This window comes from Streptomyces novaecaesareae (genome assembly GCF_000716875.1).
Taxonomy (GTDB): Bacteria; Actinomycetota; Actinomycetes; order Streptomycetales; family Streptomycetaceae; genus Kitasatospora; species Kitasatospora novaecaesareae.
In genome coordinates this window covers 1-57,671 of record NZ_JNWQ01000005.1, presented here as the reverse complement: position 1 = coordinate 57,671, position 57,671 = coordinate 1, and the positions used below count along the sequence as shown (strand labels likewise).

Annotated in this window: 48 protein-coding genes and 1 pseudogene (1 of these 49 running past the window's edge); 23 read left to right on the top strand and 26 right to left on the bottom strand. The window is 72.3% G+C overall.

Annotated features, from left to right (window positions below; genetic code table 11):
* From OP86_RS03190 to aspA, 3 genes are all read left to right on the top strand, one after another.
* Positions 1–1,160, top strand: the 3' portion of a protein-coding gene (locus tag OP86_RS03190; RefSeq protein ID WP_030062526.1) for an amino acid permease. It extends 286 nt beyond the left edge of the window; 1,160 of the gene's 1,446 nt are visible here — the last part of the coding sequence; the start codon falls outside the window, past its left edge; it ends in the stop codon at positions 1,158–1,160.
* A gap of 96 nt (positions 1,161–1,256) precedes the next feature.
* A complete protein-coding gene (locus OP86_RS03185) occupies positions 1,257–2,279 on the top strand; it encodes an asparaginase (protein ID WP_033330798.1) in 1,023 nt (340 codons plus the stop codon).
* Between the two features lie 53 nt (positions 2,280–2,332).
* Positions 2,333–3,742, top strand: coding sequence for an aspartate ammonia-lyase (gene aspA / locus OP86_RS03180; RefSeq protein WP_030058520.1), 1,410 nt, complete (start codon positions 2,333–2,335; stop codon positions 3,740–3,742).
* Between the two features lie 48 nt (positions 3,743–3,790).
* Here the strand turns inward: aspA and OP86_RS03175 are convergent, their stop codons facing one another.
* Complete coding sequence (locus tag OP86_RS03175; protein ID WP_030058521.1) at positions 3,791–4,252, bottom strand: MarR family winged helix-turn-helix transcriptional regulator; 462 nt, start codon at positions 4,250–4,252, stop codon at positions 3,791–3,793.
* 83 nt (positions 4,253–4,335) lie between these two features.
* Between OP86_RS03175 and OP86_RS03170 the strand changes: the two genes are divergently transcribed.
* Positions 4,336–4,707 (top strand): VOC family protein, encoded by a 372-nt coding sequence (locus OP86_RS03170; RefSeq protein WP_030058522.1) that lies wholly within the window; start codon positions 4,336–4,338, stop codon positions 4,705–4,707.
* Between the two features lie 3 nt (positions 4,708–4,710).
* Positions 4,711–5,676, top strand: a complete 966-nt coding sequence (locus OP86_RS03165) for a DNA-3-methyladenine glycosylase family protein (RefSeq protein WP_030058523.1) — start codon at positions 4,711–4,713, stop codon at positions 5,674–5,676.
* Positions 5,677–5,746: 70 nt separating this feature from the next.
* On the opposite strand, the gene ptsP is transcribed toward OP86_RS03165, so the two are convergent.
* Together ptsP and OP86_RS03155 are read right to left on the bottom strand one after the other, a co-directional pair.
* On the bottom strand, positions 5,747–7,405 hold the full coding sequence (ptsP, locus tag OP86_RS03160) for a phosphoenolpyruvate--protein phosphotransferase (RefSeq protein ID WP_030058524.1): 1,659 nt from the start codon (positions 7,403–7,405) through the stop codon (positions 5,747–5,749).
* Positions 7,402–7,674 carry an HPr family phosphocarrier protein gene (locus OP86_RS03155; RefSeq protein ID WP_030058525.1) on the bottom strand — a complete coding sequence of 91 codons (273 nt, stop codon included), beginning with the start codon at positions 7,672–7,674 and terminating at the stop codon, positions 7,402–7,404. The genes ptsP and OP86_RS03155 overlap by 4 nt, the downstream gene beginning before the upstream one ends.
* A 345-nt stretch (positions 7,675–8,019) precedes the next feature.
* Between OP86_RS03155 and OP86_RS03150 the strand changes: the two genes are divergently transcribed.
* The 3 genes from OP86_RS03150 to OP86_RS03140 all read left to right on the top strand — a co-directional run bounded on the left by OP86_RS03150 (position 8,020) and on the right by OP86_RS03140 (position 11,850).
* Entirely contained in the window at positions 8,020–8,781 is a 762-nt protein-coding gene (locus OP86_RS03150; RefSeq protein ID WP_030058526.1) for a DeoR/GlpR family DNA-binding transcription regulator, read from the top strand.
* On the top strand, positions 8,778–9,737 hold the full coding sequence (gene pfkB / locus OP86_RS03145; protein ID WP_033330797.1) for a 1-phosphofructokinase: 960 nt from the start codon (positions 8,778–8,780) through the stop codon (positions 9,735–9,737). The genes OP86_RS03150 and pfkB overlap by 4 nt, the downstream gene beginning before the upstream one ends.
* Before the next feature lie 115 nt (positions 9,738–9,852).
* Positions 9,853–11,850: a PTS fructose transporter subunit IIABC gene (locus tag OP86_RS03140; RefSeq protein ID WP_033330796.1), complete on the top strand. Its 1,998-nt coding sequence runs from the start codon at positions 9,853–9,855 to the stop codon at positions 11,848–11,850.
* 151 nt (positions 11,851–12,001) lie between these two features.
* On the opposite strand, the gene OP86_RS03135 is transcribed toward OP86_RS03140, so the two are convergent.
* From OP86_RS03135 to OP86_RS03110, 6 genes are all read right to left on the bottom strand, one after another.
* Positions 12,002–13,465: a SulP family inorganic anion transporter gene (locus OP86_RS03135; RefSeq protein WP_245231767.1), complete on the bottom strand. Its 1,464-nt coding sequence runs from the start codon at positions 13,463–13,465 to the stop codon at positions 12,002–12,004.
* Between the two features lie 98 nt (positions 13,466–13,563).
* Positions 13,564–14,154 (bottom strand): carbonic anhydrase, encoded by a 591-nt coding sequence (locus tag OP86_RS03130; protein ID WP_033330794.1) that lies wholly within the window; start codon positions 14,152–14,154, stop codon positions 13,564–13,566.
* Between the two features lie 243 nt (positions 14,155–14,397).
* Positions 14,398–14,748: a hypothetical protein gene (locus OP86_RS03125; RefSeq protein ID WP_030058533.1), complete on the bottom strand. Its 351-nt coding sequence runs from the start codon at positions 14,746–14,748 to the stop codon at positions 14,398–14,400.
* 309 nt (positions 14,749–15,057) lie between these two features.
* On the bottom strand, positions 15,058–15,849 hold the full coding sequence (locus tag OP86_RS03120; protein ID WP_030058534.1) for a hypothetical protein: 792 nt from the start codon (positions 15,847–15,849) through the stop codon (positions 15,058–15,060).
* Positions 15,846–16,376, bottom strand: a complete 531-nt coding sequence (locus OP86_RS03115; protein WP_030058535.1) for a SigE family RNA polymerase sigma factor — start codon at positions 16,374–16,376, stop codon at positions 15,846–15,848. Before OP86_RS03115 ends, OP86_RS03120 begins: the two co-directional genes overlap by 4 nt.
* 128 nt (positions 16,377–16,504) lie before the next feature.
* Positions 16,505–17,521, bottom strand: a complete 1,017-nt coding sequence (locus tag OP86_RS03110) for an expansin EXLX1 family cellulose-binding protein (protein WP_030058536.1) — start codon at positions 17,519–17,521, stop codon at positions 16,505–16,507.
* Positions 17,522–17,802: 281 nt separating this feature from the next.
* Here OP86_RS03110 and OP86_RS03105 point away from each other — a divergent pair, with 281 nt between their 5' ends.
* The 4 genes from OP86_RS03105 (at position 17,803) to OP86_RS35520 (ending at position 20,774) form a co-directional block, all read left to right on the top strand.
* A complete protein-coding gene (locus tag OP86_RS03105) occupies positions 17,803–18,843 on the top strand; it encodes a LacI family DNA-binding transcriptional regulator (RefSeq protein ID WP_030058537.1) in 1,041 nt (346 codons plus the stop codon).
* Between the two features lie 109 nt (positions 18,844–18,952).
* Complete coding sequence (locus tag OP86_RS03100; protein WP_157849652.1) at positions 18,953–19,414, top strand: hypothetical protein; 462 nt, start codon at positions 18,953–18,955, stop codon at positions 19,412–19,414.
* Between the two features lie 97 nt (positions 19,415–19,511).
* Entirely contained in the window at positions 19,512–19,874 is a 363-nt protein-coding gene (locus OP86_RS03095) for a DUF1304 domain-containing protein (protein WP_030058539.1), read from the top strand.
* A 216-nt stretch (positions 19,875–20,090) separates the two neighbouring features.
* Positions 20,091–20,774, top strand: coding sequence for a hypothetical protein (locus OP86_RS35520; RefSeq protein WP_157849651.1), 684 nt, complete (start codon positions 20,091–20,093; stop codon positions 20,772–20,774).
* Here the strand turns inward: OP86_RS35520 and mmsB are convergent.
* The 4 genes from mmsB to OP86_RS37345 form a co-directional block, all read right to left on the bottom strand.
* Entirely contained in the window at positions 20,747–21,982 is a 1,236-nt protein-coding gene (mmsB, locus tag OP86_RS03085) for a multiple monosaccharide ABC transporter permease (protein ID WP_030058541.1), read from the bottom strand. The two genes, OP86_RS35520 and mmsB, sit on opposite strands and share 28 nt — an antisense overlap.
* 3 nt (positions 21,983–21,985) lie before the next feature.
* Positions 21,986–23,533, bottom strand: coding sequence for a multiple monosaccharide ABC transporter ATP-binding protein (mmsA, locus tag OP86_RS03080; RefSeq protein WP_030058542.1), 1,548 nt, complete (start codon positions 23,531–23,533; stop codon positions 21,986–21,988).
* Positions 23,534–23,647: 114 nt separating this feature from the next.
* Positions 23,648–24,742, bottom strand: a complete 1,095-nt coding sequence (chvE, locus tag OP86_RS03075) for a multiple monosaccharide ABC transporter substrate-binding protein (protein ID WP_030058543.1) — start codon at positions 24,740–24,742, stop codon at positions 23,648–23,650.
* A gap of 279 nt (positions 24,743–25,021) precedes the next feature.
* Positions 25,022–25,246: a hypothetical protein gene (locus tag OP86_RS37345; RefSeq protein WP_209440332.1), complete on the bottom strand. Its 225-nt coding sequence runs from the start codon at positions 25,244–25,246 to the stop codon at positions 25,022–25,024.
* A gap of 558 nt (positions 25,247–25,804) precedes the next feature.
* On the opposite strand from OP86_RS37345, the gene OP86_RS03070 reads away from it, so the two are divergent.
* The 6 genes and pseudogenes from OP86_RS03070 to OP86_RS03040 all read left to right on the top strand — a co-directional run bounded on the left by OP86_RS03070 (position 25,805) and on the right by OP86_RS03040 (position 32,356).
* Positions 25,805–27,289 carry an arabinofuranosidase catalytic domain-containing protein gene (locus OP86_RS03070; protein ID WP_078653550.1) on the top strand — a complete coding sequence of 495 codons (1,485 nt, stop codon included), beginning with the start codon at positions 25,805–25,807 and terminating at the stop codon, positions 27,287–27,289.
* Positions 27,290–27,705: 416 nt separating this feature from the next.
* Positions 27,706–28,737, top strand: coding sequence for a LacI family DNA-binding transcriptional regulator (locus tag OP86_RS03065; RefSeq protein ID WP_030058546.1), 1,032 nt, complete (start codon positions 27,706–27,708; stop codon positions 28,735–28,737).
* A gap of 333 nt (positions 28,738–29,070) precedes the next feature.
* A complete protein-coding gene (locus OP86_RS03060; RefSeq protein ID WP_051829612.1) occupies positions 29,071–30,768 on the top strand; it encodes a ribulokinase in 1,698 nt (565 codons plus the stop codon).
* On the top strand, positions 30,765–31,433 hold the full coding sequence (locus OP86_RS03055) for an L-ribulose-5-phosphate 4-epimerase (protein WP_030058548.1): 669 nt from the start codon (positions 30,765–30,767) through the stop codon (positions 31,431–31,433). The genes OP86_RS03060 and OP86_RS03055 overlap by 4 nt, the downstream gene beginning before the upstream one ends.
* Positions 31,434–31,446: 13 nt before the next feature.
* Positions 31,447–32,118, top strand: a pseudogene (locus OP86_RS34505) (L-arabinose isomerase family protein); the annotation flags it as partial.
* 37 nt (positions 32,119–32,155) lie between these two features.
* Positions 32,156–32,356, top strand: a complete 201-nt coding sequence (locus OP86_RS03040) for a hypothetical protein (RefSeq protein ID WP_030058551.1) — start codon at positions 32,156–32,158, stop codon at positions 32,354–32,356.
* On the opposite strand, the gene OP86_RS03035 is transcribed toward OP86_RS03040, so the two are convergent.
* From OP86_RS03035 to OP86_RS03020, 4 genes are all read right to left on the bottom strand, one after another.
* Complete coding sequence (locus OP86_RS03035; RefSeq protein WP_051829611.1) at positions 32,350–33,645, bottom strand: FAD-dependent monooxygenase; 1,296 nt, start codon at positions 33,643–33,645, stop codon at positions 32,350–32,352. The two genes, OP86_RS03040 and OP86_RS03035, sit on opposite strands and share 7 nt — an antisense overlap.
* 235 nt (positions 33,646–33,880) lie before the next feature.
* Positions 33,881–35,008: a glycosyltransferase gene (locus OP86_RS03030; RefSeq protein WP_030058553.1), complete on the bottom strand. Its 1,128-nt coding sequence runs from the start codon at positions 35,006–35,008 to the stop codon at positions 33,881–33,883.
* Between the two features lie 36 nt (positions 35,009–35,044).
* Entirely contained in the window at positions 35,045–36,400 is a 1,356-nt protein-coding gene (locus OP86_RS03025; RefSeq protein WP_030058554.1) for an ATP-grasp domain-containing protein, read from the bottom strand.
* A 95-nt stretch (positions 36,401–36,495) separates the two neighbouring features.
* Positions 36,496–38,580, bottom strand: coding sequence for a PEP/pyruvate-binding domain-containing protein (locus tag OP86_RS03020; protein WP_030058555.1), 2,085 nt, complete (start codon positions 38,578–38,580; stop codon positions 36,496–36,498).
* Between the two features lie 483 nt (positions 38,581–39,063).
* On the opposite strand from OP86_RS03020, the gene OP86_RS03015 reads away from it, so the two are divergent.
* Both OP86_RS03015 and OP86_RS03010 read left to right on the top strand, forming a co-directional pair.
* Positions 39,064–39,867 carry a glycerophosphodiester phosphodiesterase family protein gene (locus OP86_RS03015; RefSeq protein WP_051829610.1) on the top strand — a complete coding sequence of 268 codons (804 nt, stop codon included), beginning with the start codon at positions 39,064–39,066 and terminating at the stop codon, positions 39,865–39,867.
* Positions 39,864–41,282 (top strand): MFS transporter, encoded by a 1,419-nt coding sequence (locus tag OP86_RS03010; protein ID WP_051829609.1) that lies wholly within the window; start codon positions 39,864–39,866, stop codon positions 41,280–41,282. Before OP86_RS03015 ends, OP86_RS03010 begins: the two co-directional genes overlap by 4 nt.
* Before the next feature lie 85 nt (positions 41,283–41,367).
* On the opposite strand, the gene OP86_RS33290 is transcribed toward OP86_RS03010, so the two are convergent.
* The 6 genes from OP86_RS33290 to OP86_RS02980 form a co-directional block, all read right to left on the bottom strand.
* Complete coding sequence (locus OP86_RS33290; protein WP_051829608.1) at positions 41,368–43,194, bottom strand: DUF8189 domain-containing protein; 1,827 nt, start codon at positions 43,192–43,194, stop codon at positions 41,368–41,370.
* A 75-nt stretch (positions 43,195–43,269) separates the two neighbouring features.
* On the bottom strand, positions 43,270–44,847 hold the full coding sequence (locus OP86_RS37340; RefSeq protein WP_051829607.1) for a trypsin-like serine protease: 1,578 nt from the start codon (positions 44,845–44,847) through the stop codon (positions 43,270–43,272).
* Positions 44,848–44,923: 76 nt separating this feature from the next.
* Positions 44,924–46,669, bottom strand: coding sequence for a DUF8189 domain-containing protein (locus OP86_RS33280; protein ID WP_051829606.1), 1,746 nt, complete (start codon positions 46,667–46,669; stop codon positions 44,924–44,926).
* Positions 46,670–46,757: 88 nt separating this feature from the next.
* A complete protein-coding gene (locus tag OP86_RS33275; protein ID WP_078653549.1) occupies positions 46,758–48,380 on the bottom strand; it encodes a trypsin-like serine protease in 1,623 nt (540 codons plus the stop codon).
* Between the two features lie 42 nt (positions 48,381–48,422).
* Positions 48,423–48,911, bottom strand: coding sequence for a hypothetical protein (locus tag OP86_RS02985; RefSeq protein ID WP_030062599.1), 489 nt, complete (start codon positions 48,909–48,911; stop codon positions 48,423–48,425).
* Between the two features lie 49 nt (positions 48,912–48,960).
* Positions 48,961–49,449 (bottom strand): hypothetical protein, encoded by a 489-nt coding sequence (locus OP86_RS02980; protein ID WP_030062600.1) that lies wholly within the window; start codon positions 49,447–49,449, stop codon positions 48,961–48,963.
* Between the two features lie 438 nt (positions 49,450–49,887).
* Here OP86_RS02980 and OP86_RS02975 point away from each other — a divergent pair, with 438 nt between their 5' ends.
* Together OP86_RS02975 and OP86_RS02970 are read left to right on the top strand one after the other, a co-directional pair.
* Positions 49,888–53,850, top strand: a complete 3,963-nt coding sequence (locus OP86_RS02975; RefSeq protein ID WP_051829604.1) for a polymorphic toxin-type HINT domain-containing protein — start codon at positions 49,888–49,890, stop codon at positions 53,848–53,850.
* Between the two features lie 138 nt (positions 53,851–53,988).
* Entirely contained in the window at positions 53,989–54,318 is a 330-nt protein-coding gene (locus tag OP86_RS02970) for a hypothetical protein (protein WP_157849650.1), read from the top strand.
* 233 nt (positions 54,319–54,551) lie between these two features.
* On the opposite strand, the gene OP86_RS02965 is transcribed toward OP86_RS02970, so the two are convergent.
* Both OP86_RS02965 and OP86_RS02960 read right to left on the bottom strand, forming a co-directional pair.
* Entirely contained in the window at positions 54,552–55,160 is a 609-nt protein-coding gene (locus OP86_RS02965) for a maleylpyruvate isomerase N-terminal domain-containing protein (RefSeq protein ID WP_033330790.1), read from the bottom strand.
* Between the two features lie 62 nt (positions 55,161–55,222).
* On the bottom strand, positions 55,223–56,122 hold the full coding sequence (locus OP86_RS02960; protein WP_280921417.1) for an NAD(P)-dependent oxidoreductase: 900 nt from the start codon (positions 56,120–56,122) through the stop codon (positions 55,223–55,225).
* Positions 56,123–56,288: 166 nt separating this feature from the next.
* On the opposite strand from OP86_RS02960, the gene OP86_RS02955 reads away from it, so the two are divergent.
* Positions 56,289–57,281: a GlxA family transcriptional regulator gene (locus tag OP86_RS02955; protein ID WP_030058457.1), complete on the top strand. Its 993-nt coding sequence runs from the start codon at positions 56,289–56,291 to the stop codon at positions 57,279–57,281.
* 56 nt (positions 57,282–57,337) lie between these two features.
* Here OP86_RS02955 and OP86_RS02950 read toward each other — a convergent pair whose 3' ends face one another.
* Positions 57,338–57,634, bottom strand: coding sequence for a CGNR zinc finger domain-containing protein (locus OP86_RS02950; protein WP_051829602.1), 297 nt, complete (start codon positions 57,632–57,634; stop codon positions 57,338–57,340).
* Positions 57,635–57,671 lie beyond the last annotated feature (37 nt).

Genomic DNA, 57,671 nt, shown 5'->3' with positions numbered 1-57,671 from the left:
CCAGAGAATTCCTGGGGGAGAAGGGCGCGTACACCGCGGGCTGGATGTACTTCCTCAACTGGGCGACCACCGGCATCGCCGACATCACCGCCGTCGCCACGTACACCCACTACTGGCACCTGTTCTCCCGCGTCCCGCAGTGGGTGATCGCGCTCATAGCCCTGGCCGTGGTCCTCACCGTGAACCTGATCTCGGTGCGGATCTTCGGCGAACTGGAGTTCTGGTTCGCGATCGTGAAGGTCAGCGCCCTGGTGGTCTTCATGGGCATCGGGATCTTCCTGCTCGTCACCCGGCACCCGGTGGACGGCGCGGTACCCGGCCCCTCGCTGATCACCGACAACGGCGGGATCTTCCCCAACGGCCTGCTGCCGATGTTGTTGATCATCCAGGGCGTGGTGTTCGCCTACGCCTCCGTCGAACTGGTCGGCGTCACGGCCGGGGAGACCGAGAACCCCGAGAAGATCATGCCGAAGGCGATCAACTCGATCATGTGGCGGGTGGGCCTGTTCTACGTCGGCTCGGTCGTCCTGCTGTCGATGCTGATGCCGTGGAGCGGGTACACCGCCGGCCAGAGCCCGTTCGTGACCGTGCTGTCCCACGTCGGGGTCCCGGCGGCCGACAGCGTGATGAACCTGGTCGTCCTCACCGCGGCCATGTCCTCGCTCAACTCCGGCCTCTACTCGACCGGGCGGATCCTGCGCTCGATGGCGGTCAACGGCTCCGCTCCGCGCTTCACCGCGCGGATGAGCCGCAGTCAGGTGCCGTACGGCGGGATCCTGCTCACCAGCGGCATGTGCGTCCTCGGTGTCGGCCTCAACTTCGTGGTCCCGGCCGACGCGTTCGAGATCGTGCTCAACCTCGCGGCGATCGGCATCCTCGCCACCTGGGGCATGATCATGGTCTGCCACCTCCTGTTCTGGCGCAAGACCCGGGCCGGCGAACTGACCCGCCCCGGCTACCGCCTGCCGGGCTCCCCGTGGACCGAACTCGTCACGCTCGCCTTCCTCGCCTCGGTCCTGGTCCTCATGTTCGCCGACGGCGGTGCCGCGCGCACCACCGTGCTGTGCGTGCCGCTGATCGCCGCGGCGCTGGTCGCCGGCTGGTACGCGGTGCGCCGCAACCTCGCCCGCGCCGCGACCACGAGCGACGACCGTTCCTGATCCTCCGTTCCTGATCAACCATCAAAACAGCCACCGCTCGCCGGACTTCGCGAGCCGGGCCACGGCCGTGGCACCCCACCATCGAACGAGGCAGTGATGCTCAGCAGTTCCCTCGCGGACGCGCCCCCGATCCGTGAGCCCCTCCACTCGCCCGTCGCCCACGTCAGCCGTGGCGGCGTGGTCGAGGGCATCCACTACGGTTCCGTCGTCGTCCTCGGCGGCGACGGCGAACCACGCTTCCGCACCGGCGACATCGAGGCGGCCTGCTACCCGCGGTCCGCGCTCAAGCCCGTGCAGGCCGTCGCCATGGTGCGGGCCGGGCTGCCGCTCGACGGTGACCTGCTCGCCCTGGCGATGGGCAGCCACTCCGGCGAGGAACGCCACCTCGCCGGGGCCCGCCGGATCCTCGCACTGGCCGGCCTCACCGAGGACGACCTGCGCAACGTCCCGGACCTTCCGTACGGCCCGGCCGCCCGAGACGCCTGGGTGCGCGAGGGCCGCGCGCCCTCCCGGCTGGCCCAGAACTGCTCCGGCAAGCACGCCGCGATGCTGTACCTCTGCGCGCTCAACAGCTGGCCCCTGGACACCTACCTCGACCCTGCCCATCCGCTCCAGACGGCGATCGCCGAGGTCGTCGAGGAGCTCACCGGGCAGCACATCGCCAACGTCACCGTGGACGGCTGCGGCTCCCCGCTGTTCTCGGTGTCCCTGCACGGCCTCGCCCGCGCCGCCGCCCGCATCGCCACGGCGGCGCCGGGCACGGTCGAGCGGCGGGTGGCGGACGCGCTGCGCGGCCACCCGGAGATGGCCTCCGGCGCGGGGCGGGACGTCGCCGAGCTGATGCGCGCGGTGCCCGGGCTGCTCGCCAAGGACGGCTTCGAGGGCGTCCAGATCGCCGCGCTCCCGGACGGCCGGGCCGTCGCCGTGAAGATCGCCGACGGGGCGAACCGGGCGCGCGTCCCGGTGGCCGCCGCCGCACTGGCCCGGGCGGGAGTCGACCCCCGGCTGCTGGCGGCCTTCGCCGGGGAGCCGATGACCGGCGGCGGCCGGACCGTCGGCGGCATCCGGCCGGTGGCGGCGCTGGACCCGTCCGCCGTTCCCGCTGCCGCTGCCGCCTGACCCCCGCCGGGCCACGACCCCGCCCACCCACCTCAGGAAGAGGACCCGCACCCATGACCGCCGCCACCCGTAGCGAACACGACCTGCTCGGGGACCGCGACGTCCCCGCCGACGCCTACTGGGGCGTCCACACCCTGCGCGCCACGGAGAACTTCCCCATCACGGGCACGCCCATCTCCGCCTACCCGCACCTGATCGACGCCCTGGCCGCCGTGAAGGAGGCCGCCGCCCTCGCCAACGAGGAACTCGGCCTGCTGGAGCCGCGGAAGGCCGCCGCGATCGTCGGCGCCTGCCGGGAGATCCGCAGCGGGAAGCTGCACGACCAGTTCGTCGTCGACGTCATCCAGGGCGGCGCCGGCACCTCGACCAACATGAACGCCAACGAGGTCGTCGCCAACCGGGCGCTGGAGCTGCTGGGCCACGCCAGGGGCGAGTACGGGCACCTGCACCCCAACGAGGACGTCAACCTCGGCCAGTCCACCAACGACGTCTACCCGACCGCGGTCCGGATCGCGACCGTCTACGCGGTGCGCGGCCTGCTCGACGCGATGGCCGTCCTCCAGGACGCCTTCGCAGGCAAGTCCGCCGAGTTCCGCGACGTGCTGAAGATGGGCCGCACCCAGCTGCAGGACGCCGTGCCGATGACGCTCGGGCAGGAGTTCTCCGCGTTCGCCGTCATGCTCGACGAGGACCGCAGCCGGCTCGCGGAAGCCGTCGAGCTGATCCAGGAGATCAACCTCGGCGCGACGGCGATCGGCACGGGGCTCAACGCCCCCGCCGGATACGCCGAATCGGCCCGGCGGCACCTCGCCGACATCACCGGGCTGCCCCTGGTCACCGCGGCCAACCTGGTCGAAGCCACCCAGGACTGCGGCGCGTTCGTCCAGATGTCCGGCGTGCTCAAGCGCGTCGCCGTCAAGCTGTCCAAGACCTGCAACGACCTGCGGCTGCTGTCCTCCGGGCCGCGCGCGGGCCTCGGCGAGATCAACCTGCCGCCGGTGCAGGCCGGTTCGAGCATCATGCCGGGCAAGGTCAACCCGGTGATCCCCGAAGTCGTCAACCAGGTCGCCTTCGAGGTGATCGGCAACGACGTCGCCGTCACCATGGCCGCCGAGGCCGGGCAGCTCCAGCTCAACGCCTTCGAGCCGATCATCCTGCACTCGTTGTCGGAGTCCGTCACCCACCTGCGCGCGGCCTGCCTCACCCTCGCCGAGCGCTGCGTCGTCGGCATCACCGCCAACACCGAGGCGCTGCGCGCGACCGTCGAGAACTCCATCGGCCTGGTGACCGCCCTGAACCCGCACATCGGGTACACGGCCGCCACCGACATCGCCAAGGAGGCCCTGGCCGGCGGGCGGGGCGTGGCCGAACTCGTCCTGGAGAAGGGCCTGCTCCCGGCGGAGAAGCTCGCCGCCCTGCTGCGGCCCGAGGTCATCGCCGGCAGCGGAGCGGCCGTGGCCTGAGGGCAGGACCGCTGTCGGATCCCGGTCGGTGACCGACCTGACGGTCGGTCACTCCTCCAGGGCTGCCGCCATGCGGTCGAGGTCGGCGAGCAGCGCCGCCAGGCGCTCGGGCGGGATCGCTGCCGTCATGTGCCGCTCGATGGCGTAGACGGCGTCCTGGACGGCGTCCAGGCGCGCCCGGCCCTCCTCGGTGAGGTGGGCCGGGCGCGCCCGGCCGTGGTCGGCGGTGGCCGGGCGGGTGATCAGCCCCGCCTCCTGCAGGCCCTGCAGTACGACGTTGCCGGACTGCCGGGTGACGAAGGTCGCGCGCGCGAGGTCGGCGTTGGACATGCCGGGGTTCAGGGCCAGGAGTTCGAGGGTGGCGTACTGCGGAACGGTCAGTCCGTACTCGCGCAGGACCCCGTCCATGGCGCTGCGCAGGGCGGCCTGGGTGCGCTTGAGTGCATACCCCACGTGCCGGGTGACGTCTTTGGCGTGGTGCGGCGGCTCGGCCTGCGACTTCTCCATCATGTCAGCATTTTGACACGCTCCGCCCGGGCGTCCTAGTCTCCACTATGTCAAAGTCCTGACATTCGAAACCGAGGAGATCCCCCATGCCCGTCACCATCGACGGCCCCGACTTCGTCGCCCTGCAGGTCCGCGACGTGGCCGCCGCAGCCGCCTTCTGCGAACAGCACCTGGGGCTGCGCCGGGCCGCGGTCTCGCCGCCGCACGCGGTCGTGTTCGACACCAAGCCGACCCCGTTCGCCGTCCGAGAGCTCCTCCCGGGCGTCGACCTCGCCGACTCCGCCCGGCCCGGCCTGGGCGTGGTGCTCTGGTTCCGGACCTCCGACGCCCACCAGCTCCGTGACCAGCTCTCCGCCGCCGGCGTCAGGATCCTGACCCCCATGGCGGACAGCCCCTTCGGGCCGATGTTCTCCTTCGAGGGCCCCGAGGGCTACACCCTCACCGCGCACGGAGGCTGACCCGTGACCGCCGTCTCCCTCACCCCCGCCGGACCCTTCTCGCTCGCCGCCGCCATCCGGTTCCTGGAGGGCTTCACCCCCGCGAGCCACCCCCGCGCCACCGACGGGATCCTCCGCCTCGCCTTCCCCGCCGACGACGGGACCTCCGTCATCGCGGCCGCGGTCCGACAGGAGGTGGGGGCGGACGGCACCCCGGGCACGGTCCACGCCGAACTCGCCGTGCACCCCGGCGCCCCGGCCCGGGCGGCGACCGACGGACGTGCGGCCGGCCCGGCCGCCGCCGCCCAGCTCGCCCGCATCCTCTCCCTCGACACCGACGGCACCGCGTTCCCCGCTCTTGCCTCGGATCCGGTGGTGGCCGGACTCATGGCGGACCATCCCGGGCTGCGCCCGGTCTGCTTCCACTCGCCCTACGAAGCCGCCGCCTGGGCCGTCATCGGCAACCGCATCCGGATGACCCAGGCAGCCGCCATCAAGGCCCACATCGCCCGCCGGCACGGATCGCGCACGGACATCGCAGGCCAGGCCCTGCACGCCTTCCCCACGCCCGCCGCCCTGCGCACGCTCACCGGGGTGCCCGGGCTGACCGACCTCAAGATCCAGCGACTGCACGCGCTGGCCGAAGCGGCCCTCGACGGACACCTCGACGCAGCCCGCCTGCGCGCCCTACCCGCGGACCAGGCCCTCGCCGAACTGCGTGCCCTTCCCGGCATCGGCCCCTTCTCCGCCGAACTCGTCCTCATCCGGGGAGCAGGACACCCCGACGTCTTCCCCCGCCACGAGCCACGCCTCCACCGGGCCATCGTCGGCGCCTACGGGCTCGACGCCTCGGCCGCCACCGACGTCACCCGACTCGCCGGGATCGCCGACCGGTGGCGGCCCTACCGCAGCTGGGTCGCCCTCCTGCTGCGCAGCCGTGCCCAGGCCACAGCAGGAGGCCCGACCTGCCGGGTGCCGAGCCGGAGTTGAATCGAGGCCGAGCCCCGAGCCCAGCTCTCCGAGTCGGGGCAGATCGGGACAGGCGCTCCGAACGAGTGCATCAGTGCCCGGCGATCCTCGACCGGACCTTGCCGCGGGCGTCGGCGGCGTCCTCGGCGAGCAGGGCCAGCTCGGCGAGTTCGCGGCACTCCGCGAGGGTGCGGGCGGCCAGTGCCGCCCGGACCTCGGGGAGCGAGGCGGGTGCGGCCGACAGACTGGTGATGCCGAGGCCGACCAGCACCAGGGCGAGTTCCGGGTCGGCGGCGGCTTCGCCGCACACACCGATCGGACGGCCGTGCTCGGCCGCGGCCCTGGCGGCGGCGGCGACCAGCGCGAGCAGGGCCGGCTGCCACGGGTCGAGCAGTTCGGCGAGGGAGCCGAGCGTGCGGTCGGCCGCGAAGGTGTACTGGGCCAGGTCGTTGGTGCCGACGCTGAAGAAGTCGCAGACCTCGGCCAGCCGGTCGGCTCGCAGGGCGGCCGCCGGGACCTCGATCATCGCGCCGGCCAGCGGCAGGCCGTGTGCGCGGACCCGGGCGGCGAACTCGGCGGCCTCCCGAGGAACGGACACCATCGGGGCCATCACCCAGACCTGCGCGGTGCCGGCCTCGGCGGCCTCGGCGATCGCGGCGAGCTGGGTCTCCAGGAGCTCGGGGTCGCGGGCGGCCGTCCGCAGACCGCGGACGCCCAGGGCCGGGTTCTCCTCGTCGGCGGAGGTGGCGAAGGGCAGCGGTTTGTCCGCGCCCGCGTCGAGTGTGCGGACGACCACCCGGCGACCGGCGAAGGCCGCGAAGACCTTCCGGTAGGCGGCGGCCTGTTCGGTGCGGCTGGGAGCCTCGGCACGGTCCAGGAAGAGGAACTCGGTGCGGAACAGGCCCACGCCCTCGGCGTCGGCAGCGGCCGCGCCGGCCAGCTCGTGCGGCGCACCGAGGTTGACCAGCAGCGCGACGGGATGGCCGTCCGCCGTCCGGCCCGGCCCCTGGACCCCGGCGAGCAGCTCGCGGCGTCGGCGCTCCCGATCTGCCGCCCGCCCGAGCGCCTCCGGGCTCGGGTCGGGCTCGACCACGCCGTCCGCGCCGTGCACCAGGACGTGCCGGCCGTCCTCCAGCTCCATGGCGCCGGCGCAGCCGACCACGGCGGGCACACCGAGCGCCTTGGCGAGGATGGCGGTGTGGCTGGTCGGCCCGCCGCGGACGGTGACCAGCGCCAGCACCCGGGCGGGGTCGAGCAGCGCCGTGTCCGCGGGTGCCAGGTCGTCGGCGACCAGGACGTACGGGTGCCCGGGGTCGGGCAGGCCGGGCACGGGCAGGCCGAGCAGGTGCGCCACCGCGCGGTCGCGCAGGTCGTCCAGGTCGGCGGCGCGTTCCGCGAAGTGACCGCCGGCGGCGACCAGCGCGGCGCGGAAGCCGTCGAAGGCGGCGGTGAGCGCGTGGGCGCCGTCGGTGCCCCGCTCGACCAGGGCGGCCGCCTCGTCGGCGAGGACCGGGTCGGCGGCCATCATGGCCTGGGCGGCGAGCACCTCGGCACCGGCGCCGCTCACCCGGGCGGCACGCTCGTCCAGGTCGGTGACGACCGCGCCGAGGGCGGCGCGGACCGCTGACGCCTCGGCCGCCGGGTCGGTGACGGGCCTCGGGGCGGGCAGCGCGGGTACGGACGCCATCCGGGCGACCGGGCCTGCCGCGCTGCCCGTGCCGACGCCGATCCCGCGGATCGGATCACTCATGCCGCAGCGTCGAGGTCGGAGGCGAGCAGGTCGGCGAGCGCCGTCAGCGCGTCCTGGGCCTGGTCGCCGGCCGCGGTGAGCTCCAGGGTCTCGCCGCAACCGGCCGCGAGGGCGAGGACGGAGAGCAGGCTGCGGGCGTCGACCGGGGCCTGGCCCGGACGGCCGACGGTGACCTTGGCCGGCTGGCGGGCGGCGGCCTGGACGAACAGCGAGGCCGGGCGGGCGTGCAAGCCGCTCCGGGAGCCGACGGTGACCTGGATGGAGTGCATGGGAGGTCCTTGGAGGAGAGGGGAGCCGCCGGCCCGGGTGGGATCCGGGTCGGCGGGGGAGAAGGGGCACGGTGGCCCGCGCGAAGGGTGGTGCGCGGCCCACCGTGATCGGAACCCGGTCTCCGCGGTACGGGGGCAGTGGCGGAGGCCGGGCATGCTGTGGTTTCACGCCCGTTAGCGCGTTGTTTCGATTGGTTCTACGCCCGATCGGCGAGCGATGTCAACACGTTCGGGCAAACTCACAGATGACCGCAGAAGCCCGTACGACCTCTTGCTTTTTCGGTCGGAGCGCGTATGGTCAGCCTGAACCAAGCGTGAACAGACATGAAACGGACTCAATCCCACATGTACGCACCCGAGCGGCAGCAAGAGATCCTCCGCCTCGCCCAGGAGCAGGGCCGGGTGGACGTGCCGACGCTGGCCGAGGACTTCGGCGTCACGCAGGAGACCATCCGGCGTGACCTGAGCGCCCTCGACCGGGCCGGCCTGCTGCACCGGGTGCACGGCGGCGCGCTGCCCGTCGGCGCACTGCACCTGGAACCCGGCCTGGCCGAACGCGACTCCACGGCCGCGGCCGAGAAGGAACGCATCGCCAAGGCCGCCCTGGCCCTGCTGCCCAGCGAGGGCAGCGTCATCCTGGACGCCGGGACGACCGTCTCCCGGCTGGCCGGCCTGCTGCCCGCCGACTGCACGCTCACCGTCGTCACCAACGCCCTCCCGGTCGCCGCCCGGCTGGCCGACCACCGCGGGCTCGCCCTCCACCTGGTCGGAGGCCGGCTGCGCCACCGCACCCAGGCCGCCGTCGACACGTGGGCGCTGCGGGACCTGGCGGACATCCACGCCGACGTCGCGGTGATCGCCACCAACGGCTTCTCCCCGGAGGGCGGCCTCTCCACGCCGGACCTCGCCGAGGCGGCCGTCAAACGGGCCATGCTCACCAGTGCCCGGCGGGTGGTCCTGGTGGCCGACTCCTCCAAGTACGGCGCCCGCCACTTCGCCCGCTTCGGCTCGCTGGACCAGGTGGACGTGCTGGTCACGGACACTGGACTGACCGACGAGCAGACCGCCGAGATCGAGAACCACGGACCGGAAGTCATTCGCGCATGATCGTCACCATCACCCCCAACCCCAGCCTCGACCGCACCTACGAACTGGGCACCCTCGTCCCGGGCGAGGTCAACCGGGCCGCGCACGACCGGCTCGACCCGGGCGGCAAGGGCGTCAACGTCTCCCGCGCGCTCACCGCCGCCGGCCACCGCACCAGCGCGGTCCTCCCCCTGGGCGGCCTCTCCGGGCAGCTGCTCGCCGACCTGCTGCGCCGTCAGGGCATCGAGGTCGAGGCGGTCGCGATCGCGGGCGACACCCGGATCAACGTCTCGATCGCCGAGGACGGCGGCAGCCTCACGAAGATCAACGCGGTGGGCCCCGAGCTCAGCGCCGCCGAGTCGGCCGCACTGCTGGCGCTCGTCCGCGACGCCCAGAAGACCGGACAGGACACCGGGAACGACGTGCACTGGCTCGCCTGCTGCGGCAGCCTGCCGCGCGGACTGGCACCCCAGTGGTACGCCGAGGTGGTCGCCCAGGTGCACTCGGGCGGCGCCCGGATCGCCCTGGACACCTCCGGCCCCGCGCTGCTGGCCGCGCTCTCGGCCCGCCCCGACGTGGTCAAGCCCAACCGGGAGGAACTCGCGGAGGCCGTGGGCCGCCCGGTCCACACCGTCGGCGACGCCGTGGACGCGGCCCGGGAACTGCGCGAACGCGGCGCCCAGCAGGTCCTCGCCAGCCTCGGTGCGGACGGGATGCTGCTGATCGCCGAGGAGGGCAGCTGGTACGGCAGCGCGCCGGTCGCCGCCGTCCGCAGCGACGTGGGCGCGGGCGACGCCTCACTCGCGGGCTTCCTCGGAGCCGGTGGCGCCGGCCCCGAGGCACTCGCGGCGGCCCTGGCGCACGGCGCCGCCGCCGTACAACTGCCGGGGAGCGTCATGCCGACCCCGGCCGATCTGGACCCGGCCGCGGTGGTCGTGACGGCGGACATCCCGCTCGAACGACCGCTCCGCGGTTGAGAACGGCCTCCGGCATCCACCGCCGGAGGCCGCACGTCCGACCGTGTGGGACGGAAGGGCGCAATTTCCCGGGGGCAAGGAAACACTGTCAGGCACCAGCCGAAGGACCGACACCATGAGCGACACCAGCGGACTGATCACACCCGCACTCGTTGACCTCTACCTCGCCCCCGAGGACAAGAGCGAAGCCCTGCGCGCCCTCGCCCAGCGGCTGGTCGCCGAGGGCCGGGTCACCGACCTCGAAGGCTTCCTCGCCGACATCGCCGCCCGCGAGGCCCAGGCCCCGACCGGGATGGGCGACGGGATCGGCATCCCGCACTGCAGATCGCCCCACGTCACGCAGCCGAGCCTGGCCTTCGGCCGCAGCGCCAAGGGCGTGGACTTCGACGCCCCGGACGGACGGCCCGCCGACCTGATCTTCATGATCGCGGCACCGGCCGGTGCGGACGACACCCACCTGCAGATCCTCGCCGCGCTGGCCCGGCGGCTCATGGACCCGGCCTTCACCGGCGCCCTGCGCGACGCCGAGAGCCCGGTCGCGGTCGCGGCGACGATCAACGGGGAGGAGGCGCCGGTCGCCGTTCCGGAGATGGCCGCCGTTCCGGAGACGCCCGCTGCCGACAGCGGGCTGCGGCTGGTCGCGGTGACGTCCTGCCCGACCGGTATCGCCCACACCTACATGGCCGCCAAGGCCCTGGAGCTGGCCGCCGCCCGGGCGGGCGCGCGGATCCAGGTCGAGACCCAGGGCTCGGCCGGGACGACGCCGCTCGCCCCCGAGGTGATCGCGGCAGCCGATGCGGTGATCTTCGCCCATGACGTCGAGATCCGGGACCGTGCCCGCTTCGCCGGCAAGCCGACCGTGGACGTGGGCGTCAAGGCCGGCGTCAACCGCGCCGACGACCTGATCGTGCAGGCCGCCGCGCTGGTCGCCGAGGTCGGCGGCGCCCGTCCCGCCACTGCCCCGGCCGCCGCCCCGAGCTCACCGAGCGCACCGACGGGCGAGCACTGGGCCCAGCGGCTGCGCAGGTACCTGATGACGGGCGTCAGTTACATGATCCCGTTCGTCGCGGCCGGCGGGCTGCTGATCGCGCTCGCCTTCGCGATCGGCGGCTACCAGATCGCCTCCGCCCCCTCCGTGCTGGGCCACTTCGACTGGACCTCCTCGCACAGCTGGGCGGCGATGCTGTTCCAGACCGGCAAGACCTCGTTCGGCTTCCTCGTCCCGATCCTCTCCGGGTACATCGCCTGGGCGATCGCCGATCGGGCGGCACTGGCCGCCGGCATCGCCGGTGGCGCCGTCTCGGTGGCGGTCGGCGCGGGCTTCCTCGGCGGCATCGTGTCGGGCCTGGCCGCGGGCTTCCTGGTGCTGTGGATGATCCGCTGGAACGTGCCCCGGGCGATCAAGGGCATCATGCCGGTCGTGGTGATCCCGCTGCTGTCGGTGGCGGCGGTCGGCTTCCTGATGTTCGTGGTGGTCGGCTCGCCGATCGCCTCGGCGATGAGCGGTCTGACCGACTGGCTGAACGGCCTCTCCGGCTCCAACGCGATCCTGCTCGGCGTGCTGCTCGGCGCGATGATGGCCTTCGACATGGGCGGTCCGCTCAACAAGGTCGCCTACACCTTCGCGGCCGGTGCGCTCACCACCGCGGGGACCACCCCGGACGCCGGCAGCCTCAAGGTGATGGCTGCCGTGATGGCCGCCGGCATGACCCCGCCGCTGGGCATGGCCCTGGCGACCGTCGTCCGGCGCACGCTGTTCACCCCGGACGAGCGGGAGAACGGCAAGGCCGCCTGGGTGCTCGGTGCCTCGTTCATCACCGAGGGCGCGATCCCGTTCGCGGCGGCCGACCCGCTGCGGGTCATCCCGGCGAACATCGTCGGCAGCATGACCGCCGGCGGCCTGGTGATGGCCTTCGGCTCCACCCTGCGTGCCCCGCACGGCGGGATCTGGGTGCTCCCGCTGATCGGCAGCCCGTTCCTGTACCTGGTCGCGGTCGTGGCGGGCACGGTGGTCACCACGGCGGTGGTGGTGCTGCTCAAGGGGATGCGGAAGCCCGCCGCCCAGGCGGCTGTGGCCCCCGCCGTCGCCGGGAAGCAGCCGGCCGCCGTCTGACCCGGCGCGCCGTGAGGTCCGTCCGGGGTGATCCGGCGGAGGTGATCCGGCAGAGGTGATCCCGCGGAGGTGATCCGCAGACCGGAACCCGAACCGGCCCGGGGCGCCCGCTCCTTCGAGCGGGCGCCCCGGTCGTGTCCGCCCGGGAGGATCAGCCCCGGCCGGCCAGCGCGGGTATCAGCCGTACGGCCTCGGGGGCGTTCGCGTTGTGACGCTCGACCCACGTGGTCAGCGCGGTCTGGCAGGCGTGGTCGAGGTGGCGGAGGTCCGTGAGGTCCAGCTCCAGGACGCGGTCGGTCGGCAGGGCCTCAAGGGCGTCCAGGAGCTTGGGCAACCGGAGGAACGTGGCGTTGCCCGTCAGCCGGACCCGGATGGTGCCGGTGGGCGGCTGCTCCGTCTCCACGTGCAGCCGGGAGGTCTCCCAGGCGGTCTTGACGATCGACAGGCCCAGGCCGATCAGCACGCCCTCGAACATGTTGACCGTGACGATGGCCACGGCGGTGGCCGCGAGGACGAGCGCTTCGGAGCGGTGCTCGCGCCACAGCGGTCCGAGCTGCTTGAACGGCAGGAGCTTGAACCCCGCGTGCACGAGTACGCCGGCCAGCGCCGCGACGGGGATGACGCCGAGGGCGGCGGGGAGCAGTGCGGCGAAGAGCAGCAGCCACGCCCCGTGCAGCACGCGGGACGCCTTGGTCCTGGCGCCGGCCTGGAGGTTGGCGGCGCTGCGGACGATGACCGCGGTCATCGGCAGGGCGCCGAGGGCGCCGCACAGGGCGTTGCCCGCCCCCTGGGCCATGAGCTCCTTGTCGTAGTCGGTGCGCGGCCCGTCGTGGAGCCGGTCGACGGCCGCCGCGCTGAAGAGGCTCTCGGCCGAGGCGACGAGGGTGAAGGCCACGATCGTCACGAGCAGGGCGGGGGTGAGCTGGTCGAGCACGCCGCTGCCCGGTGGCTGGATGGCGTCCAGCAGACCCTTGACCTCGACCTTCTTCACCGGACGGTGGAGCAGCCAGGTCGCGGCGGTGGCGAGGAGCACGGCCACCAGCGCGCCCGGGACGACCCGCACCCGGGCCGGGAGCCGTTGCCACAGCACGATCACGGCGATGCTGCCGGCGCCGATCGCGAAGGAGTAGCCGGCGGCGGGCGAGGAGACGAGCCGGGCGGCGAGGCCGGGCAGGCCGAGGAGCTTGCCGACTCCGCTCGTCGGCGCCGGCCGATCGGCCATCGCGTAGAGCTGGCCGGCGATGATGACCAGACCGATCCCGGCCAGCATGCCCTCGACCACCGCGACGGAGATCGCGCGGAACCATCGGCCCCAGCGCAGCGCGCCCAGCAGCAGCTGGAGCAGGCCGGTGGCGGCGACCACGACGCCGAGCGCCGGCAGTCCGAACCGCTGCACCGTCTCGGCGACCAGGACGGTCAACCCGGCTGCCGGGCCGCTGACTTGGAGGCTGCTGCCGGGGAGCGCACCGGCCACCAGGCCGCCGACGATGCCGGTGATCAGGCCGAGTTCGGCGGGTACGCCCGAGGCGACGGCGACGCCGACGCACAGGGGGAGCGCGACGAGGAAGACGACGAGCGAGGCGGTCAGGTCGTACTTGAGTGCGGGAAAGCGCATCGGAGCCCTCATCCGGGGAGGTTCGGGGGTGGTCGGCCGCGGGTTCACAGCGGGTTGCGGCGTCACGGCGGGCCGCGGGTTCACGGCTGGTTGCGGCGTCACAGCGGCAGGAAGACGTCGGTACCGGGGCGGTGGGTGAGGACCGCGCCGGTGTGCACTTCGTAGAACCAGGCGTGCAGGCCGAGCTGTCCCTCGTCGACCCGGCGCGCGACGCTCGGGTGGGTGCGCAGCTTCTGCAACTGGTCCAGGACGTGGCGTTGGACCGGGCCGGCCAGGTCGTGGCTCGCCGCCCGGCCCGGCGTCAGTGCGGTGCCGTCGGCGAGCCAGTCGCGCACCGCGGGCACGCCGGTGAGGTCGTCGCCCCGTACGACGGCGCCGACGGCGCCGCAGTGCGAGTGGCCGCACACCACGATGTCGGCGATCCCCAGGACCTCGACGGCGTATTCGATGGTCGCGGCTTCGGCCGACGGGACGTGCGGCCGGTACGGCGGGACGATGTTGCCTGCGGTCCGCATCTCGAAGAGGTCCCCGGGCCGGGCGCCGGTGACGGCGGAGGGGATGATGCGGGAGTCCGAGCAGGTGATGAACAGCGCCTGCGGGTTCTGACCGGCAGCCAGTCGCCCGAAGGCGTCCGAGTCCTGCGCGGCACGGCGGCGGAAGGTACGGGCGTGGTCGATGAATGCTTGCATGTCGATGCCTCGGGCCCTTCGGAAGTCGTGTCGGAATGAGACTTCGGGGTCGTGCCCGCTCGATGCGGAGGAAGGCAGCACGCAGCGCGGCGGCGGTGGCAGGGAATCACTGCCGTGGGCCGTCGTGAACCGTCGGACGTGGGGACGTCACCGTCCGGGCGTCACCGTCCGGATGTCACCGTCGGGGCGTCACCGTCTGGTTGTGGCCGTCGTCGAGGAGCATGCGGGCACGGTCGGCGACGATCAGCAGCGGAACACCTGGAGGACCGCCGCTCTGGACTGTCTGAGCGCCCCGTGCGGCGCCTCCGGGTCCCCAGCCGGAGCGGGATGGCTGACGACCGGAGCGTCGTCGAGCAGGGCCGGCAGCAACTCGGGCCGCCGCTGGGGGACTTCGACGGACCGGCTGCGCGTCGAGTACAGGCCGGGCGCGTACTTGGGGAGCGCCGCCTCCTCGACGAGCTTCGCCTCCGCGACCACCCGAGGGCAGCCGTTCTCCCGGGTGAACGCGGACACGGACTGGGACAGTGCCAGCATGCCCAACACGGCCACGAGGGCCGCGGCGACGACGCCGACCACCCGCGTGACTGAGGACATTGCCTGTTCCCTTCCCGGTCTTGATGCTTTCTTGGGACTCCCACGAATTCTGACGACCTGTCGTGGCGGTGAGTTCCGCATTCCGGTAAACACTGTGTTAACCGTCGCAGCGGACCGGCCGGCGATGTCCTGGAGGCGGCTCCGCATGCGGGCGAATGGTGAATTGTTTGCGATGCGACCTTTCCAAGAGAAGGAGGACTGGCGGCGACGGGCGGACAATCGAGCGATTCGCCGGCGGGTTTTCCGTCGAGAATGCCCGGGGAATCCGTGGCGGATTCCCCGGGCATGGGCAGCGGACGCGGCCGGGCGTCACCGTGCCGGGCCGAACCCTCCCCAGACCGAGGCGGGGCCGCCGGCCGACTGGGCGTCGACCCGGTAGCTGTCGTTCGCGGCGCTGCGCACGCCGGTGGCGTGGTTGAACTGGGCGGCGAACTCGTACTGTCCGACCTGCACCGTGCGGCCCGGCTTCAGGACCCAGCGGTAGACCAGGACGCCGCCGGACTCCTGGGCGGTGACGGTGAAGTCGTCGTTCGGCAGGGTGTGCCAGTTGCCGGTGTCCCGTACGTCGCCGGTCTGGGCGATGCGCAACTCGACCGTGAGCGAGGTGAGCGGCTGGGTGGTCTTGAGGGCCAGGTTGTTCTGGGCCCAGTAGACCGTGCTGTGCGAGTCGACCGATCCCTCCGACCAGAGCGATCCGCTCTGGGGGCGGCTGCTCGCCGAGGGGGTCGGGCGGGGGCTGGCCGGGGTGGTGGTGGCAGTGGCCGGCGCGGGTACGGGGGCCGGGGCGACGGTGCCCTGGGCAGCCGACGGCGTCGGCGAAGGGGCGGCCGTCGGGGGCGGGGTGGCCGGAGCGGTGGTGACGGTGTCCGACGGCGGTGGTGTCCCGATGATGGCGGCGACGGCGAAGCCTCCGGTCGCCAGGATGCCGGCGGTGGCGATGCTCGCGAGGGCGGCCCTGGGCCACGACCTCGTGAACGGCGATGTGCGGTGGCGGACGGGAGGGCGGGCCACGCCGCGTTCGACGCGGGCCAGGATCCGTGCGCGGTCGGGCTGATGGGCTTCGGCGGCCTCGCGCAGCCGCCAGGTGATGTCCTCGTTCACCGGTTCCTCCTTCCTGCTGTCAGTTCGCCGACCGCTTGTGCGCCGAGTGCGCGTTTCAGCTCGGCCATGCCCTTCGAGGTCTGGCTCTTCACCGTACCGACCGATATGCCCAGCGCCGCAGCGGTGTCCTTCTCCGACAGGTCGAAGGCGTGGCGCATCACCACACACGCCCGCTTGCGGAACGGCATCCTGGCGAGCGCCGTGCGGACGTCCAACACGGCGGCCGTGTCCGGGCCGTCCGTTCTCTCGGGGGCGCGGGACCAGAACAGCAGCACCCGGCGCCGCTCGCGGATCGCGCTGCGGATCCTGGCCCGGGCCATGTTGGCGACCACCCCGCGCGCGTAGGCGATCGGATTGTCAGCCGCGCGGAGCCGGTCCCAGCGTTGCCACAGGGCGATCAGGGCGTCCGCGGCGAGGTCGTCTGCCGCGTCCGTCTCGCCGGTCAGGAGGTGGGCGAGACGGGCGAGTTCGGCGTAGTGGCGTTCGAAGAAGTCGTGGAACTCCGCGGACGCGTCATCGAGGAGCATTTCCCCCGGTCGCCCTCTCCCTGCAATGTGAGCGTTAACAGGCGCGAGCCTAGCAGTGCCCGTCTCCAGGTCGGGGCGGTGGTCGCCCCGGCGGGGGGCCACCGCCGACCGACGGGCGAGCGGCGCGCTCAATGCCTGGCGAACTGGACTCGGGTCGGCTGGACGACGTCCGGTTTCACCGCGAGTCCGTCGACGGTCAGTTGCTCCCCGTAGACGTCGGTGACCCTGATCGACCCGCCGCACCCGCTGCCGTCGGGGGAGAGGAAGTAGTTGTAGTCGGTGCGGGTCAGCTGCCGCCAGCCGCCGCCGCTCTGGACCTCCAGGGCCGCCACCGGGTTCCGGTGGCCGATCACCTGGATCCCGCACCACCACTGCGAGGATCCGGCCTTGTACCGGATCGACATGGTGGCGGGTGCCGTGCCGGGGCTCAGCACCGTCCAGGTGATCGGGAGACGGCCCACCGAGAGGTCGGCGAGCTTGGCGAAGGCCTCGTGGCTGAGGTCGAGCTGCCCGGGCGCGCAGGGCAGGGGGCACTCGTTGACGATCCGCACCGTGATGCTGGCCCCGTTGGCGGCGCGGACGAGCACGGACGCCCCGCAGGCCTTGGACGTCTCGTAGTCGGTGTGGTTCATCGCCGCGATCATCATGTCGCCGGACGGGCCGAACGAGCAGGCGCCGTTGCCGTCGGCGGCGTCGTAGGAGGTCGCGACGCCCTGGTAGTTCGTCCCGGGCTTGATCCGCCCGGCGAGCGACGCCGCGGCCGGTGCGGCGCCGGCACCGGTGGTGGCGGCCGCGGGTGTCGGGGCGGCCGTGGTCGGGGTGGCGGTGGTGGCCGACGGCCGCGGCGTGGGAGTGGCCGACGGCGACGGGGTGCCGGTGGCCGAGGGCGCGGGGCTGGTGACCGACGGCGCTGCCGCCGAGGGGGTGGGATCGGCCGGGGCGCCGTCGCCGGGCGGAGCGCTCGACTCGGTGGCGGCGACGGAGGCGGCGGCCGGCTCGGCGGAGACGGCGCCGCCCCCGCTGCCCGGCAGCAGTGCGAAGGCCAGGAAGACCAGCACACCGACCGCCACCAGCGCCAACGGTATGCCCATGATCAGCCCACGCCTGCGGTTCGACTGTGGCGCCGCGTGCTTCGTTGCCTTCATTCCCGTCCGTTTCGGTAGGTCGACTTCGGTGGATCGACTCGACGTTGCGCTGACCAGTGGTCGCCGGAGCCGGAAAGGTTGCCGCTCCGGCGAAAGTTTTTTTGCGGGGCCCCGTGGGCGCCTCGCCCTCGGTGTCACCCGTCAGTTGCCGCCGCCGGCGGAAGGGTTGCCGCGTGCTGGAAAGAATTTCGGCCGGGGTGTGGGCGGTGTCCGGGAGGGCCGTGCGGGGCCGGTGCGGTGGTCGCGCAGAATGGGCGGTCGTGGAGGAGAAGGAGTCGGTCGTGGGTATCGAGAGCCGTCCGGTGACGCTGAGGGTGATCGCCGACCGACTGGGGTTGGACGTCTCCACCGTCTCCCGGGTGCTGAACGGGAGCGAGGGTGACGGACGGCGGGCCGCGTCGGGGCCGACGGCGCGTCGGGTCCGGGAACTCGCCGACGAGCTGGGCTACCGACGCAACCCCGCCGCGGTGAGCCTGCGAACCCGGCGCAGCAACCTGATCGGGGTGGTGTTCGCGCGGCTGTCCGAGGTCGTCGTCGCGACCATCTACGAGGGCATCGAGGAGGAGGCCGCCCGGCACGGGCTCGCCGCCTTCGTCACCAACACCCAGGACGATCCGGCTCGTCAGCGCGAGCGGATCGCGATGGTCCTCGGCAGGCGGGTGGACGGCGTCATCATCGGCGATGCGCACCTGGACGGCGCCGCCCTGGCGGACCCGGTGCTCCGGCGCACGCCGCACATCCTGGTCAACCGTCGTACGGAGGGCGAACTCCCGGCCGTCACCTGCGACGACTACCGGGGCGGGCGCCTGGTGGCCGAGCACCTCCTGGGGCTGGGGCACACCCGGGTCGGCTGCGTCGCGGGCGAGCCCTTCGCCAGCACCGGCACCGACCGCACGGCCGGCTTCGTCGACCGGTACGCCGAGGCGGGTCTGCCGGTGCCGGCCGAACTGGTGCGGCACTGCGCCTTCGACACCGTCGGCGGCCGGGCGGCGGCGACCGCCCTGCTGACCACCCCTCGGCGCCCCACCGCCCTGTTCGCCGTCAACGACCTGGCCGCCATCGGGGTCCTGGGCGCGGCCCGTGACCTGGGCCTGCACCCGGGGAGGGACCTCGCCCTGGCGGGTTTCAACGACACCCCGGTCGCCGCGGAGCTGCCGGTCGCGCTCACCACGGTCCGCTCGCCGATGGCGGAGCAGGGCCGGGTCGCGGTGCGGGAACTGCTGCGCCGGATCGGCGGCGAACCGCCCCGGTCCCGGCGGCTCAGGCCCGAGCTGGTGGTGCGGGCGTCCAGCGGTCGGCCTGTCGGGCCGTCACTTCTCTGAGCCTGCCCGGTTCCGGGCCCTGGTGCCCCGGCCGGGTCATGCCTATCATCCAACCCAAACGATTGGGTTGGGGAAGCCGATGGCAGCAGCAGTACCGGGCGGCGGAGTTGTGAGCGTTCACCGAGTCCGCCGCTACGTTCCGATGGTGGTGTGGAAGTGGGCCTTCTGCGCCCTGGTGCTGCTCTTCTGGGTGTTGATGTACCGGGGCATCTGGTGGCAGGGGCTGGTGGTCGACGCGGTGGTGATCGGCGGCCTCCTGGTCGCCGGCCGGCTCCCGCCGAGCGCGGGTCTGCAGGCCGTCGAGGTGCGCCCGGAGGGCCTGCGGCTGCGCTTCGCGGACGAGTTGGAGCCGGCGCTGCTCGGCTGGGCCGACATCCTGGACGTCAGCTACTCGCCAGGTCGCGTCGAGAACCAACGGATCGGCGGCGGCCGGGAGTTGACGACGCTCCATCACGCCGCGGTGGCCCTGCTGATCCGGGACCAGCCGGGGCCCCTGGTCCTCGTCCATGTGCACCGCCCCCAGCAGTTGGCGGTCTCGATCGCGACCCACGTCGCCCGGAGCCGGACTTGACGGTTGGGCAAGTGCCTGAACAAAATGCCGGTCCAGGCATCACGTGCACTCCGGCCGCGCCCGGTTCGGGCCCGCGCCGACGCGTAATATGCCCGGCATGTCCACAGTTGCCGTGATTGCGGTTGTCGCGCTCGCCCTCCTGCACGTCTACATCCTGGTCCTGGAGATGTTCCTCTGGACCACTCCCCGGGCCCGGGCTTCCTTCGGGACGACCGAGGAGTTCGCGGTCTCGACCAAGGCGCTGGCCGCCAACCAGGGCCTGTACAACGGCTTCCTGGCGGCCGGGCTCCTGTGGGGCGCGTTCGCCTCCGACCCGGTCGGCTTCCAGGTGCGGGTCTTCTTCGCGTCCTGCGTCGCCGTCGCCGGCCTGTACGGCGCCGTGACGTCCTCCCGCAAGATCCTGTTCGTGCAGACCGTGCCGGCGCTGGTCGTGCTGCTCCTGGTGCTCCTGGCTCACTGAATCCCGACCTGAATCCTGACCTGAATCCCGAACGACCGTCCACCGAGGGGTGCCTCTCCCGAGAGGCACCCCTCGGCTCTCCTCACCACCGGGTGTCAGTTCCGCCCTCCGGGCGGCTGTGATCCGACCGAGAGCCCACTGATACGGACGACCGACTTCCTTGGCGGCACCGGGGCGAATGGCCCCCGGTCACCCCGAACAGCCAAGGAGCACGTGTTGTCCACCGCTCTTGACCCGGCACCCGCGCCCGACGTGGATCGCCGTAAGAAGGCCCCGCTCCGGGGCCGCCGCCGGATCCTGACCGTCGCGAGCGTTCTGCTCGCCCTCGTGGGCGGCACGGTCGCCCAATCCGCCCCCGCGTTCGCCCAGCCCCCGACGGGTGCCTGCACCCAGACCTGCAACAACCCGCCGGGTGGCATCAGCCCGCAGGACTGGAACGCCGCGCTCGAAGCGGCGGACTTCTGGGCCAACCACCGGATCGACTGGCAAACCAACACCTGGAACCAGGGCAACAGTTATGCCTGGCTCACCCCCGCGCAGAACGCGGGGTGGCCCGGCCAGGCAACCGGCAACCGGTGGTTCGGATACTACGAAACCAACCAGCCGAACCAGCACGTTCAGTTCATCTACTACGGCGGCAGGTTCGACGACCGGGACGGGCTCCTCTCGTGGCGCCTGCCCACGAACCCGGTGAAGGGGGCGGGCAGGTTCCCCTGCTCAGCGGCGATCACCCTGGTCGGCCTCTCTCCCGCGCGGATCCGGAACCAGTCTGCATCGGGGCCCGTCCTGCCACGTTCCTGCCAGGTTACGGACACATGGCAGGGCGGGCGCGGTGTGGGAACACCGCGCCCGCCCTCTCGCCGCCGGCTGGGTCAGGAACCGGCTCGGCGCTTGTTGTAGACGTCGAAGCCCACGGCTGCGAGCAGCACCAGGCCCTTGATCACCTGCTGGTAGTCGGTGCCGACACCGACCAGCGACATGCCGTTGTTCAGCACGCCGAGCACCAGGCCGCCGATGATCGCGCCCATCACGGTGCCCACGCCGCCGCTGGCGGAGGCGCCGCCGATGAAGGCGGCGGCGATGGCCTCCAGCTCGAAGTTGATGCCGGCCTGCGGGGTGCCGGCGTTGAGCCGCGCGGCGAAGACCAGCCCGGCCAGCGCCGCGAGGACGCCCATGTTGGTGAAGGCGAGGAAGACGACCCGCTTGCTCTTCACCCCGGACAGCTTGGCCGCCGGCTCGTTGCCGCCGATGGCGTAGGTGTGCCGCCCGATGATCGAGTTGCGCATCAGGTAGCCGAAGCCGACCAGCAGTGCGCCGAGGATCAGCAGCACGATCGGCACGCCGTGGTAGCTGGCCAGCAGCAGGGTGAAGGCGACCACGGCCGCGGTGATCACGGCGAGCTTGGTCAGGAACAGCCCGAGGGGGAGCACCTCAAGCCCGTACGAGGCGGTCTGCCGCCGGCCGCGCAGCTCCTGGAGGATCGCGACGGCCAGCACCGCGAGGCCCAGCAGCAGGGTGAGGTTGTGGTAGTTGGTGTGCGGTCCGACCTCGGGGAGGAAGCCGCTGCTGATGCTCTGGAAGCCCTTGGGGAACGGCGCCACCGACTGGCCCTGGAGCAGGATCTGGGTGCCGCCGCGGAACAGCAGCATGCCCGCCAGGGTGACGATGAAGGACGGGATCCCGAGGTAGGCGATCCAGAAGCCCTGCCAGGCGCCGGCGAGGGCGCCGATCACCAGCGCGGCGATCAGCGCCACGGGCCACGGCAGTTGGTGCTTGACCATCATCACCGCGGCGGCGGCCCCGACGAAGGCGGCCAGCGAGCCGACCGAGAGGTCGATGTGCCCGGCGATGATGACGATCATCATCCCGATCGCCAGGATGAGGATGTAGCCGTTCTGCTGGATCAGGTTGGTGATGTTGAGCGGCTGGAGCAGGATGCCGTCAGTCCAGATCTGGAACAGCAGCACGATCAGCGCGAGGGCGACCAGCATGCCGTACTGGCGCACGTTGCCGCGCAGCGCGCGGGCCAGTACGCCGCCGAGGGAGGGGCTTGGACCGGCCTGCGGTGCCTTCGGGGACGAATCCGGGATGATCTCGGTCGGGGCCATGCCTCACACCTGCTCGTTGCTGGATGCGGTGCTCATGGTCATGAGCCGCATAAGGGATTCCTGGGTGGCGTCGGCACGGGCCACCTCGCCGGTGATCCGGCTTTCGGCCATGGTGTAGATCCGGTCGCACAGGCCCAGGAGTTCGGGGAGTTCGGACGAGATGACGAGCACGGCCTTGCCCTGGGCGGCCAGCTCGGCGATCACCGTGTAGATCTCCGCCTTCGCGCCGATGTCGATGCCGCGGGTGGGCTCGTCGAGGATCAGCACCTCCGGCCCGGCGAAGATCCACTTGCTGAGGACGACCTTCTGCTGGTTGCCGCCGCTGAGCGTGCCGGTCCGGGTGAACACCGTCGGGGCCTTGATGTTCATGGTGTGCCGGAACGATTCGGCGACCTTGGCCTCCTCGTGCCGGTTGACCCGGCCGTAGCTGGCGACCTTGCCGAGCGCGCTCAGCGAGATGTTCCGGCTGATGTCGTCGATGAGGTTGAGGCCGAGCTGCTTGCGGTCCTCGGTGACGTACGCGATGCCGTGCCCGATCGCCTCGGGCACCGTCCGGGTACGGATCTCCTGGCCGTGCAGCCGTACCCGGCCGGCGGCCCACCGCCCGTACGAGCGGCCGAAGACGCTCATCGCCAGTTCGGTGCGGCCGGCGCCCATCAGGCCGGCGATGCCGACGATCTCACCGCGCCGCACGTTCAGCGAGGCGCCGTCCACGACCATGCGCTGCTGGTCGATCGGGTGCCGGACGCTCCAGTCCTCGACCTCGAAGGCGACCTCCCCGATGTCCGGGGTGCGCTCGGGGTAGCGGTGCTCCAGGTCGCGGCCGACCATGCCGCGGATGATCCGGTCCTCGGAGATGCCCTCGGGGCCGATCGCGATGGTCTCGATGGTCTGCCCGTCGCGCAGGATGGTCACGGAGTCCGCGACCCGGGCGATCTCGTTCAGCTTGTGCGAGATGATGATGCAGGAGATGCCCTGCGCCTTGAGTTCGAGGATCAGGTCGAGCAGCTTGCGGCTGTCCTCGTCGTTCAGCGCTGCGGTCGGCTCGTCCAGGATGAGCAGCTTGACCTTCTTGGCCAGCGCCTTGGCGATCTCGACCAGCTGCTGCTTGCCCACGCCGAGGTCGGCGATCCGGGTGTGCGGGCTCTCGTCGAGGCCGACCTGGCGGAGCAGTTCGGCGGCGTGGGTGAGCGTCCGGTGCCAGCTGATGATGCCGCGGGAGGCGTGCTCGTTACCGAGGAAGACGTTCTCGGCGATGGACAGGTACGGCACCAGCGCCAGTTCCTGGTGGATGATCACGATGCCGCGCTGCTCGCTCGCCCGGATGTCCTTGAAGCGGCAGGGCTCGCCCTCGAAGAGGATCTCGCCCTCGTAGGCGCCGTGCGGGTAGACGCCGCTGAGCACCTTCATCAGGGTGGACTTGCCGGCGCCGTTCTCGCCGCAGATGGCGTGCACCTCGCCGGCACCGACGGTCAGGTTGACCTCGGAGAGCGCCTTGACGCCGGGGAACGACTTGCTGATCGACCGCATTTCGAGAACGGGTCCAGCCATGGGTGTGCGTCCGTATCGTTCGGGGCGGTGCGGTGGGGGAGGGGGCCCCGGGCTCCGGGGAGCCCGGGTTCCGCACCGCCGGTTTCGGCAGGGGCCCGGTGACGGGCCCGTGGGCTACTTGAGCTGGTCCGCGGTGTACTGACCGCTGTCGACCAGGACCTTCTGGTAGTTGTCCTTGTCGACACTGACCGGCTGGAGCAGCTGCGCCGGGACGGTCTTCACACCGTTGTTGTACTGGGTGGTGTCGTTGACCTCGGGCTTGCCGCCGGTCAGCAGCGCGTCGCCCATCTGGACGGCGGCCTTGGCCAGCTGGCGGGTGTCCTTGTAGACGGTCTGGGTCTGCTCGCCCGCGATGATCGACTTCACCGAGGCCAGCTCGCCGTCCTGGCCCGTGACGATGGGCAGCGACTTGGCGGTGCCGTAGCCGACGCCCTTGAGCGAGGACAGGATGCCGATCGAGATGCCGTCGTACGGCGAGAGCACGGCGTCGACGTGGGCGGAGGTGTAGGCCTTGCTCAGCAGGTTGTCCATCCGGGACTGGGCGACACCGCCGTCCCAGCGCAGCGTGGCGACCTGGTTGAACTCGGTCTGGCCGCTCTGCACGACCAGCTTCTTCTGGTCGATGTACGGCTTGAGGACGCTCATCGCGCCGTTGAAGAAGAAGGTGGCGTTGTTGTCGTCCGGCGAACCGGCGAACAGCTCGATGTTGAAGGGCCCCTTGCCGTCGGCGAGGCCGAGCTTGTCGACGATGTAGCTGCCCTGGAGGACACCGACCTTCTGGTTGTCGAAGGTCGCGTAGTAGTCGACGTTCGCCGTGCCACGGATCAGCCGGTCATAGGAGATCACCGGGATGTGGGCGTCGGCGGCCTTCTGCAGCACGTTGGTGAGGGAGGAGCCGTCGATGGCGGCGATCACCAGCAGCTTGGCGCCCTTGGTGATCATGTTCTCCACCTGGGAGACCTGGTTCTCCACCACGTTGTCGCCGTACTGCAGGTCGGTCTTGTAGCCCTTGGACTGGAACTCCTTGACCATGTTGTTGCCGTCGTTGATCCAGCGTTCCGACGACTTGGTCGGCATCGCGATGCCGACCAGGCCACCCTTGGCGTCGCCCTTGGCGGGGCCGTCACCGGCTCCGTTGGAGCTCTGGCCGCAGGCCGCCAGCGAGAGCACCAGGCCAGCGGCGACCAGGCCCGCCGAAATCTTCCGCACAGTTCCTCCAGTGATGTTCCGCGACCGGGCACAGCGCGCCCCTGATGGGCGACTGGGAGCGGTCGAGCGGGGCCGGCCGGAGCGGTCCCTCGCGCTGTGGAACGTCGGGGCGGCGATGGCTCTGGCCTGGCGTGTAATGAAGTGTTAACGCTAACAACGGCGGCGTCAAGAGGCCTTGGATCACCGTTGGATAGCGGTTCGCCGTCGGCCGGACCGGCCGGACACGCTCCACCGGAACGGCGGGCCCCGCCGGAATTCGCCGCGTGAGAGTTCGGTGAATCATCGGTGAACAACTGGTTGCGGTACGGCCTCAGGACCTCCTCGCCACGCGCCTGGCGCGCAGGCGGTCGGCCGTGACGGCCGGGCCCGGGATGCAGCCGAGCACGATGGGGAGGTCGGCTCGTCCAGGATCAGGATCAGGGCCAGGACCAGGACCAGGGCCAGGATCAGGATCAGGATCAGGGCCCGCGGCCGGTTGCCCCAGGCCTCGGCGATCTCGATCATCTGCCGCAGCGGGACGGGCGGCCGCTCCACCGGTCGGTCGACGTCGACGCCCCCGATGCCGATCTCCGCCGGCAGGGCGTGGGCCTCGTGCCGGGTGCCGGCGCGGTCGAACAGGGCCCGGCGCAGCGCCCCCCGCGCGGGAGCCGCCGGCGCCCTGTTTGCTGCAGCCGGCGGCCGGGGCGAGGACGGTGACGGCGACCGCGGCCGACGCCGTGCGGCAGGTTCTGGAACGCCGACGGAGGAGTGCGCGCACGGTTGTTCCACTCGGTCACTGCCGGTGGGGTGGGGGCGCAGCCGAAAGGGGGCGACAGGGGTGTGCGGTGGGCCCGGAGGCGACGGGGTGCATCGAGGTTTGAGTGTGAGCGCTCACATGGCGACCGTCAACAGGCCTGGCGCTGAGTCTTGTTGACGTACCGCCAGGCCGCGGAAGCGAGTGGGCCGGCGGGTCGGTGGGATCTGTCGAAGGTCTTGACGGAGCGCGGTCGAAAGGAGCACTGTCGCGACTGTTAGCGCTCACATCACCCCCTGGCCGCGCTCAAGGATGAGCAGGGAGACACCATGAGTGACAACAGAAGGACGATCCGCGGAAGCGGTGCGCTGCGCCGCCTCGCCCGAGCCGGGGCGGCCCTCGCCGTCCTGGTCGGCGCACTGGCCGGTGCCGCCGCGACGAGCGGCGTGGCACAGGCGGCCGCGCAGGGGCCGTGCGACATCTACGCCGCGGGCGGGACGCCCTGCGTGGCTGCGCACAGCACCACCCGCGCGCTGTACGCCGGTTACGGCGGGCCGCTCTACCAGGTCACGCGCACGTCGGACAAGGCGGTACGGGACATCGGCGCCCTGGGCGCGGGCGGCTACGCCGACGCCGCCGCGCAGGACGCGTTCTGCGCCGGCACCACCTGCGTCATCAGCGTGATCTACGACCAGAGCGGGCGGCGCAACCACCTCACCCAGGCGCCCGGCGGCGGGGCCGCGCCCGGCCCGGACGACCTCGCCGTCGCGACCCTCGCGCCCACCACGCTCAACGGTCACAAGGCGTACGGCGTCTACGTGGCGCCCGGCACCGGGTACCGCAACAACCACACCTCGGGCATCGCGACCGGCGACCAGCCCGAGGGGATGTACGCGATCCTCGACGGCACGCACTCCAACGGCGGTTGCTGCTTCGACTACGGCAACGCCGAGACGAGCAGCAACGACACCGGCAACGGTCACATGGAGGCGATCTACTTCGGCAACATCAAGGTCTGGGGCTACGGCAGCGGCCCGGGCCCCTGGGTGATGGCCGACCTGGAGAACGGCCTGTTCTCCGGGGCCAACACGGGCTACAACGCCAACGACCCGACGGTCGACCACCGCTTCCTGACCGCCATGGTCAAGGGCGCGCCGAACCAGTGGGCGATCCGCGCCGGCGACGCCCGGTCCGGCGGCCTGTCGACGTTCTACTCGGGGCCGCGCCCGAACGCCTCCGGCTACAACCCGATGCACAAGGAGGGCGCGATCATCCTCGGCATCGGCGGCGACAACAGCAAGGGCGCCCGGGGCACCTTCTACGAAGGCGTGATGACCAGCGGCTACCCCTCGGACGCCACCGAGAACGCCGTCCAGGCCAACGTGGTGGCCGCCGGCTACACCGAGGCCCCCGTCGTTGCCACCGGGGCGCTGCGCGGGGCGGGTTCGGGCAAGTGCCTGGACGTGCCGAACGCCTCCAGCACGGCCGGGGTGCAGGCGCAGATCTACAGCTGCAACGGAGGAGCCAACCAGGCCTGGACCCGCACCGCCGACGGCCGGCTCACCGTGAACCTCTCCGGCACCACGCTGTGCCTGGACGCGTACGCGGGCGGAACCGCCGACGGCACCAAGGTGGTGACCTGGCCCTGCAACGGCGGTGCCAACCAGCAGTGGCAGTTCAACGGTGACGGCAGCGTCGTGGGCGTCCAGTCCGGCCGGTGCCTGGACGTCGCCGGGGCGGCGGTCGCGAACGGCACGCCCGTCCAGCTGTGGAACTGCTGGGGCGGCGACAACCAGCGGTGGGCACGCGGCTGACGACCCTCCCGGCCGGGCCCCGGCTCCGCACCGAGCGGAGCCGGGGCCCGATCGCTTCCGCCAGGCTGCGGGGCCCGGTTGCTTCGGCCAGGCTGCGGGCCCGGCCGCTTCCGCCCGGCTGCGGCGTCCGGGCGGGCACGCGATTCCGCGGTCCCGGCCTTCGAATGGTGTGACCCGGCCGCGAAGCGGGAAGGCGTCGGAGGTGTCGGAGGCGTCGAGATCACGTACATGCCCGCGGCGCCCGATCCGGCCCTTTTTGGTGGTTGGGGCGAAGCCGTGAGCGCTCACTCGCCGCAATGGCCACATGTGGGTGGCCCGACCGGCTGGTATGAAGAGAGCCGCCCGATGGACCGAGGGTGACGAATTGGCCTGGACCTGGTCGCGTACTGTGGTCACAGCCGAGGAGGGGACTGCTAGTGGGAACCGAGAGTGCCGGGACGGAACAGCGCCAGCCCGTGATGGCGGACGTGGCGAAACTGGCCGGTGTGTCCCACCAGACGGTGTCCCGGGTGCTCAACGGCGCCCCGCACGTCCGGCCGGACACCCGGGACCGCGTGCTGGCCGCCATCCGGGAGCTGGACTACCGGCCCAACTCCGCCGCCCGCGCCCTGGTCACCCGTCGCTCGCAGACCCTCGGCGTGGTCAGCTTCGACTCGACGCTCTACGGGCCCGCGTCGATGCTGGACGGCATCGAGCAGGCCGCGCGCAGCGCTGGGTACTTCGTCAGCGTGACCAGTCTGCGCTCGCTGGACGGCCGTTCGGTCCAGGAGGCCGTCGACCGGCTGCGCGACCAGGGGGTGGAGGGCGTCGTGGTGATCGCGCCGCAGACCTCCACCGTCAGCGCGGTGGCCCGGCTCTCCAGCTCGGTGCCGGTCGTCGCGGTCGGATCGGGCAACCAGACGCAGGTGCCCATGGTGTCGGTGGGCAACCGCTTCGGGGCCGGAGAGGCCACCGGGCACCTGCTCGACCTGGGCCACCGCACCGTGCACCACGTGGCGGGACCGGCCAACTGGCTGGAGAGCCAGGACCGCGAGGAGGGGTGGCGCCTCACGCTGCAGGCGGCCGGCGCCCCCGTGCCGGAGGTGCAGCGCGGCGACTGGAGCGCCCGGTCCGGCTACCAGGCGGGGCTGCGGATCATCGAACTGCGCGATGTCACCGCCGTCTTCTGCGCCAACGACCACATGGCCCTCGGCCTGCTGCGCGCCCTGCACGAGGCCGGGCGGGCGGTCCCGGACGAGATCAGCGTGGTCGGCTTCGACGACATCCCGGAGGCCGCCTACTTCACCCCGCCGCTGACCACCGTGCGGCAGGACTTCGGCGAACTCGGCAGACGGGCCCTTGAGATGCTCGTCGGGGAGCTGGAGAGCTCCGCGCCCTCCCCGGGGCATGTGCAGATCACCCCGGAGCTGGTGCTGCGGCGCAGTGTGGGCCCCGCCATGCGGCGCTGAGGCCCTCCGGCCGCCACTGACCGTCCCGGTCGGCTCCAGCGCCCTGATCACCCGTTTTTGTTGAATCAGGCCGCGAAACCTCCCTTGACAGGGAGATTGTTAGCGTTAACAATTCACATGAGCGTTAACAAGAACGACATCAACGCCCCCACTCTCCGTCGGCCGGGCCCACTGCGCCCGCTTCCGTGCGTCCGGCCGACGGACATGCGTTCCGCCCTCCAGAGGGAGAGGTAGCGGAACGAAGCCTGTCGCCGGTGCCTTCCGCCCTGCCCCGGTCGAGGATCGCACCGGCGACAGGCGCCAACACCGCCCTCCCGTACGAAGGATGACGAAGTGACCGTGATCCCCGCCGCCGACGACGCGGACCGCTACGTCGTCGGCATCGACTTCGGCACCCTTTCCGGCCGCGCCGTGGTGGTCCGGGTACAGGACGGCGAGGAGGTTGGAACCGCCGTCCACGAGTACCCGCACGCCGTCATCGAGCGCGAACTGCCCGGCACCGGCCGGCCGCTCCCGCCCGACTGGGCGCTGCAGCACCCCGGGGACTGGCGCGAGGTGCTGCGCACCGCCGTCCCGGCCGCGATCGCCGCCGCCGGCGTCGACCCGGCCCACGTCATCGGGATCGCCACCGACTTCACGGCCTGCACCGTCCTGCCGGTACTCGCCGACGGCACCCCGCTCGCCGAGACGCCCGCGTGGGAGACCCGCCCGCACGCCTGGCCCAAGCTCTGGAAGCACCACGCCGCCCAGGGCCAGGCAGACCGGATCAACGCCCTGGCCCACGCCCGCGGCGAGAAGTGGATCTCCCGCTACGGCGGCCGGATCTCCGCCGAGTGGCAGTACGCCAAGGCCCTCCAGGTCCTGGAGGAGGACTCGGCCGTCTACGCCGCGACCGCCCGCTGGATCGAGGCCGCCGACTGGATCGTCTGGCAGCTCACCGGCGCCGAGAGCCGCAACACCTGCACGGCCGGCTACAAGGGCATCCACCAGGACGGGAGCTACCCGAGCGAGGACTACCTCGCCGCGCTCCACCCGGACTTCGCCGACTTCGCCCGCACCCGCCTCGAACACCCGCTCTCCACGCTCGGCTCCCGGGTGGGCTCGCTCACCGCGCAGGCCGCCGAGTGGACCGGCCTGCCGGAGGGCATCGCGGTCGCGGCCGGCAACGTCGACGCCCACGTCGCCGCCCCGGCCGCCCGCGCCGTCGACAACGGCCGGCTCCTCGCCATCATGGGTACGTCCACCTGTCACGTCGTCAACGGCGAGACGCTCGCCGACGTCCCCGGCATCTGCGGCGTGGTCCAGGACGGCATCGTCGCCGGCTCCTACGGCTACGAGGCCGGCCAGAGCGCCGTCGGCGACATCTTCGCCTGGTGGCTGCGCCAGGGCGTGCCCGCCGACTACCTGGCCGAGGCCGAGGCCAACGGCGAGGACCTGCACCGGCTGCTCACCCGCAAGGCGGCCGCCCAACCCGTCGGCGCGCACGGCCTGGTGGCCCTCGACTGGATGAACGGCAACCGCTCCACCCTGGTCGACCACCACCTGTCCGGCGTGATCGTCGGACTCACCCTGGCCACCCGCCCCGAGGAGATCTACCGGGCTCTGCTGGAGGCCACCGCCTTCGGCACCCGGGTCATCGTCGAGGCCCTGGAGCAGGGCGGGGTCCCCGTCACCGAGTTCATCGTCACCGGCGGCCTCAAGAAGAACGCCCTGCTGATGCAGATCTACGCCGACGTGCTGCGCCGCCCGGTCTCGGTGGCCGAGTCGGAGCAGGGCCCGGCGCTCGGCTCGGCGATCCACGCCGCCGTCGCCGCCGGGGCGTACCCGGACGTACGGACCGCGGCCGACGCCATGGGCCGGGTGCAGGAGGGCGTCTACCAGCCGGACCCGGCCGCCGCCGACGTGTACGACCGGCTCTTCGCCGAATACCGTGCCCTGCACGACCACTTCGGCCTCGGCGCCGACAAGCTCCTGCACCGCCTGCGCGACATCCGGAACGCCGCCCTCACCACCCCGAGCGAGGCATTGTGAACGCGACCATCGACCTCATCCGCCGCCAGGTCAGCGACCTGCACCAGGAGCTGGTCCGCTACAACCTGGTGGTCTGGACCGCCGGCAACGTATCGGCCCGCGTCCCCGGCGAGGACCTGCTCGTGATCAAGCCCAGCGGCGTCTCCTACGACGAGCTGGCGCCGCACAACATGATCGTCTGCGACCTGGACGGGAACGTCGTCGAGGGCGACCACGCACCCTCCTCCGACACCGCCGCGCACGCCTACGTCTACCGTCACCTGCCCGAGGTCGGCGGAGTGGTCCACACCCACTCCACCTACGCCTGCGCCTGGGCGGCCCGCGGCGAGGCGGTCCCCTGCGTGCTCACCGCGATGGCCGACGAGTTCGGCGCCGAGATCCCGGTCGGCCCCTTCGCCCTGATCGGCGACGACTCGATCGGCCGGGGCATCGTGGACACCCTCAAGGGCCACCGCTCGCCCGCCGTCCTGATGCAGAACCACGGTGTGTTCACCATCGGCAAGGACGCCAAGGCAGCGGTCAAGGCCGCCGTGATGTGCGAGGACGTCGCCCGCACCGTCCACCTCTCCCGCCAGCTCGGCGAGCCCCTGCCGATCGCCCAGGCGGACATCGACAGCCTCAACTTCCGCTACCAGAACGTCTACGGCCAGCCCCAGGGCCGGTGAAGGAGCCACCCCCATGAAGAAGCCCCTGGAGGGCCGCCAGGTCTGGTTCCTGACCGGAAGTCAGGGACTGTACGGCGAGGACACCCTGCGCCAGGTCGCGGAGCAGTCCCAGCGGATCGCCGAAGAGCTGAACCGCGACCTCCTCCTGCCGGTCGAGATCGTCTGGAAGCCCGTCCTCACCGACGCCGCCGCGATCCGCCGGGTCTGCCTGGAGGCCAACTCCGCGGACGACTGCATCGGCCTGATCGCCTGGATGCACACCTTCTCCCCGGCGAAGATGTGGATCGCCGGCCTGGATGCCCTGCAGAAGCCGCTGCTCCACCTGCACACCCAGGCCAATGTCGAACTGCCCTGGCACTCCATCGACATGGACTTCATGAACCTGAACCAGGCCGCCCACGGCGACCGCGAGTTCGGCTACATCCAGTCCCGCCTCGGCGTGCCGCGCAAGACCGTCGCCGGACACGTCACCGACCCCGCCGTGTCCTCCAGGATCGCCGCCTGGGCCCGCGCCGCCGCCGGCCGCGCCGAACTCCGCAGCCTCAAGCTCGCCCGCTTCGGCGACAACATGCGCGACGTCGCCGTCACCGAGGGCGACAAGGTCGAGGCCCAGCTGCGCTTCGGCGTCTCCGTCAACACCTACGGCGTCAACGACCTCGTCGCCGCCGTGGACGCGACGGAGGACGGCCGACACCGGCCTCGCGCGGCCGCCCGTACGGCAGTTGACCGACCCGGACCCGCACGTCCGGCGGGCGGCGGCGGCGAACCCGCTGCTCCCCCTCGACCTGGTCGGGTCGCTGGTGGACGCCCGCGAGTCGGCCGGCCCCGAGTCCGTCGAGGGCGCGGCCGCCAACCCGGCGCTGTCCGCGGAACGCCTCCACGCGCTGCTCGACCGCAGCGGGGTTCCGTCCGGCCGTCAGTAGTCGGGCAGGTCGAAGACGGTGGCGGCGCGGAAGGCCTCCTCCAGCTCCGGGCCCGGCCGGTCGAAGTCCGGGACGCCCGCGGGGGCGGTGGTCGCGGCGTCGCCCTCCGGGGTCGCGGTGGTGCCCGCCGGGGCCGCGGGCGCCGGGCCGGGGCCGTCGCCGGAGTAGAGGTCGGCGGTGAGGTCGAGGATGGCCTGGTTGGCCGCCACGTGGTCGCGCAGCCGCCGCTCGTAGGCGGGGAAGGCGGTCCGGTGGTCGCCGTCGGCCGCGTGCAGTTCGCCGGCCAGGACGTAGGCGGCGGTCAGGGCCACGCTGGTGCCCTGGCCGGTGAGCGGGGAGCAGCAGTACCCGGCGTCGCCGAGCAGGGCGACCCGGTCGTTGGACCAGCGCTCCATCCGGATCTGGGCGACGACGTCGTAGTGGAAGGCGTCCGTGTCCCACATGCCCCGCAGGAAGCGCGGCACCTCCCAGCCCAGGTGGGCGCAGCGCTCGGCGATCAGCCGGCGCTGCTCGGTGCGGTCGCGGGGCAGCATGCGGTCGAGCGGTTCGTCGCTGCGGAAGGAGACGAAGACGCGCAGCTCGGTGTTGTCGCGGGCGGTCATCGCCAGGCAGTTCCGGTCGGTGGTCCCGCCGGGCTGGTGGATGACCTCCCAGCGGTCCAGGCCGAGGTGGTTGGGGACGCTCCAGCCTGCGACATAGGTGCCGACGGAGTGCAGGTAGTCGGCTTCGGGGCCGAAGACGAGGCGGCGGGTGTTCGAGTGCAGGCCGTCGGCGCCGACGACGAGGTCGAAGGACTGCTCGGTGCCGCTGCGGAACCGGACCTGCACGCCGTCCCCGTACTGGACGAGGGTGTCGATCGCGTCCTCGAAGCGGTACTCGATGCCGGGCCCGGCCGCCCCCGCGACCAGCTCGGCGAGTTCGTCGCGCAGGATCTCCACGTCGGGGCCGCCGACGGGGCCGCCGGTGGCCGTCCACTCGGTGGTGCGGCCCAGCTCGCGGCCGTCCGCGTCGACCAGGGACATCCCGCGCAGACCGGTCCGGCGGGCCCGGACCTCCTCCAGCAGGCCCATCCGCTCGACGACCCCCAGGGCGTTGCCCCGGATGTCCACCGCCTGACCGCCGCCGCGCAGCGACGGGGCGCGCTCGACCACGGTGACCCGGAAGCCGTAGCGCTCCAGCCAGTAGGCGAGGGCGGTGCCGGCGATCCCGGCGCCGGAGACCAGGACCGAGGTCGTGCGCGAGCGGCTGGGCGTCGTCGACGTGTTCGGCGCTGTCGAGGTGTTCGCCATGGTGGACCTCCCGTGAATCGGTGATACGGCCGTGCTGCCGTGTTGCCGTGTCCAGCCTCGGTCGAGGCACCTTCGGGGCACGGACAGCCCGCTGACACCACTGACAGCTCACCGGCAGGACACTGACACACCGCCGACGCGGCTCACCCCGCCCGCCCGCTCACTGGCCCCGGCCCCGAAGGCGCTGCCAGAGCCGGCGGGCGGGGCCGGGGGCGGGCGGCTCTTCCCGGGGAGCTCAGCCGGTGGCGGTGAGGTGTTCCGCCAGGGCGGTGGGGCTCGGCATCGTCGCGATCTCGGCGCTGACCTCGCGGGCGGTGCGGGCCAGGGTGGTGTCGGTGAGCAGGCGGTCGAGCAGGGCCGGGCCGATGGACTCGGCGGTGGCGCTGAGGCCGGCTCCGCGGTCGCGGACCGCGTGGGCGTTGATGTGGCGGTCGGAGCCGTCGGGCAGGGCGAGTTGGGGGATGCCGGCGTCGAGGGCGGCGAGGGCGGTGCCGCTGCCGCCGTGGTGGATGGCGGCCGTGCAGGTGTCGAGCAGTGCGCGCCAGGGCACCCAGCCGTAGGGGTGGACGTTGGCGGGCAGGGTGCCGAGCGTGGCGAGGTCGAGTTCGCCGGTCGCCAGGACGAAGTCGGCGTCGAGGTCGGCGGCGGCCGCGATCACCCGTTCGATCCTGGTCAGGCCGTCGGTCTTGGGCGGTACGGTGCCCAGGGTGACGGCCACCCGCGGGCGGTGGGCGGGTGCGGCGAGGGGTTCGGGGAGCTCGCCCTCACCGTTGTAGGCGACGGGCCGCAGTGTGCGGCCGTACGGCTCTCCCCCGGCCATGCTCGGCGGCGCGAGGTCGATGGTGTCGGCCGGTTCGGGCAGCGGGTCGAGGCCGTGCCGGGCGAAGGCTTCGGCCATCTCCGTGAGCATCAGCGAGCGCAGCCCGGAGGTGCGGACGAAGCCCAGGTCGTGCTGGACGGCCGGCACGCCGAGGCGGGCCGCCGCGAGCAGGGCCGCCGGGAACAGGTACTCGTACACCACCAGGTCCGGCCGCCAGCGTGCGGCGAGTTCGACGGCGGCGTCGGCCACCGCGGCGTTGACGTGGGCGGCCAGCGGGACGAAGGCCTCGCGGTCGGCGGCGTTGGTCTCGACGACCCGTCGCATCAGGTCGGGCCGTCGGGTGCGGCCGGCCTCCCTGATCTCCCGGCGCCAGTCGACGCCGGGGGCGAGCGGCAGGTACGGCAGTCCGGACGCGGCGACCGCCTCGCCGCCGTCCATCGAGGCCACCGCGACCTCGTGGCCGAGTCCGCGGATCGCCCGGGCGAGCGGGACGAGCGGGAAGAGATGGCCGACGCCGGGCGCGCCGGCGAACAGTACACGCATCGAGGAACCTCAGCGGGAGGGAGAAGGAGGGCGGGGTCAGCCGGCGGCCCGGTGCAGGGCGGCTTCCAGGCCGTTCAGCACGGCGTTGCAGTCGCGCTGCAGGGTGGCGGCGTCGACGGCGCTCAGCAGGTAGACGCCGAGCCAGTTGCGCGACCCGGCGTTGGGGTCGAAGGCGGGCACGGGCTGTCCGGCCGGCATGGCGAAGGCGGGAACGGCCTCGATGGTGCTGCCCGGGGACAGCAGGCTCTGCCAGTCCACGGCCTGCGGGGCCCAGACCGGCCTGGTGCGCCAGGGCACGCCGAAGGCGTCGGCGGGGACGACGGCCACCGACGCGGCGGCCCGCAGGCCGTCGGTGAGCATGGCCTCGGGGTAGTCGACCCGCTCGCCCAGCAGTTGCCGGACCAGCATGCCGATCGGGTCGATGCCGAACACCTCGTGGACCTGCCGGGTCGTCAGCAGGCCGCCGAAGCGGGCCGCGGTCTCGATGACCACCAGCTCGCCGTCCTTCATCAGCTTGAGCTCGGTGTGGGTGCCGCAGTTCTCCAGGCCGAGCGCGTCGACGGCCTGCCGCGAGACCTCCTCGATCCGGCGTTGCAGCGGTACGGCCATGACGGAGGGCGAGGTGCTGGCCACCTCGACGAAGGACGGTACGGTCGGCAGCTTGGCGGTGATGGCCAGCGGGCGGTAGACGCCGTTCGCGACGATGCCCTCCACGCTCACGTAGTCGCCGTAGCCGGGCTCCTGGTACCAGCCCTCGGTGGAGCCCTGGGCGATCTCCTCGACCAGCCGGTCCCGGTCGGTGTCGGCGGCGTAGAGCTCGTTCATGCCGACCCGGCTGCCGGCCTGGAGCCCGCGTTCGATCTCGGCCCACGCCGGGGCGGCGTCCGCGGCCGAGTCGAGCACGATCTGGGCGACCGATCCGGCGCCCCAGGCCGGCTTGAGCAGCAGCGGGGGCGTGAACGCGGCCAGCGCGGCGTCCAGGTCCGCGAGGCTGTCGACCCGGCGGAACCCGGGGATCGGCACTCCGGCGGCGGCCCACGCCTCCCGCATCAGCCGCTTGTCCCTGGCCCGGACGATCCCCTCGCCGGGCCCGGCCAGGCCGAGCCGGCGTGCGGCGTGCGCGACGGCCAGCACCGCGAACTCCGAGAGCGTCAGCACCGCGTCGGCGCCGATGGCCCGCGCGTACGCGGTGATCAGCGCGACGAGTTCCTCGCCGCGCGGCGCGTCCGGCACCAGCTCGATGCTGGTGCAGCTGGGCCGCCAGGCGTCCTGGGCGGTCGTGGGCAGCGGGGCCAGTGCGAGGACGTGCAGTTCCCCGCAGGCGGCGATCCGCGGGAAGGCGTACTCCAGCGGGGCGCCGCCCTTGACGTAGACGTACAGAATCTTGTTCAACGTGCTTTCTCCTGACGGAAGTTCGCTCGGCCGGTGGACGGCCGCGGCGCCCGCGGACGGTGCGACCGGGGTCAGCGGGCGCCGCTGCACCCGGGTCAGCGGGCGGCGGTGCGGAAGGGGCGCAGCTGCAGCAGGTCGACCCGGTCGCCCTCGATCGCCCACTCGATGTCGACCGGGGCGGCGTAGCCCTCGTCGGGCGAGAAGTGGGACTGGAGCAGCCTGCTGATCAGGGCCAGTCGGCCCACCAGGTCCTTGGTCGCGGGGTCCAGGTCGGCGCCGGCGGTGCCCAGCGAGACCGTGCGGCTGCCGCCCTCCATGGTGTTGCACAGGTACTGGAGCGGGGCGCCCTGGCCGGAGACGACCTCGGTCACCGAGCGCGGTGAGATGTTGAGGTAGACGTTGCGGAAGTCCTGCGGGCTCAGCGGGTTGCAGGTGACCAGGACGCCGCCGACGGTGGCGCCGACCTGCTCCTGGACGATGACGCCCATGCCGCAGCGGTCGAGGGGGATGCCCGCCTGCTGCCGCAGCAGGACGGCGCGCGGTGAGAGCAGCGAGGCCCAGACCTCCCGGACCGCGTCGGTGACCGCGTCCGTGCCGCTGACGTTCGCCACCGATTCGTAGAGTCCGGCGGCGGAGAAGCCGGGCAGGTCCTCGGCGTTGGAGGAGCTGCGGACGACCAGGACGGGTGCGCCGTACAGGTGCCGGTCGAGTGCCCGGCCGATCTCGGTGCGGACCGGGCCGGGCAGCGGGGCGGTGCGGATCAACTGCTGCGCCTCGCGGCAGAGTTCGCCCACCTGCGCGGCCGCGGCCGTCCCCGAAGTGCCCGTAGTCCCCGAGGTGCCCGAGGTCCCCGAAGTACCGTTCAGGAGTGCGGAGTCGAGCCGGTCGAGGACGTCCCGGAGCTCCGCCGAGGAGTCCAGGAAGCGCTGCTGGAGCGAGAACGGCAGCACGATCCCGCGCGGCACCTGGGCGTGCTCCTTCACCAACCGCAGTGCGGCGGCGTCCAGTTCTGCCTCGTCCGGGTGCTCCGCGTGCTCCGGGAGGCCGAGTTGCCGGGCCAGGTAGCGCAGCAGGTTGTCCCGGGGCGGGCGGGGGACGCGGTAGAAGCCGAGCCAGCGGGGTGAGCCGTGCTGGAGGAGGTGGGTGAGTTCGCCGAGGTTGGCGGCCTTGGTGCCGAAGCGGACGTGGTCGCCCGCGCGCAGTTCGGACAGCGCGGTGATCGGGGTGGGCGTGAGGTCGGGCCGGTCCACGGTGACGCGTTCGGCCGGCAGCGTCGACCCGGCCCCCTCGGGGCGCGGCTGCGCGGCTTCGAGGTGGAGGTCGGAGCCATCGGCGTCGACCCGGTAGCGGACCCATCGCCCGGCCAGTCCGGCCTGTTCGATCCGCTCGACGGCACCGGTGCCGACGGCGTTGGGGATCCGCCACCCGGCGGCCATCACGTTGATGTGGGAGAGCGGGGTGGTGTGCTCGGTGTGGATGATGCCCGACACCCGGGGGACGTCCTCGGGCACCCGGGGCATCACCACGATGTCGTGCCACTCCAGCGGTTCGGGGTCGGCCCGGTACTCCGCCTCCGAGCGGAACACCCGCAGCCTCCCGTGCGCTTCACCGGCGTTCAGGGGCACGAAGGAGGCGGTGGAGTACAGCTCGTGGGACAGGACGCGCGGGATCTCGCTCTCCGGGATCCCGGCGACGTAGGCCTCCTGCCGGTGGTTGGCCGGCTTGAGGAGCAGCGGCAGCGACGGGTCGATGTGGTCGCGCACCCGGTGGTAGAAGGAGCGCAGCATGTCCTGGGACATGGTGTCGACGTCGACGGTTTCCAGCGACAGGAAGGCGTCGGCTTCCTGGCCTTCCCCGGCGACCTGCCGGGTGTGCAGGGCGAGGGTGCCGAGATAGAACCGGCGGTCGGGATTCCGGTAGACGTCGTCATTGAACGAATCGAGCCCACGGGCCAGTTCGTCTAGGGACATGCCGAGTATCTCGCACGCGATGTAGCGGACGTGGAGGGTGCCGTCGGCACTGTCGATGAAGTGGAGCTCCGACTCGGCACGGTCGAGCACGATCTTCACATAGGGATAGCCGCCGACGTTGCCGGCGAGCCGGGAGAACTCCTGGGTGGTGAGCTTTTCGCCTGTCGGGCGGGTCCGCGTGGTCGCTTCGTTGCGATCCGGACGGGTCATGCGCACAGTTCAGCCATTCGTCATCGTGTACACGATCGGTGTGCACCAGGTCAGAAGGTGGTACGGCTGCACACACACTGCCATCAAATCCGAACTTCTGACGAATAGTCATGTGACATCTGGCCACCATGGAATGTTTCAGCCATGTGAAATGAGGCACCTTGGCGATCAAAACCGATCACATATCGCCAAAATGTTGATTTCTGTACGATCTCCCGGCCGGTCATGCTCTCGGGCCATGCCATCGGGACGGGCACCGCCGGCGCTGATACGCGACAGGACATTCGGCAGGGGCGGGAAGTCGGACAGACCGACTTCCCGCTCCGGCATGCACCCCCGGGCGCCGGGAGCGTGCGTGCCGAGCGGCAGCGGAGGCCGCACATTACTGCTTGACAGGGTGCGTAATACTGTAACGCGCGCGGGTCCGGGGCGGCGGCGGAGCCGGGCTGCGCGGCCTCCTCTCCCAGCAGCTCGGAGCACGACATGCACCCCTTCCTCGACCACCCGGGGCCGCTGGCCTTCGCCCACCGGGGTGGCGACCTCGGCCACCCCGAGAACTCGCTCGCGGCCTTCGAGGCCGCCGTCGCCCTCGGGTACCGCTACCTGGAGACGGACGTGCACGCCACCGCCGACGGCGTGCTGGTGGCCTTCCACGACTCCCGCCTCGACCGCGTCACCGACCGCGCCGGAGCCGTGGCGGAGCTGCCCTGGGAGACCGTCCGGCGGGCCCGGATCGGCGGCACCGAGCCCGTGCCGCTGCTGGAGGACCTGCTCGGTGCCTTCCCCGACGCCCGGTTCAACATCGACGTGAAGGCGGCACCGGCCGTCGCACCGCTGGTCGAGGCGATCCGCCGGACCGGCGCCTGGGACCGGGTCTGCGTCGGCGGCTTCTCCGACAGCCGGCTCGCCGCCGTCCGCGCCGCCGCCGGCCCCCGGCTGGCCACCTCGCTCGGCCCGCGCGAGGTCGCCCGGCTGCGGCTGCGCTCGCTGGCCGGGCCGCTGCTGCGGGGGCGCGGGGCGCCGTTCGCCGGGGTGTGCGCGCAGGTGCCGGAGCGGCACCGGGGCGTGCGGGTGGTCGACCGGGCGTTCGTCCGGGCCGCCCACCGCCTCGGCCTGCAGGTCCACGTCTGGACTGTGGACGATCCCACACGGATCAGGGCTCTCCTGGACCTCGGAGTGGATGGCATCATGGCCGATCGCATCGACGTCCTGCGGGACGTCCTCGGCGAGCGCGGCTGCTGGACCGACGGCAGCACCGACTCCAGCACGGTGATGGGGACCCCATGAGCACCACGAACCCGGCGACGCACCTGCCGGACGATCCAACGGCCGACCCGGCGGCCGCCGCCGACGACGGCCGCGCCCTGCGCCGGATGCAGTTCGGCTGGTACATCAACGACTGGGCCAACGCCGCCTTCTCGGCCACCGTCCTGACGGTGTTCCTCGGGCCGTACCTGACCACCGTCGCCAAGAACGCCGCCGACGCCTCCGGTGACGTGCACCCGCTCGGGCTGTCGATCCGCGCCGGGTCCTACTTCCCGTACACGGTCTCCTTCTCGGTGCTGATCTCGGTCGCGGTGATGCTGCTGACCGGCACGGTCGCGGACCGCACCGGGCGGCACAAGGAGCTGATGTGCGGCTTCGCCTATGTCGGCGCGGTCGCCACGATGGGGATGTTCTTCCTCGACGGCGACCGCTACCTGCTCGGCGGCGCGCTGCTGGTGGTCGCCAACATCGCGTACGCGGTGTCGGTCGCGCTCTCGTACGCCTACCTGCCGGGCCTGGCCGCCCCCGACGAGCGGGACGCGGTCTCCTCCAAGGGCTGGGCGTACGGCTACGCGGGCGGCGGACTGCTGCTCATCGCCAACCTGGCGCTGTTCCAGGGCCACGACGCGCTCGGCCTGTCCTCCGGCACGGCCGTACGGATCTGCCTGGCCTCGGCGGGCCTGTGGTGGGCGCTGTTCACGCTCGTCCCGCTGCTGCGGCTGCCCTCCCGGGCAGGGGTCTCCCCCGGCAGGTCCGGGCCGTCCGACCCCTCCGGGACGTCCGAGGAGCCCGCCGACGGCAGCCTGCGCCAACTGGGCCGGACCCTCAAGGGCATGCGCAGGCACCCGCTCACGCTGCTCTACCTGGCGGCCTTCCTCTGCTACAACGACGGCATCCAGACCGTCGTCTCCCAGGCCTCGCTCTACGGCAGCGAGGAACTCGGCATGGAGCAGACCTCGCTGGTCACCGCCGTGCTCATGGTCCAGGTCGTGGCGATCGGCGGCGCCCTGCTGCTCGGCCGGATCGCCCGGCGGTACGGCGCCAAGCGGACCATCCTCGGCTCCCTGGTCGGCTGGGTGGTCACCCTCGCGCTCGGCTACTTCATGCCCGCCCACCAGCCGCTCTGGTTCTACGCCCTGGCCTGCATGATCGGGCTGGTGCTCGGCGGCAGCCAGGCGTTGTCCCGCTCGCTGTTCTCCCACCTCATCCCGGCGGGCAAGGAGGCCGAGTACTTCAGCGTCTACAAGGTCAGTGACCGCGGCACCAGTTGGATGGGCCCGCTGGTCTTCGGCCTCGCGTACCAGGTCACCGGCAGCTACCGGTCGGCGATCATCTCGCTGCTGGTGTTCTTCGTGATCGGCTTCGCGGTCCTGGTGAAGGTCCCCGTGCGCCGCGCCATCGAGGCCGTCGGGAACCCCGTCCCCGAACGGCTGTGACGGACCGGGCCCCGGAGGCGCAGTCGGTGGCGCGGCGGGGGGCGGATGGTGCCGGGCTCGGCACCACCCGCCCCCCGGGGGTGCGTCAGCCGGTGGTCAGGGTGGTGCCACCGATGGTCTTCCAGCCGCTCCAGCCGGACTCCGTCTTGTAGGAGGCGTGGTTCATGGCGCCGTCACTGCCGGTGGCGAACAGGTCGGTGGTGCTCGCGGCGGCGTTGAAGGTCGCGCTCGGGACGCGGCCCGCGCTGAACTTCCAGTCCTGCATGGCGGTCCAGTCGCGCCACGGCTTGCCGTCGGGCAGCCACTCGGTGCGCGAGAGCACGCCGTCGCCGACCGCGAACAGCTCGATGCCGCCGGTGGCGGGGTCGAAGACCGCGCTCGGGCTGCCGGCGAACGACCGGGTGCCGATGGTGGACCAGCCGCTCCAGCCGGTCATGCCCGGGGTGAAGTAGGCGTGCGCGACCGGGCCCTTGGTGGTGGTGGCGAAGACCTCCGCGGTCTTGCTGACCGGGTTGTAGACGGTGGTCGGGCTGCCGGTGAACCGCAGGTCGGAGTTGGGCTCCACGATCTGCCAGTCACGCCACGGCTTGCCGTCGGGCAGCCAGTAGGTCTGCGAGAGCACGCCGTTGCCGCCGACCGCGAACAGCTCGATGCCGCCGGTGGCGGTGTTGTAGACGGCGCTGGGGGAACCGGCGAACTGCCAGTCGCCGATCTCGTACCAGCCGCTCCAGCCGCCCATGCCCGGGGTGAAGTAGGAATGCGCGACCGGGCCCTTGGTCGTGGTGGCGAAGACCTCCGCGGTCTTGGTCGCCGGGTTGTAGACGGCCGTGGGGCTGCCGGTGAACCTCAGGCTGGAGTTGGGCTCCACGATGCGCCAGTCGCGCCAGCCCTGGTTGTCGGGCAGCCAGTAGGTCTGCGAGAGCACGCCGTCGCCGCCGACCGCGAACAGCTCGATGCCGCCGGTGGCGGGGTTGAACAGGGCGGTGGGGACACTGGCGAACGTCCAGTCGCCGATCTGCTGCCACCCGTTCCAGGTCACGCCGTCCGTGCTCCAGGCGAACACGAGGTGGCCCTTGGCGTCGACGGCGAAGGTGGTGGCCGTCTTGCGGACCGGGTCGTAGACCGAGCTGCGGGCGGCCGGGTTGGCGGTGACGGTGTCCCACCAGCCGTCGCGGACCTGCTGGATCCACCCGCCGAGGTCGTCGACCCGGGTGCTGTAGGCGCCGGTGCGGGTCTCGGTGGCGGGGACGCCGATGCAGCCGCCCTGCCAGGAGCGGGAGGCGACGGCCACGAGCTCGGCCTTGCCGTTGGTCTCGCGGATCGCCGGGGCGCCGGTGTCGCCCTTGCAGACCGCCGCACCGCCCGTACCCGTGATGCCGACCCCGGTCGGGCTCACCGTGTCCAGGGAGAAGGCGCCGGTGTGCAGCTTGCTCGGCACCCACTCGTCCTTGGTGCGCCCGTACCCGGGCACCCGCAGCGCCTGCCCGGCGGTCGGCGCGGTGGTGGCGACGGCGAGAGGGGCGATGCTGTTGACGGGGGCGGCCAGGCGGGCCAGCACCAGGTCGCGGTCCTGACGCGGCACCAGCTCGACGACCTGGGCGGACGTGCCGCCGATGCCGGCGGTGGTCTTCCACTTCGGCGCACCGGCGGCCAACGCCTGCGGCTGCGCCGGGTCGTCGGCGAAGCACGACGCGGCGGTGACCACCCAGTACCGGTCCACCAGCGCACCGGTGCAGACGCGCACGTTGTCACCGATCACCAGACGGGCGGTGGCGGCGTACGCGCCGTCCGCGGCCGTGTCACCGGCCAGGGCGCCGGCCGGGGAGGCGGCGAACGTGGTCAGCGTGCCGGCGGCCGCGGCCGTCACCAGCACGCCCGCCCGCCAGTTGCGGGGCTGGGTCTTACGGGGCATGGGAGTTCTCCTGGGTGAGCGTACGGAAGCCCCGGGGCCGTCGGCGTCCGGCCGACGACCCCGGGGAACCGTGGGTCAGTTGGTGGTGGCGGCGATGTTCTGGATGCTGCTGCTGGAGACGCCGTAGAAGGTGGTCCAGCTGCCGTCGGCCTTCTTGTCGGCGGTCCAGATCCGGTCGTCCCCGCCGATGGCGAACAGGCGGATGGTGTCGCCGATGGTGGTGACGGCGACCTGCTTGGCGCTGTTGCCGCCGGGAACGGCGTCGAGGGCGCTCCAGGGGCCGTTGTCGGTGCTGTCGGTGGTCGCGATCTTCTGGTCGGAGCCGACGGCGAACACGCGCACGGTGGAGCCGATGCTGGTGGCGGCGATGTGCTGGACGGCGCTGCCGGGGATGGCCGCGAAGGTGGACCAGGTGCCGGCGGTGTAGTCGCCGGTGGTGGTCCAGATCTTCTGGTCGCCGCCGATCGCGAACAGGCGCACGGTGTTGCCGACGGTGGTGGCGCTCACCTCCTTGATGTCGCTGCTGGGCAGCGCCTCGAAGGTGCTCCAGGTGCCGGCGGTGTAGTCGCCGGTGATGGTCCAGATCCTGCCGTCGCCGCCGACGGCGAACAGGCGGACCTTGCTGCCCATCGCGACGGCGGTCACCTGCTGGATGCCGCTGCTGGGCAGGGCCTCGAACGCGCTCCAGGTGTTGTTCGTGGTGTCCTTGGCGGCGGTGTAGATCCGGTTGTCGCCGCCGACGGCGAACAGGCGCACCTTGTCGCCCATCGTGACGGCGCTGACCTGCCGGATGCCGCTGTTGTTCGGCACCCGCTCGAAGGTGCCCCACACGTTCGCGGTGTAGGAGCCCTCGTTGGCCCAGATCTGGGTGTCCCCGCCGACCGCGAACAGCCGGCTGCCGGGGCGGGAGGCCTTCACCTGCTGCACCCACGCGCCGAGGTCGTCGACCCGGCTGTTGTAGGCGCCGGTACGGGTCTCGGTGGCGGGCGTGCCCAGGCAGCCGCCCTGCCAGGAGCGGGAGGCGACGGCGACGAGTTCGGCCTTGCCGCCCGTCTCGCGGATCGCCGGGGCGCCGGTGTCGCCCTTGCAGATCGCCGCACCGCCCGTCCCGGTGGTTCCGATGCCGGTGGCGCTCACGGTGTCGAGGGAGAAGGAGCCGGTGTGCAGCTTCAGCGGCGCCCACTCGTCCTTCGTCCGCCCGAACCCGGCAACCCGCAGCGTCTGCCCGGCGCTCGGCGCGGTGGTGGCCAGCGCCAGCGGGGTGACACCGTCCACCGGCGCGGCCAGACGGGCCAGCACCAGGTCCCGGTCCTGACGCGGCACCAGCTCGGCGACCTCGGCGGACTTCCCTGCAACGGCAGCGGTGGTCTTCCACTTCGGCGCACCGGCAGCCAACGCCTGCGGCTGCGCCGGGTCGTCGGCGAAGCACGACGCGGCGGTGACCACCCAGTACCGGTCCACCAGCGCACCGGTGCAGGCACGCAGGTTGTCACCGATCATCAGACGTGCAGTGGCGGCGTACGAACCGTCCGCGGCCGCGTCACCGGTGACGGCACCGGCCGGAGTGCCGGAGAAGGTGGCCAGTGCGCCGGTCGCGAGAGCGGCGGCCAGCACGCCCGCCCGCCGGTTGCGGGGCTGGGTCTGGCGGTTCATGGGAATTCTCCTGAGAGGTATGGGACGGTCGCGGCCCGTGGGTGCCGGGCGGCGAGTCGGGTGGACCGGCTGCCGGTCAGGGCGCGGAGGGACCGCCGTGGTAGCGGACCCAGCCCGGGCCCTGCGGGTCGACGGACCACAGGGTGCCGTTGCCGTCACGCACGAAGGTGACCAGGTGCTTGCCGACCGGGTCGACGACGGTCTGCGGGACGGCGTCGGCGGCCAGGGCGGTGCCGGCCGGGGTGGGGATGAACTCGGTCCACTTCCCGGTGGAGAAGTCGAGCGAGTTCAGCCGGTTGTTCGGGCCGTTGACGTACACCACGGTCCGCTTTCCGGCCTGGTCGGCGACGGCGACCGGGTCGGTGGCGGCCATCACGCCCCAGTCGCGCCAGCCGGGCCCGAACGGGTCCACGGACCACAGGTGGTGGGCGGTGTCCCGGACGAAGGTGGTGAAGTGCCCGGTGGCGGGGTCGACGACCGTCGAGGGAACGGCGTCGCCGGCCAGCACCGTGCCGGAGGCGGTCGGGACGAACTCGACCCGGCCGGCGCCCCGGCGGTCGATCGAGTTCAGCTTGTTGTCGGGCCCGTTGACGTACACGACGATGTGGCCGTCGTTCGGGTTGATGACCGGCACGGGGTCGGTGGCGGCCAGCGGGCCGAAGTCGTACCAGCCCTCGCCCTGCGGGTCGACGGACCACAGGTGGTGGGCGGTGTCCCGGACGAAGGTGACCAGGTGCCCGGTGGCCGGGTCGACGACCGTACGGGGGACGGCGTCCGGGGCGAGGACCGTACCGGCGGGGGTGCGGATGAACTCCGTCCACTTGCCGGTGGCGCGGTCGTAGGACCAGAGCTTGTTGTCCGGCCCGTTGACGTACACCATCACGTGGTTGTCGGCCGGGTTGGCGATCGCGGTGGGGCGGGTGGCGGCATAGACGCCCAGGTCGCTCCAGCCCTCGCCCTGCGGGTCGACGGACCACAGGTGGTTCTTGCTGTCCTGGAGGAAGGTGACAAGGTGCCCGGTGGCCGGGTCGGCGACGGTGAACGGCGAGCCGGTCAGCACGGTCCCCGACGGAGTGCTGTGCCGGACCTTCTCGATCCACGCGCCGAGGTCGTCGACGCGGGTGCCGTAGGCGCCGGTACGGGTCTCGGTGGCCGGGGTGCCCAGGCAGCCGCCCTGCCAGGAACGCGAGGCCACGGCCACGAGTTCGGCCTTGCCGCCCGTCTCCCGGATCGCCGGGGCGCCGGTGTCGCCCTTGCAGACCGCCGCGCCGCCCGTCCCCGTGATGCCGATGCCGGCCGGGCTCACCGTGTCCAGGGAGAAGGAGCCGGTGTGCAGCCTGTTCGGCACCCACTCGTCCTTCGTCCGCCCGAACCCGGCAACCCGCAGCGTCTGCCCGGCAGTCGGCGCGGTGGTGGCGACGGCGAGGGGGGCGACACCGGAGACCGGCGTGGCCAGACGGGCCATCACCAGGTCCCGGTCCTGGTGCGGCACCAGCTCCACCACCTGGGCGGACACGCCGCCGACACCGGCGGTGGTCTTCCACTTCGGCGCACCGGCGGCCAACGCCTGCGGCTGCGCCGGGTCGTCGGCGAAGCACGAGGCGGCACCGATCACCCAGTACTGGTCGACCAGCGCACCGGTGCAGCCACGCAGGTTGTCACCGACCACCAGGCGCACGGTGGCGGCGTACGCGCCGTCCGCGGCCGCGTCACCGGTGACGGCACCGGCCGGAGCGCCCGAGAGGGTGGTCATCGCGCCGGCGGCCGCAGCCGTCACCAGCACGCCCGCCCGCCGCGAGCGGTACGAGTTCTTGCGGGACATGGGGACTCCCCTTGAGGAACGGACGGGAGCCCGCGGGGCCGCCGGTGTCCTGCCGACGGGCCCCGCGGGGAACGGAGGCGGACCGCGGTCAGCCGGTGGTGGCGGCGGTGACGGCCTTGACGTTGGTGGCGCCGCCGGGGATCTCGCCCCACGCGGTCCACTTGCCGGCGTTGTAGTCGGCGTCGCGGTTGTAGACCTTGTCGTCCTCGTTGACGGCGACGACGTGAACGACGTTGCCCTCGGCGCTGCTGCTGATCGCCTTCAGGTGGTTGTCGCTGACCTTGGCCCACTGCGACTCCCAGCGACCGAGGTCGAAGTAGCCGTAGGTGGTGTACAGGGAGCCGTCGGCGCCGATGATCTGCAGGTCGACGGTGTTGCCGCGGGCGGCGGCGGTGATGCCCTTGACGTCGACCGCGTTGCCGGGGAGCTCGCCCCACGGCGTCCAGCTGCCGTCGGTCCGGTTGTCGCGGGTGTAGACGCGGCCGTCCTCGTTGATCGCGAAGACGTGGACGACGCTGTCCGCCGTGGTGGCGCTGGTGATGGCCTTCAGGTTGTTGGTGCCGACCTTCTCCCAGGACGTGGCCCAGCTGCCGGCCGCGTAGTCGGCGTAGGTGCTGTAGAGGGAGCCGTCGGAGCCGATGATCTGCAGGCTGACGGTGTTGCCGCGGGCGGCGGCGGTGATGCCCCGGGCACCGCCGGCGCCACCGGGGACCTCGCCGAGCGGGGTCCAGGAGCCGCCGACCTTGCCGTCCCGCGTGTAGACCTTGCCGTCGGCCCCGACCGCGAACACGTGGACGGTGTCGCCGATGGCCACGCTGTCCACCGCGGTCAGCGTGCCGCCGGTGACCGGCGACCAACTCCCCTGCCAGCGGCCCGCCTTGTAGTCGGCCACGGTGTCCCACAGGGTACTGTCCGAGCCGATGGCCTGCACGTGGGTGCCGGCCTTCACCTCCGCCGTGCGGAACCGCAGGTCCTTCACCCAGGCACCGAGGTCGTCGACGCGGGTGTTGTAGGCGCCGGTACGGGTTTCGGTGGCCGGGGTGCCCAGGCAGCCGCCCTGCCAGGAGCGGGAGGCGACGGCGACGAGTTCGGCCTTGCCGCCCGTCTCGCGGATCGCCGGGGCGCCGGTGTCACCCTTGCAGATCGCCGCGCCGCCGGTGCCGGTGGTGCCGATGCCGGTGGGGCTCACGGTGTCGAGGGAGAACGCGCCGGTGTGCAACTTGAGCGGCGCCCACTCGTCCTTGGTGCGCCCGAACCCGGGAACGCGCAGCGTCTGACCGGCAGTCGGCGCGGTGGTGGCCAGCGCCAGGGGGGTGATGCCGTCGACCGGCGCGGCCAGACGGGCCATCACCAGGTCACGGTCCTGACGCGGCACCAGCTCCGCCACCTGGGCGGATATGCCGGCGATGCCGGCCGTGGTCTTCCACTTCGGCGCACCGGCGGCGAGCGCCTGCGGCTGCGCCGGGTCGTCGGCGAAGCAGGACGCGGCGGTGACCACCCAGTACCGGTCCACCAGTGCGCCGGTGCAGGCGCGCAGGTTGTCGCCGATCACCAGGCGCGCGGTGGCGGTGTACGTGCCGTCGGCGGCCGCGTCACCGGTGACGGCACCGGCCGGAGCGCCGGAGAAGGTGGTCAGCGTGCCGGCGGCCACAGCCGCAGCCAGCACGCCCGCCCGCCGGTTCTGGGACCGGGACGAGGACTTGCGAAGCATCCTTGTGTCTTTCTGTCAGTTTGATGAACCGGGCGTCGGCGGTCAGCCGGTGATACGCAGTTCGACCACCGTGGTCGGGTCCTGGCCCAAGCCCTCGCCCACACCGGTGAAGCCGTCCCTGGGCACGTCCACGCTCCGGGAGGCACCGGCGGCGGTGAGTCCGACCCGCAGGGACCGGCCCGCGGTCTGCACGGCGAACACGTCCGGCAGTTCGAGGGTGAGGAAGCCGCTCGTAGCAGCGGAAGTGAAGCAGATCTTGTTGTCGGTGTTGCCCGGCGCGCGGGTCCACAGCTGGATCTGCGAGGGCTTGGCGCAGTCGGTCAGCATGACGCTGCCGTCACCGCGCAGGAGCTTGACCTTGCCGATTCCGGCCGCGCCGGGGTAGGCGAAGTCCTCGACCGCAGGCGGCGCCGCGGAGGCATCGCCAGGCGGAGGGGCGGTGGTGTCGGCTGCGGCTAGCGCGTTCAGTCCGAAGACACCGGCTGCGGCGACGGCAACGACCGCCGTCCAGCCGCGAATGCGGTGATGCATTGGTGATCCTGTGTCGGTCGATGGTCGGTCAGCGGGCGGTGGCGTCAGGTCAGCCGGTGACGCGCAGTTCGACGAGCATGGTCGGCTTCTGGCCCATGGCTTGACCGACGGTGGTGTAGCTGTTCTTGGCGACGTCGACGGTCTGCGCCACCCCCTCGGAGGTGAGGTCGGCACGTACGGCCTTGTCACCGGTCTGGATCATGAAGGTCTGCGGGAGCTCAAGGGACAGGTACCCGGTGGTGCCGCTGACCCGGAAGCACACACCGGGGCCCCCGCTGGGGCTCGGGACGGCGACGCTCCACAGCTGGATCTGGGTGACGGTGTTGCAGTCCGCCAGCATGATGTGACCGTCGCCGCGGATGAGCTTGAGCTGCGGGTTCGGGGAGTCGCCGGGGTAGGCGAAGTCCTCGACGGCCGGCGGAGCGGTGGCGACGTCACCGGCGGAAGTGGTGTCGGCGCTGGCGAGCGCGCCGGCCCCGAGCGTCGTGGCGGCGGCTACCGCGCCGATGGCCAGCCATCGCGTTATGCCGTTCTTCATCTCGCGTTCCTTTCATCGTGGTTGACAGGATCTTGACCGCACGTCGGATGGTGCAGGTGAGGACTGATGCGTGGGAAACAGGCAGCGCGACCGGACACCCCCGCGATCGCCTTCCCCCAAGACTTGACGGCCCGCAGTCTAGGGCATTGCCAGTATTTGAATCACTGGCCCCGACCCCAGGGAAGTGACGAGGATCGGAAAGCCTCCGCCGACCAGCAGGATTGATAGGTCTTTGTCCGAATTGTCGCCCATTCGATGCGTCAGGAGGCTTTGCTTCCCACGTTTCTGGCGGTGAGTCATCTGCAGTTATGCTCCCGAGGCCGAAGTGCGGCCGAGTGGATGTGGAGAGGTGAGTCTCTGGTGGGTGGATTGAATGTCCGATCCAGGTGGCGAAGGCGGGGTGGGGATTCCATATCCGGAAAGCTCAGCCTGCGCCTTTTGCCGCTGGCGCTGACGGCCGGACTGCTCGGCGTCGCGCCCATTGCCGCGGCAGACCCGCTGCCCGAGGAAGCGGCGGTCCCGATGACCGAGCGCGGCAGGGTTGTCGCGTACTGGAAGGACGGCGGTACGGCGGTCAAGGCCGCGGCCGAGGCAGCGCTGACCGGTTCGGACGACGACGTTCGCAAGTTCCTGGGCAGCGATCGGCTGCTCGCCCAGGTGCAGGACGACCAGGTCAGCGCCGCGCAGATCCTGACGCTCGGCGGCCCGAGCGTGCGGGAGGCGGCGCGCAAGGCACTGGCGGGAACGCCGGACGCCCTTCAGACCTTCCTGAAGAGCGGCTGGCAGGAGCCGCTGAAGGTCGATCAGCAGCTGAAGGCCGCCTCGCTGATGAACGGCGCCGGCTCCGGCGTCCAGGCCGCCGCGAAGGCGGCGTTGAACGGCACCCCCGACGACATCCAGGTCTTCCTCAACGAAAGCCAGTACACCGCGCGGGACGCGGACGACCGGGTGAAGCTCGTCCAGATCCTGAGCGAGGGCGGCCCCAACACACAGGCCGCGGCGCGGCTGGCGATCAACGGTTCCATCGAGGACGTACGGGAGTTCCTCACTGTCGGCGTGCACGTGGCCAGGGCCCGCGACGCCGAGCGCACCAGCATCGCCCAGCTGACGCAGCAGGCCAAGGAGGCCTCCGCACAGGCGGTGCGTGAGACGGAGGCCGCGAAGGAGGCCTCCGCACAGGCGGTCGCCGCCTCGCAGCTGGCCAAGGAGTCGGCGGCGAAGGCTGCGGCCGAGACCGAGGCCGCCCGCAACGACACGAACGCGGCGGGCGCGGCAGCCGGGCGCGCGGCCGATGCCGCGGGTCGGGCGGCGGAGGCCGCCCAGACGGCGATGAAGGCCGCCCGCAGCGCCACCAACTCGGCGCGCACCGCGGCCAGCGCGGCATCCCAGGCGTCGTACGCCGCCGCGGGCGCGGCACAGGCCGCGACGGCGGCCCGTAACGCGGCCGCCGGGGCCGCGTCGGACCGCTCCAAGGCGGATGCCGCCGCACAGGCCGCGACGGCGGCCGAGACCGCCGCGAACGCAGCCGCGGCCTCCTCCGCCTCACTCACGCAGGCCAACACGGCTGCCGCCGCGAGCCAGCAGGCGGCGGACGCCGCGCTGAGCGCGGGCGGCAACGCGCAGGCCGCCGCCGACTCGGCCGACCAGGCGGGCGGCTTCGCGTCCGCGGCCGGTGCCCAGTCGGCGCGGGCCAAGGCCGCCGCCGCCGCGACGCGCCGCCAGGCCCAGGAGGCGACGCGGGCAGCGACCGCCGCCAAGTCGCTGGCGGGCGAGGCCGCGAAGGCCGCGACCGAAGCCAAGGCCTTGGCGGACTCCGCGGCCACGCACGCCCACAATGCCGCGCAGGCCGCGCAGGAAACCGCCCAGCACGCGGGCGAGGCCGCGCAGGCCGCCACCGTCTCGAAGGCTCACGCGGACGCCGCCGTGGCTGCCGCACAGACCGCCAAGGACGCGGTCGACAAGGCCAACCAGGTCCACGACCTGGCCACGCGCGCCGAGGACGAGGACCGCACGGCCAGGACTGCTGCGGACGTGGAGAAGGCGCGGGCCGCCAAGGCCGCGTACGACGACAAGCAGACCGCCGTCGGCGACGCCGTCCAGCAGTTGCGCCAGAGCAAGGACGAGGCGGACCGTCTGGCCGCCGCACTCACCCAGCCGAACCCCGACATCGCCATGGTCGCCACGGACGGGCGCAAGCTCGCCGTCCTGTCCATGAAGATCGCCGGGCCGTGGGAGAGCGCCGCCGCGCGGACCGCGGTCGCCGGGGACGACACCACGGTGCTGGACTTCGTCCGTTCGGGGCGGCGCCAGGCGATCGACCTCGACAACCGGGAGCGGGTCTCGAACCTCGCGGCCGGCTCGGAGCTGCCCGCCGTCCGCGCCGCGGCCACCACCGCCCTCAAGGGCGACGCGAACACGGTGGCCGCGTTCCTGAACACAGGTCAGTACCAGGCCGCCGCACCGGACTTCCAGCTCAGCGTCGCCAAGATCGTCAACGACGGCGGTCCCAGTGTCCAGGCAGCCGGACGCGCCGCGCTCAACGGGAACGTCGAAGCCCTGCGCGACTTCCTGAACAACGGTCGCTACCTCGCCCAGCTCTCCGACGACCAGGTCAAGGCCGCTGCGCTGCGCGCGTCCGGCGGGGCCGAGGTCAAGGCCGCCGCGCAGGTCGCGCTGGAGGGCACGCCCGACGTACTGCGCACCTTCGTCGAGACCGGCCAGTACACCGCCGCGCGCAAGGACGCGCTGGCGGCGACCCACAAGGCCGAGATCGAGCGGATGATCGCCGAGGCGTCGGCCGTGACGGCCTACGCCCAGCAGAGCGCCGCCGAGGCCGTCCAGGCCGCCGCCGTGGCCCGCGGCGCCGCCGACGAGGCCAAGACCGCCTCCGACCAGGCCAAGGCCGCAGCGGACCAGGCAGCCGGCTACGCGGCCGACGCCCGCACCAAGGCCGACGCGGCCGCCACGAGTGCGCAGAAGGCCGCCGAATCGGCGAAGACCGCCACCGCTGCGGAGGCCTCGGCGCGGAAGTCAGCCGCGTCCGCGGCGTACTCGGCACAGAAGGCCCAGGCCTCCGCGAACTCCGCGCAGGTCTCCGCTGCCAGCGCCTACCAGTCGGCCGCCCAGGCGCGGGCCGACGCGGAGGCGGCAGGGCAGGACAAGCAGATCGCGGCGCAGGCAGCGAGCAACGCCTTCCAGGCCTACACGACGAAGCACGAAGCGGAGCAGGAAGCAGCGCGGCTGGCCGCCGAGGAGGCCCAGACCGACGCGAAGTTGAAGGCCGAGGCCGACGCCGCACAGAAGGCCACCGAAGCGAACCTGGAGGCCGAACTCCGCAAGCAGATCGGGGAGAGCGGCGACCCGGGCTGGATGGACACCGCCCTCGGCATCGTCCACGGCCTGCTGGACGTCGTCTCCCTGATCCCCGGCGTCGGCACCGGCGCGGCACTCATCAACTGCGGCATCTACGCGCTGCAGAAGGACGTCGCGAACGCGACCTTGGCCTGCCTCAGCGCCATCCCGCTGGCCGGAGACGCCGCCGCTGTCGCCAAGCTCGCCAAGTGGGCCGAGAAGATCCCCGGCGGCTCGAAGGTCCTGAGCTTCCTGGAGAAGCTCTTCTCCAAGGTCCCCGGGACCTGTCTGATCAGGCCGAACAGCTTCCCCGCCGGTACCCCGGTCCTGATGGCCGACGGTACCGCCCGGCCCATCGAGCAGATACGCATCGGGGACCGCGTCCTCGCTACGGACCCTCAGACCGGGGAGACCGGCCCGAGGCTGGTCGACGCCACCATCTACACCCCGGACGACCGCGAGTTCGTCGACCTGGTCGTCACGGACGGTACGGGCAACTCCGGCAGCATCACGGCCACGGCCCACCACCCGTTCTGGTCGCAGAAGCGCGCGGCCTGGGTCGACGCCGGCGAGCTCACCGGCGGAGAGACGCTGACCGCCCCGGCCGGCACCGCGACGGTGTCGTCGGCCAGGACGTGGAGCACCGTCCAGCCCGCCTACAACCTCACGATCCGTGGCATTCACACCTACTACGTGATCGCCGGGAACACCCCGGTGCTCGTGCACAACACGGGGCCGGCCTGCGGCATCACGACGGAGGCCCTGGAGAGCGCGTGGAAGACGTGGAACACCGAGGAGAACCTCGTCCACGTGATCGACGTGGCGAAGCACGGGTTCAGTGACATCATCGCCAAGGCCGGAGGCCGCGAACAGGCCCTTCGCCTGGTCATGGACAGCCTGCACGGCGCCACGGACCTGCCCCCCGGCGGGTTCTACGAGGTCACCCGCGTGATCGAGGGCGAGGTGGTGACGATCCGAGGAGTGGTGATGGACGGAGTACCGCGGCTCGGCACGGCATTCATCCGGGCGAAGTTCCCGGTAACCCCGTAGCCTTGTACGAGGGCGCCGCAAGCAACCTTGAACGTGACAATGAATTCGCTGTTTCCCGCCCCGAGGGGCGAGTTTCCGGAGGCCCCCACCATGACGGTTGCCATCACGCCCCGCCCCCTGAACCCCAGGGAGAGAGGCGTGCTCGAACTGGTACTCTCGCAGGAATTTCCCGGGGCAGCCGAACTGCTGGCCCAGATCGACCTCGTCGAGGTGTACGCGCAGTGGGGTCCGGAATCAGCGAGCGTCGACGTGCGGGTACTGGAAGGCGCACCTCCTTCGGTGGCGTCCGGCGTGGTTCCGGTGCGATCGATTGTCGTGGACGAGGCCGGCTCCCTGTTCGGGGAGATTCTCCTCTGGGTGGGCGACGGGTATCTCGCAGCCATTGAATTCGCGTGGTACGGGGATGAGCCGCCGCGGACCCTCCCCGAAGTGCGAATGATCTCCACCGAGGTGCAGGCCGACAAGTAGACCGGTTCGGTTCACACTGAACCGGCACTTCCAAGAGCCTCGCCGGAATCCTTTTTCCGGCGAGGCTCTTCGGATATCCGGGCGCAACGGATGCAGTGCGCCAGCCACTCGGACGATCGAACGCCAGTGCGGGTCGGTGGTCGGGCGGCGAGCCGCCTACCGGGGGTCGGCCGAGGGGGTGGCCCGGAAGGAGGTGAGCCGCTTGAGCGCGTCGATGTGGGGAGCCCCCGGGCTCAGCGCACCCGCCCGTCCCACTGCCAGCCCTCGGCCGGGCGACGGGGATGCCCCGGGAGCGCGGTTCGGCCGGTGCACCAGAGCAGGGTTCCGGCGTGGCCGTGGCCGGTCGGCGCCTCCGGGAACAGCCGGGCCACGGCCGGGGCCGCAAGGTGCTCGGGTGGTTGCCAGCCGAGCCCGAAGGCCTGGGCCAGCTCCCAGGCGTGGACGAGGAGTTCGACCACCGCCATGGCCGCGAAGCCCGGGCCGTCCGAATCGCCCCACGGGTGCCAGGCCCTGACGGCCGACGGAGTGTCCCGCACGGTGGCGGCGAGCAGGGTGGCCGCGATCCGCAGGCCCTCCAGGCAGTGCGGGATCGGGGCGGCGGGGTCCAGTGAACCGAACAGGGTGATGTAGCGGTCGGTGGGGCGGGCGGTCAGCAGGCCCGCGTAGCCCAGCACACCGAGCGCGAGGTGGTCCAGCGTGGCCCGGGCGGTCCAGTCGCTTCCGGCGGGGTGACGGGACCAGTCGGCACCGGCCGCCCGTTCGAGGACGCCGGTGGTCGTTGCGGCGGCCTCGACCACCAGCGCAGGCCAGTCGACCGGGGAGGGAGGAGCGGTAACAGGCATGACAGTTGACGGTGCGACGGCCATCGGAACAGCATTCGGCAGCAGAGCGATGGAAGGAGCACTCATTTCTCGATCACCTCGATCAGGCGCGCATAGCTGTCGGCCCCGTGGCCGGCGGCGATGGCCTGGCGGGCCTGGCCGGCGAAGACCTCCGGCAGGGTGGTGTCGACGCCGCGTGCCCGGCTGGCGTGCAGCAGGTGCTCCATCGCGGCCAGGTGGATGTCCAGGCCGGCGTCGTCGCCCGGGTAGGTGCGGGCATCGGCCTGAGCGGTGTAGCGGTTGATGAACCCGGCCACCGCGCCGGACAGCCAGCGGGTGGCCACCGGCGTGAACTCGGCCGCCCGGACACCGTCCGCGCCGACCAGCGCGACGCCGTGCAGCCAGCCGCTCAGCGCGGACCACATCAGGCCGAGCAGCGCCGTGTCGTACAGTCCGGCGATCCCGGCGTCCGGGCCGAGGTCCACCGGCTCGCCGAGGGCGGCGAGCGTCGGGCGGTGGCGGGCCAGGACGTCCGGTGCGCCGCTGTAGAGCACCGTGGCGTCCGGACCCCCGATGCCGGGCGGGGTGATCATGATGGCGCCGTCCAGGTAGGCCAGGCCGAGCCCGGCGGCCCAGTCGGCCAGCTCCCGGGCCTGCTCGGGCGAGCCGGAGGTGAGGTTCACCAGGGTCCGCCCGGCGAGCGCCGCCTCCTGGCCGGTCAGCACGGCGCGCAGCGTGCCGTAGTCGAGCACGCAGGCGACGATCAGCTGACTGGCCGTGACGGCGGCCTCGGGCGAGGAGGCTGCGACGGCTCCGCGGGCGACCAGCGGCTCGGCCTTGGCCGCCGTGCGGTTCCAGACGGTGGTCGGGTGGCCGGCGGCGAGGAAGGCGCCCGCCAGTGCGGTGCCCATCGCGCCGAGGCCGATGACGGTGACGGATTCCTGCGGCAGTTCGTGCGACATGGAGTTCTCCTGTTCGTGCAGTTCAACGGCCCTGGCGTGCCCGGCCCTTGATCGACATCACCTACTTTCGCAATGGCCGAACGCCCCCGACAGTGGCAGGATTGCCCTTCACCGCACGGTTCCTGCCAGGGGGGTATCCACCGCCATGTCCGTTCCTGCCGCCGTTCCCGCTGCCGGTCCCGGCACCGTGGCCATCGCCGTCCTCGACCACGCCGAGCTCCCGCTCTGGGACCTGTACGAACTCGGCATGGCCTGCGCGGTCTTCGGCATCCCGCAGCCCGAGCTCGCCGACCGCTGGTACGAACTGCGGCTGTGCGCCGAGACGCCGGACGCCCCGGCACCGCCCCGGGCGCCCGGCGGCTTCGGCTTCTCCCTGCGCGCCGAGTACGGCTGGGACGCGCTCGCCGGGGCCGACACCGTGATCGTCACCTCCGTCCCGGACGCCTGCGTGACCGGCGAACGCGAGGTGCCACCCGCGCTGGTGGCCGAACTCCGGCGCGCCGCCCGGGCCGGGGCGCGGATGGTGTCCCTGTGCACCGGCGCCTTCGCGCTCGCCGCCGCCGGCCTGCTGGACGGCCGCCGGGCCACCGCACACTGGTCGCACACCGCCGACCTGGCCCGCCGGTACCCGGCCGTCACCGCGGACGACGGCGTGCTCTACGTCGACGACGGCGACGTGCTCACCAGCGCCGGCGTCGCCGCCGGGCTCGACCTCTGCCTGCACCTCGTCCGCCGCGATCTCGGCGCCCACGTGGCCAACCAGCTGGCACGCAAGCTGGTGGTGCCCGCCCACCGCCCCGGCGGGCAGGCTCAGTTCGTCGACCTCGCCGTGCCCGTGGCCGACGACGACAGCCTCGCCCCCGTCCTCTCCTGGGCCACCGAGAACCTCGAACACCCCATCACCACCACCGACTTGGCACGCCGGGCCAGGATGAGTCCACGCACCTTCTTCCGCCGCCTCCAGGCCGCCACCGGCACCACCCCGCTCCAGTGGCTCCTCAACCAGCGCCTCGCCCGCGCCCAGTCCCTCCTCGAAGCCACCGACCTGCCCGTGGAGCAGATCGGCGAGCGCAGCGGCCTCGGCAGCGCCACCAACCTCCGCCGCCACTTCACCGCCCGCGTCGGCGTCACCCCCACCGACTACCGCCGCGCCTTCCGCTCCCCCGCCGCCTCCGGCTGACCGGGCGCGTGGCCGAGGAGGCTTGCGGTCGCACTGCCGCCCGCCGAGGCCCACCCCTACCGGGACGCCGCCCCTGACGATTCCTCGGGCCCCGCGGCCCGCTGGGCCCGGTGGGCGGCGACGCGGACCCGGGTGGCGCAGCGGGGCGTGCAGTAGCGCTGGGGGGTGCGGCGTCCGGTGTCGATGAAGTAGCGGTGGCAGTCCGGGGCGGCGCAGCGGCCCCAGGCGCAGGTGCCGCGTTCGCTGAGCCAGAGGCCGAGGGCGAGGGCGGCGGTGGAGAGCAGCCAGTGGGTGAGGCCGGCGTCGGCGGGGGCCCGGGTGTGCAGGGACCAGGGGCTGTCTCTTATACACATCTGACGCTGCCGACGAGCGATCTAGTGTAGATCTCGG

What these genes read in the sequence shown, in the direction of transcription:
- OP86_RS03125 (WP_030058533.1), bottom strand. Translation starts at nt 14,748, where the DNA reads ATGTCCTCAGTCACGCGGGTGGTCGGCGTCGTCGCCGCGGCCCTCGTG.
- OP86_RS03070 (WP_078653550.1), top strand. Translation starts at nt 25,805, where the DNA reads ATGAGTGACAACAGAAGGACGATCCGCGGAAGCGGTGCGCTGCGCCGC.
- OP86_RS03150 (WP_030058526.1), top strand. Translation starts at nt 8,020, where the DNA reads ATGTACGCACCCGAGCGGCAGCAAGAGATCCTCCGCCTCGCCCAGGAG.
- OP86_RS02950 (WP_051829602.1), bottom strand. Translation starts at nt 57,634, where the DNA reads ATGTGTATAAGAGACAGCCCCTGGTCCCTGCACACCCGGGCCCCCGCC.
- pfkB (WP_033330797.1), top strand. Translation starts at nt 8,778, where the DNA reads ATGATCGTCACCATCACCCCCAACCCCAGCCTCGACCGCACCTACGAA.
- OP86_RS03110 (WP_030058536.1), bottom strand. Translation starts at nt 17,521, where the DNA reads ATGAAGGCAACGAAGCACGCGGCGCCACAGTCGAACCGCAGGCGTGGG.
- aspA (WP_030058520.1), top strand. Translation starts at nt 2,333, where the DNA reads ATGACCGCCGCCACCCGTAGCGAACACGACCTGCTCGGGGACCGCGAC.
- OP86_RS03130 (WP_033330794.1), bottom strand. Translation starts at nt 14,154, where the DNA reads ATGCAAGCATTCATCGACCACGCCCGTACCTTCCGCCGCCGTGCCGCG.
- OP86_RS03015 (WP_051829610.1), top strand. Translation starts at nt 39,064, where the DNA reads ATGCACCCCTTCCTCGACCACCCGGGGCCGCTGGCCTTCGCCCACCGG.
- OP86_RS37345 (WP_209440332.1), bottom strand. Translation starts at nt 25,246, where the DNA reads ATGATCGAGATCGCCGAGGCCTGGGGCAACCGGCCGCGGGCCCTGATC.
- OP86_RS03035 (WP_051829611.1), bottom strand. Translation starts at nt 33,645, where the DNA reads ATGGCGAACACCTCGACAGCGCCGAACACGTCGACGACGCCCAGCCGC.
- OP86_RS03170 (WP_030058522.1), top strand. Translation starts at nt 4,336, where the DNA reads ATGCCCGTCACCATCGACGGCCCCGACTTCGTCGCCCTGCAGGTCCGC.
- OP86_RS33290 (WP_051829608.1), bottom strand. Translation starts at nt 43,194, where the DNA reads ATGCCCCGTAAGACCCAGCCCCGCAACTGGCGGGCGGGCGTGCTGGTG.
- OP86_RS03155 (WP_030058525.1), bottom strand. Translation starts at nt 7,674, where the DNA reads ATGCACTCCATCCAGGTCACCGTCGGCTCCCGGAGCGGCTTGCACGCC.
- mmsA (WP_030058542.1), bottom strand. Translation starts at nt 23,533, where the DNA reads ATGGCTGGACCCGTTCTCGAAATGCGGTCGATCAGCAAGTCGTTCCCC.
- OP86_RS03185 (WP_033330798.1), top strand. Translation starts at nt 1,257, where the DNA reads ATGCTCAGCAGTTCCCTCGCGGACGCGCCCCCGATCCGTGAGCCCCTC.
- OP86_RS03010 (WP_051829609.1), top strand. Translation starts at nt 39,864, where the DNA reads ATGAGCACCACGAACCCGGCGACGCACCTGCCGGACGATCCAACGGCC.
- ptsP (WP_030058524.1), bottom strand. Translation starts at nt 7,405, where the DNA reads ATGAGTGATCCGATCCGCGGGATCGGCGTCGGCACGGGCAGCGCGGCA.
- OP86_RS33275 (WP_078653549.1), bottom strand. Translation starts at nt 48,380, where the DNA reads ATGCTTCGCAAGTCCTCGTCCCGGTCCCAGAACCGGCGGGCGGGCGTG.
- OP86_RS02985 (WP_030062599.1), bottom strand. Translation starts at nt 48,911, where the DNA reads ATGCATCACCGCATTCGCGGCTGGACGGCGGTCGTTGCCGTCGCCGCA.
- OP86_RS02965 (WP_033330790.1), bottom strand. Translation starts at nt 55,160, where the DNA reads ATGCCTGTTACCGCTCCTCCCTCCCCGGTCGACTGGCCTGCGCTGGTG.
- OP86_RS03135 (WP_245231767.1), bottom strand. Translation starts at nt 13,465, where the DNA reads ATGCGCTTTCCCGCACTCAAGTACGACCTGACCGCCTCGCTCGTCGTC.
- OP86_RS03115 (WP_030058535.1), bottom strand. Translation starts at nt 16,376, where the DNA reads ATGCTCCTCGATGACGCGTCCGCGGAGTTCCACGACTTCTTCGAACGC.
- mmsB (WP_030058541.1), bottom strand. Translation starts at nt 21,982, where the DNA reads ATGGCCCCGACCGAGATCATCCCGGATTCGTCCCCGAAGGCACCGCAG.
- OP86_RS37340 (WP_051829607.1), bottom strand. Translation starts at nt 44,847, where the DNA reads ATGAACCGCCAGACCCAGCCCCGCAACCGGCGGGCGGGCGTGCTGGCC.
- OP86_RS02980 (WP_030062600.1), bottom strand. Translation starts at nt 49,449, where the DNA reads ATGAAGAACGGCATAACGCGATGGCTGGCCATCGGCGCGGTAGCCGCC.
- OP86_RS03030 (WP_030058553.1), bottom strand. Translation starts at nt 35,008, where the DNA reads ATGCGTGTACTGTTCGCCGGCGCGCCCGGCGTCGGCCATCTCTTCCCG.
- OP86_RS33280 (WP_051829606.1), bottom strand. Translation starts at nt 46,669, where the DNA reads ATGTCCCGCAAGAACTCGTACCGCTCGCGGCGGGCGGGCGTGCTGGTG.
- OP86_RS03095 (WP_030058539.1), top strand. Translation starts at nt 19,512, where the DNA reads ATGTCCACAGTTGCCGTGATTGCGGTTGTCGCGCTCGCCCTCCTGCAC.
- OP86_RS03020 (WP_030058555.1), bottom strand. Translation starts at nt 38,580, where the DNA reads ATGACCCGTCCGGATCGCAACGAAGCGACCACGCGGACCCGCCCGACA.
- OP86_RS03140 (WP_033330796.1), top strand. Translation starts at nt 9,853, where the DNA reads ATGAGCGACACCAGCGGACTGATCACACCCGCACTCGTTGACCTCTAC.
- OP86_RS03175 (WP_030058521.1), bottom strand. Translation starts at nt 4,252, where the DNA reads ATGATGGAGAAGTCGCAGGCCGAGCCGCCGCACCACGCCAAAGACGTC.